The organism is Acetobacter sp. P1H12_c, from assembly GCF_018811975.1.
Taxonomy (GTDB): domain Bacteria; phylum Pseudomonadota; class Alphaproteobacteria; order Acetobacterales; family Acetobacteraceae; genus Acetobacter; species Acetobacter persici.
The window spans coordinates 1-57,255 of the sequence record NZ_JACRVR010000001.1 but is presented as its reverse complement, the minus strand read 5'-3'; the positions used below and the strand labels follow the sequence as shown (position 1 = coordinate 57,255).

Sequence of the window (57,255 nt, the reverse complement as noted above, 5' to 3'; positions counted from 1 at the left end):
GCGGGCGTCCTGCGCCATGGCGGCGGGGTATGCGCTTGGGGCGGGGTGTCCGCTGGTCGGGGTGACGCGGGGAGAAGCTTTGCGCCCGGAGCTTGATGCGCAGTGCGGCAGCTCTGGCAATGTGAACGGGTGGCTGCTGGTCACGGCAGCCCGGCGCGGGCGTGTGTTTGTAGAGCGCGCGGAGGGGGTGCAGGCCGTTGCTCTTGCAGACTGGTCTGCCCTGCCGGGGCGCTGGGTGCTGGCGGGAGATGCAGCAGCGTCACTCCCGGTTGAAGATGCCGTTTTTTCTGTGCTCACACAGCCGACGGCAACCCAGATTGCGGCAGCAGCCGTTGCAAGACTGTCAGGCCAGCTTGCGCCACGGGATGCGCTGCCTTTGTATGTTGACCCACCAGAGGCCAAGCTTCCGGCCGCCGGTTTACGGTCTGCGCCGGTTTGACCCAGACAATCGTGCTACCAGTGGAGATTGTTAAGGCGCAGGCCGCTCACGGTGCGGTGCTGGCAGCCCTCCATGCCCAAAGTTTTTCTGGCGATGATGTCTGGAATGAAGCCGCTTTAAAGCAGCTTCTCCCCCTGCACGGTGTGGTGACGGGCCTTGCTCTTGTGGGGGAGCAGCCTGCAGGTTTCCTCATGATCCGCTGCGTGGCGGATGAGGCTGAAATTCTCACTCTCTGTGTAGCTCCGGCCTTCCGCAAACAAGGGATTGCGCGGCAGCTTCTGACATGGGGGGTGATGGAAGCGCAGGTGCGTGAGGCTGAACGGATGTTTCTTGAAGTCTCGGTCAGAAACGCAGCCGCACAGGCGCTTTATGCCGGAGCCGGGTTTGTGCAGGCCGGGACGCGACGCGCCTATTATCCGGATGGGTCAGACGCGAGGGTGCTGGTGCGAAACTGGGGCGTATGAGCGGTCAGGCCACACGATCTGGAAGCTGAGTTGGTGCCAGTTTTAAGACGTAAGCTGGCTATAAAGACCGGCGCAGAGATTTAAGAAAAAACGTGTGATAAAAAGATCTATTCTGAATATCACACGTAAAAATAAAGCCCTTCTAAAGGGCGCGGGCTCCAATATCCGTGCGCCATGCCGCACCATCCCATGAGATAGCTTTAACACCTGCATAAGCACGCTCCTGCGCCTGCTGCACTGTGTCCCCCAGCGCACAGACGGACAGAACACGCCCACCGGCTACAACCAGTTCTCTGGCCGCGTTTTCTTTGGTGCCTGCCTGAAAGACGCGTACGCCGTCCAGCGCCTCGGCATCAGCAATGCCGGAAATAACAGCACCGGTTTCGGGTTTTGCCGGGTAACCGCGAGCCGCCATGACGATGCTGATGGCGGCCTGATCCGAGAACGTGACGGGAGTTGTGTCCAGCCTGTCTTCCGCAAGGGCGGCCAGTGCGGGCAGCAGATCAGAGGTCAGGCGGAGCAGAAGAGCCTGCGCCTCCGGGTCGCCAAAACGGACATTATATTCAATCAGTTGCGGGCCGGTTTCGGTCAGCATCAGGCCCGCAAAAATCACGCCCCGGAACGGCGTACCCCGGCGGACCATTTCTTTCAGCATGGGGCGAACCACCAGATCCAGTGCCGCTTCCTGCGCTGCGCGGTCAAACCCGCGAGGCGGAGAGACGGCGCCCATGCCGCCAGTGTTGGGGCCGGTATCACCATCGCCAATGCGTTTATGGTCCTGTGCCGCGCCAATCAGCATAGCTGTCTCGCCCGAGCAGAAGGCGAAGAGGGAGACTTCCTCCCCCACAAGGCAGTCTTCAATCACCACGCTCCGGCCAGCGTCCCCCATGCTGCCTTCGGTCATCATTTCCCGCACGGCGTCCTGCGCTTCGGCTACGGTCTGCGCTACAACCACGCCTTTGCCTGCCGCCAGACCGTCGGCTTTCACCACAATCGGCGCACCGCGTTCGGCAATATAGGTGATGGCCGCTTCCGCACTGGTAAAGCGTTCCCCCCGTGCGGTGGGCACACCTGCGGCGTAGCAGATTTCCTTGCTGAAGCTCTTGCTGCCTTCCAGACGCGCCGCAGCCTGCGTGGGGCCTGCGCAGGCCAGACCGGCGGCCTCACACGCATCGGCCAGACCAGCCACCAGCGGGGCTTCCGGGCCGGGTACAATCAGGTCAACCTGCTGTTCTTTGGCAAAAGTGATCAGAGCGGGCACATCGCTTGCGCCAATGGCAACATTGGTGCCCAGCTCTGCCGTGCCGGGGTTGCCCGGAGCAATGAACAAGGCCGTCAGCCTGGGGGATCGTGCAAGTGTTGCGGCCAGTGCGTGTTCACGTCCGCCGGATCCAACCAGAAGTACCCGCATATTTTTCTCTCTCACTCTGTCAGCTCTGCTCTTTCAGGGCGAGCGTCTGTAGCATAGGTTGGGCAAATGATCGAAGATCTTGCAACAGGGGCACCTTCTGGCGGGAATGTGCCGGAATATAGTGTCTCGGAAATTTCCGGGGCGATCAGGCGTACGCTTGAGGGCAACTTTGGCCGGGTGCGGGTGCGTGGGGAAATTACCGAATTCAAACGCTACCCCTCCGGGCACCTCTATTTTTCTCTGAAAGATGAGCGCGGCAAGATTTCCGGCGTGGTCTGGCGTGGCTCGGTCTCCCGCCTTGGTCTGGTGCCGGAAAACGGGCTGGAAATTATCGCTACCGGCAAGATTTCCGCCTACGGCGAACGCTCCAGCTACCAGCTTGTGGTGGAGCGGATGGAGTATGCGGGGGAAGGCGCTCTGCTGGCCCGCATTGAACGCCTGCGGCTGAAGCTGGCGGAAGAGGGTCTGTTTGACGCAGACCGCAAACGCCCCCTGCCCCTGTTGCCGCGTGTGATTGGTGTGGTGACGTCCGCGCAGGGCGCGGTGCTGCATGATATCTGCACAACCCTCAGCCGCCGCTTTCCGCGCCCGGTGCTGGTGTGGCCGGTGGCGGTGCAGGGGGAAGGGGCCGCCGCGCAGATTACAGCCGCCATTAACGGCTTTTCCGCTCTGGAGGGCAGCGGAGGTGTGCCGCGCCCGGATGTGCTGATTGTGGCGCGGGGGGGCGGGTCCCTGGAAGACCTGATGGCGTTTAATGAGGAAGCCGTGGTGCGGGCTGCTGCTGCGTGTAGCATTCCGCTGATTTCCGCTGTCGGGCATGAGACCGATACCACGCTGATTGATTTTGCATCCGACCGCCGAGCCCCTACCCCGACCGCTGCGGCGGAGCTTGCTGTGCCGGTTCGCACGGAAATGCTGGCGGAACTGGAACACCGGGGCGCACGGGCGCTCGGGGCGCTCTCACGCATGATGCAAACGGCCCGGCTGCGGCTGGACCGGGCTGCGGCCGCCCTGCCCGATCTGCCGGGCCTGCTGGGCACGGCGCGGATGATGCTGGATGATCGTGGCCGCAGGCTGGACGTTGCACTCCCCGGCTTTGTGCAGGGGCGGCGGGCCGCGCTGGTTGCGGTGGAACGGCATATGCCTGCGGTGGAAACCCTGCTGTCGGCGCGCAACACCCGGCTGGCTCTGCTGGGGAGCGGATTGCGGACAGGGTTGCAGCACGCGTTGCAGCGGCAGGAAGCCCGGCTGGGGCGGTTGCGGATTTCTCCGGCTCCGCTGGCTGCACTGGTGCGGGAACGCCGCGCGGCACTGGCGGGTGTGGGGGGGCAACTGGAAGCGGTTTCTCCGCAGGCTGTGCTGGCGCGGGGGTATGCGCTGGTCACGGCGCAGGGCCAGCCGGTCACGTCAGCCCGCAAGCTGAAGATGGGGGAAGATGTTGTGCTGACCTTTGGGGATGGCCAGCGTGATGCCGTTATCAGCCGGAAAAAACCTGCCAGAGCCGAGCAGACCACGCTGGAACTGTAAGGCGGGAGGGAAGCCTGGTTGAGCTTGAATTCTGATCCTGTCTATTGTGTCAGCCTGTGCACACGGCACAGAGAAAAACGGGGGCTGTGAGGCCCGGCCTGCCTTGAGGGGACTGTCCACATGTCTACGCGTTTTCTTCGCCCGCTTGGGTGTTGCCTTGTTCTGGGGCTGCTGGCCGGATGTGCGGCCCAGCCTGCGGCGCAACAGAAAGTCCCGCTCCAGACTTTTCCGGCCAATATGGCAATCCAGCAGGGCACCCCTGCGAATGAAAGCCAGTTGACGAATGATCCGTCTGCCCCGGCCAACACCCCCCTCTGTGGGACGGCCGCGCGGGAGAGTCAGGCCATGGCGGTGCAGAACTACCCTCAGCCGCTCGCCAGCGGGAACAGCTGTGTGCAGAATGCCTGCTTTAATACCCAGACCGGCACCTATATCGCTGCGGACGGTTCCGCGCGCGTCTGCCGGTAATCCCTGTTCTGCTTCGGCCCTGCCCGGAACGGGGCAAGGCGGACCGGAGGGGATGTGGCCTTTTCTGCCAGCCTTTTTGCTGGTAGGGAAAGCCCTGCCGCGAGAGTGACGGAATCGGTAGACGTAGTCGGCTCAAAATCGACCGCCGCAAGGCATAGGGGTTCGAGTCCCCTCTCTCGCACCATAACTTGTCTCACTTCCATGAAACCGGACCGGGTGATGACCTCCACACATTCCTCCAATTCCTCCCGTCCGGCTTGCCGCCCTGCCAATCCGTGCTTTTCCTCCGGCCCCTGCGCCAAGCGTCCGGGCTGGACTGTGGCGGCGCTGTCTAACGCGCTGACAGGCCGGTCTCACCGCTCTGCGGAAGGGCGGGCTAGACTGGCGGAGGTGATTGACCGTTCTGCGGCCATGCTCGGCGTTCCGGAAGGCTGGCGGGTGGGCATTGTCCCGGCGTCGGACACCGGCGCGGTGGAAATGGCATTGTGGTCCCTGCTGGGTGAGCGCCCGGTGGATGTGCTGGCGTTTGAAAGTTTTTCCTCCCTGTGGGCGCAGGATATTGTCTCCCAGCTCAGGCTGGAGAAGGCGCGCGTTCTGAAGGCAGAGTATGGCCAGTTGCCGGATCTGACACAGGTGGACTGGACGCATGATGTCGTTCTGGCGTGGAATGGCACAACGTCTGGCGTGCGCCTTCCTTCCGCTGAGGCCATTCCGGCGCAGCATGAAGGGCTGGTGATCTGTGACGCCACATCAGCCGCCTTTGCGATGGATCTGCCGTGGGACCGTCTGGATGTGGTCACATGGTCCTGGCAGAAAGCGCTGGGCGGAGAGGCCGCGCACGGGATGCTGGCTCTTTCTCCGCGTGCCGTAGCGCGTCTGGAAAGTTTTGAAGCACCGCGCCCGCTGCCCAAGATTTTCCGTCTGACGGGAAAAGGCAAGCTGATTGAAGGCATCTTTCGGGGCGATACTATCAACACCCCGTCCATGCTGTGTGTGGAAGATGCGCTGGACAGCCTGAAATGGGCGGAGTCCGTGGGCGGTCTGTCCGGGCTGAAGGCCCGTAGTCAGGCCAATCTGGCGGAAGTAAGCGCGTGGGAAGCCCGGACGGACTGGGTGGAGTTTCTGGCCCGGAATGACGCCGAGCGGTCATCTACCGCCATCTGCCTGCGGATTGTGGCACCGTGGTTTTTAGCACTGGAGCGGCCCGAGCAGATGAAGGCTGTCAAACAGATGGTCGCTCTGCTGGATGAAGAAGGCGTGGCATTTGATATTGCCAGCTACCGGGACGCCCCACCGGGCCTGCGTATCTGGGGTGGGGCCACGGTCGAGGCATCAGACGTGCGGGCGCTGCTGCCCTGGCTGGACTGGGCCTTTGCTCAGATTACCCCGGTTACCTGCCCGGTCTGAGGCGGGTTTCTGAGAAAACAGGGTGGACGAACCGCCAGATCCAACGCATCGTCTGGGCATCAGCTTGCAAAGCAATGACCAGACAGAAGTGCAGGATCATGGTGGGATATCAGACCAGCTTAAAACAGAACGTCACCGGACATAAAAAGAGCCTGTGGGCCGGTGTTGCCGTGTCCGGACTGTTGCTGATGGCAACGCTTCCGGCCGCGCAGGCCGCCGCACCCACGGCTGAGGCAGCTCCGGCGCATGACCCGCTGAGTGTGCAGACCGGGAGCGATATTCCGGCCAGCGTGCATCTGCCAACGGACCAGCAGCGGGATTATATCAAACGGGAAGTGATGGTCCCCATGCGGGACGGCGTGAAGCTGTATACCGTTATTGTTATTCCTAAAAATGCCCGCAATGCCCCCATCCTTTTAACACGGACGCCCTATAATGCGGGCCACCGTGCAGACCGCGTGCCCAATGCGCTGACCATGCGGGAAGTGCTGCCACAAGGGGATGATGTTTTTGTTGATGGTGGCTATATCCGCGTTTTTCAGGATATTCGCGGTAAATATGGCTCTCAGGGTGATTATGTGATGACACGCCCGCCACATGGCCCCCTCAACCCCACCAAAACGGATGAAACGACGGATGCGTGGGATACGGTGGACTGGCTGGTGCATAATGTGCCGGAGTCCAACGGGCGCGTCGGCATGACCGGCTCTTCTTATGAAGGCTTTACTGTGGTCATGGCGCTGCTGGACCCGCATCCGGCGCTGAAGGTGGCCGCACCGGAAAGCCCGATGGTCGATGGCTGGATGGGCGATGACTGGTTCCATTACGGCGCCTTCCGTCAGGGCTCGTTTGACTATTTTACCAGCCAGATGACGGTGCGGCGGTCAGGCGACAGCATCCCGCGCAGAGATGCTGATGATTACACGAATTTTCTGAAAGCCGGATCTGCCGGAAACTTTGCGACGCAGGCCGGGCTGGACCAGTATCCGTTCTGGCAGCGGATGCACGCTCACCCGGCCTATGATGCGTTCTGGCAGGGGCAGGCGCTGGATAAACTTCTGGCGCAGCGCAAACCCACCGTCCCGATGCTGTGGGAACAGGGCCTGTGGGATCAGGAAGATATGTGGGGCGCAATCCATTCCTGGCAGGCGTTGAAGGATGCGGATATCAAAGCGCCGAATACGCTGGTCATGGGGCCGTGGCGGCATAGTGGGGTGAACTATAATGGGTCTACCCTTGGCCCGCTGGAATTTGAGGGCGATACAGCGCACCAGTATCGGCGCGATGTGTTCCGGCCGTTTTTTGATGAATATCTGAAGCCCGGCAGCCCTGCCGTGCATCTGCCGGACGCCATTATTTACAATACGGGGGATCAGAAATGGGATTATTACCGTTCTTGGCCCTCAGTTTGTGAAACTGACTGCACGGGTGGCCTGACGCCTCTGTATCTGGCGGAGGGGCATGGTCTGAGCTTTACGCGCCCGGCAGCGGATGGGGCAGATAGCTATGTGTCTGACCCGGCACACCCGGTTCCGTTTATCGCGCGGCCCTTTGCGTTTGCACAGGGGGACCGTTGGAAGCCCTGGCTGGTGCAGGATCAGCGGGAAGCAGAATCCCGCCCGGATGTGCTGACCTATGAAACCGAGGTGCTGGACGAGCCTGTCCGCGTAAGCGGTGTGCCGGTGGCAGACCTGTTTGCCGCCACGACCGGCACGGATTCAGACTGGGTGGTGAAGGTGATTGACGTTCAGCCAGCCATGACACCGGATGACCCGAAAATGGGCGGGTATGAGCTGCCAGTCTCCATGGATATTTTCCGGGGTCGTTACCGGAAGGATTTTGCCAAGCCGGAAGCGCTCGAGCCAAACGCCACGCTGCATTATCACTTTACATTGCCTGCCGTGAACCATGTGTTTGCAAAAGGGCATCGGATTATGGTGCAGATTCAGTCCTCGTGGTTCCCACTATATGACCGTAACCCGCAGAAATTCGTGCCGAATATTTTTGATGCCAAACCTGCGGATTACACGGTTGCAACCCAGAGCATCCATCACGGAGGGAAGGACGCAACCTCTATCCTGCTCCCTGTTGTAAAGCAGTAAGGCCACAGGAATGTAAAAAGAGTTTTCAGGCAGGACCATTTTTAAAACGGTCCTGCCTGATTTTTTTTGAAAGAATGCCGGTATGGTTCAGACCAAATTCCATATGGCGCACCTGACCGCATCTGAAATGCGGGAAGCCGTTGCGCGAGCCCCAGTTATTCTGCTGCCTCTGGGGAGCTTTGAAGATCAGGGGCCGCATATGCCAATGGGGGATTACCTTCTGGCGGATGCGATGGCCGAAAAAATTGCCAGAAAATCTGCCCAGGCCGGGCATGAAGTCTATGTTGCCCCGGTTCTACCTTTTGGCGGCGCGGATTATTTTGGATATATGCCGGGTGGTATTGCTCTTTCTCAAACCACTCTTCAGGCTGTCCTGCGGGATATGCTGGAAAGCCTGCTTCGGCATGGGCTGACGCGCCTGATTATCCTGAACGGGCATGGTGGCAACTGCACCATGATCCATGATGTGACACGGAGCCTCTGGCTGCGCGATCAGGTTATCATCCCCAGCTTCTACCTGTGGCGTGTTGCCGCCGGGTTTTTACCGCAGATTGTGGGCGCCGAACGCGCGTCGCAGTCAGGCGGGCATGGCGCTAACCCTCTGACAAGCATCGGGATGCATCTTCTGCCCGATCTGGTCCGGGAAGATCCGATTCCAGAACACAAGGCAGATAAAACGGCGTGGGGTCTCAAGGTTTCAGATTTTGGAACGCTTGACCTGGGCGGTGCTCTTATTTTTGTGCCGCTTGAGGGGGACTGTACAGCGTCTGAGGGTGTCGGGCGGGGAAATCCGCAGCTTTGTTCTGCTGAAACAGGCGCGCGACTGACGGAAAAGCTGGTTGAAACGGGTGTGCGTCTGGTGGAGCATGTAGTCAGGCAGGATCAAAAAATTACAATTTAAAAAGAAGCGTAGAGTTCAGGACATTACGCTAAACTTTAGAATCCATTAAACACGTTCCGGAAAACATAAAAAAGGCGGCAGAACATAGTCTGCCGCCTTTTTTGGTCTCAGCCTGTTATAGGGTCAGGCCGGAGCATCAATCGGCACGACGTTGATCAGCTTTTTATTGATAAATTCTTCAATTCCCAGCATCGCCAGCTCCCGTCCGTAGCCGGAGCGTTTTACGCCGCCAAAGGGCAGGTCAGGTTTGGTCCATGTCGGATGATTGATATAGACCATGCCTGTGTAAATCTGTTTTGCGACCTCAACACCGCGTTTGGTGTTTTGCGTAAAGACAGATCCACCCAGACCATAAGGGGTATCATTTGCCAGAGCGATGGCTTCCTGTTCATCCTTAACAGTAAAGAACAGCGCAACAGGACCGAAAAATTCCTGATAAAAAGCAGGGTTCTCGCGGGTCAGGTCTGTCAGGATTGTGGTCTGAACAAACGCGCCCTGATTGGGGGGTGTCGGCCCTACGCGATGCGCCTTGGCCCCGTTTTTAACGGCCTCTTCAACCTGCTTGTTAATCTGGTCCGCAGCGGACTGCGAGGACATGGGCGGCACCCCCGTAGCATCATCTGACGGGTCTCCGGGAATAAGTTTCCCCAGTTCTTCACTAAACCGTTTGAAAAACTGGTCTGCAATGCTGTCCTGCACAATAATGCGTTTGGAGGCCACACAGCACTGGCCACCATTATTCATGCGGCCCCACACCGCCCATTTGACGGATTTTTCAAGATCAGCATCATCAAGAACAATAAAGGCGTCGCTGCCGCCCAGTTCCATGGTGGTCTTTTTCAGGTTCTTGCCTGCCTGTGCTGCAACGGCGGCCCCGGCCCCTTCACTTCCCGTCAGCGCAATACCCTGAATGCGCGGATCATCAATCAGCTTTTCCAGTTGCTCGCGTGTAGCAAACAGGTTTGTGTAAAGTCCTGCCGGAGCACCAGCCTCATGGAACAGTTTTTCAAACGCCGCAGCACACTGGGGAACAATGGAGGCGTGTTTTACCACCACCACATTCCCGGCCATCAGGTGCGGGCCTGCCACACGGGCGAGTTGGTAGTAAGGGAAATTCCACGGCTCAATAGCCAGCAACACTCCGAGCGGCTGGCTGACGATAACGGCATCATCTCCCCGCTCGCTGCCACCGGGGACTTTCTGCGGGGCCAGAAACTGCTCGGCATTTTCGGCGTAATAATCGAGAATATCGGCAGAGAGGGCGACTTCCCCCAGTGCTTCCCGCTTCAGCTTGCCCATTTCAAGTGTGAGCAGCTTTGCGTAGTCTTCACTTTTGTCACGCAGCAGTCTGGCGGCTTTGTGCAGGATGCCGGCGCGTTCGGCAAAAGACGTTCCGCGCCAGTTTTTGTAGGTTTTCTCTGCCTGTGACAGCAGAGACTCCAGTTCGGCATCTTTCAGGTCAGGAAAAGTGGCGATCGTCTCGTTGGTGTACGGATTAACGGTTTTGTAAGCCATATTCTTGAGCCTTTCCGAAAGCCCCGGAAAAGTCAGGCCCGGAAGTCGATAACAATCCGGCCTTCCACCTTCCCTTCCTCGAGGCGTTCAAAAATAGAGTTTATGTTCTCCAGCCGGTCTGTCTGCGTAACCGATTTCACTTTTCCGTCTGCAAAGAAGGACAGGGCCTCAATCATATCAAGGCGTGTCCCGACAATGGATCCGCGGATGGTGGTGCCGTTCATTACCATATCGAAGATCGAGATCGGAAAGTCACCGGGTGGCAGACCATTGAGAACGAGTGTTCCCCCGGCCCGGACATACCCCATGGCCTGAGAAAAAGCTTTGGTAGACACAGCAGTAATCAGACCGCCATGCACACCGCCCACTTCTTTCTGCATGAAAGCCGCCGGGTCTGTCTCTCTGGCGTTAACGGTCAGTGCTGCGCCAAGTTTCCGGGCGATGGCAAGTTTTTCATCGTCAATATCCACCGCGACAACATTCAGCCCCATCGCGACGCCATATTGCACGGCCATCTGGCCAAGGCCGCCTACACCGGAAATGGCAACCCAGTTTCCGGCCTTGGTATCGGTCATTTTCAGGCCTTTATAGACCGTAAGCCCCGCGCACAGCACCGGGGCGACCTGCACAGGGTCGACGCCTTTGGGGAGGAGAGCCACGTAATTCGGGTCCGCCACCACATATTCCGCAAAGCATCCGTTGACGGAATAGCCGGTATCTTCCTGCTTGCCGCAGAGTGTTTCCCATCCGCCAAGGCAGTGTTCACAATGTCCGCAGGCGGAATAGAGCCAGGGCACACCAACAACATCCCCCTCCCGCACATGGGAGACAGCACTGCCGGCCTTGACGATGGTGCCAACGCCTTCATGGCCGGGGATAAATGGAAGGCTCGGTTTTTTGGGCCAGTCTCCGGCGGCGGCGTGCAGGTCTGTATGGCAGACACCACAGGCAATCATCTTCACCAGAATCTGGTCCGGACGGATTTCGGGGATATCCAGTTCTTCAAGTGTCAGAGGTTTGCCAAATTCGCGGACGATCGCAGCTTTCATTTTTCCTGACATTGTCCCGGTCCTTTTTGGTTTTTCGTTGCTGGAAATGGTTTCCAGAGAGCCGTGTCTTTTCTTTTTGCGCGGCGTGTCCCTGTTATCAGGAAATCCCGCTCATCACCAGATTGTGAGCGGTGAAAACCAGCCTCCCGCTCCCGCCCGGTTTTCCGCGCGTGCCGCAATTCCATTTTTGCCCCGTTTGGTCTAGATTCCCCGCCCGGTCAGGCTTTGGCAGGAATGAGTAAGGGAAGAGTTATGGGGTATCGGGTTGCAGTTGTAGGCGCCACCGGAGCAGTAGGGCGTGAAATTTTAAAGACACTCGCCGAGCGGGATTTTCCGATTGACGATATTGTCGCGCTGGCGTCTCCGCGTTCTGCCGGGCGTGAACTCTCATTCGGGGACCGGGTGCTGAAGGTCCAAAATCTTGAAACATTCGATTTCAAGGGCTGGGATGTCGGCCTGTTCTCCCCCGGTGGGTCTGTTTCCGCCAAATACGCTCCGATTGCGGCCAAAGCGGGCTGCGTGGTGATTGATAACACCTCCCATTTCCGCATGGACCCGGATGTGCCGCTGGTGGTGCCGGAAGTTAACCCGGATGCCCTCAAGCGCATGAAGCGCAATATTATTGCCAACCCCAACTGCTCGACCATTCAGATGGTTGTGGCCCTCAAGCCGCTGCATGATCTGTTTACGCTCAAGCGCGTTGTTGTCTCGACCTATCAGGCCGTCTCCGGCGCCGGGAAAGACGGGATGGATGAGCTGTTTGCCCAGACACGCGGCAGCTTTGTGAATGATCCGCCCAAGATTGAGCAGTTCCAGAAGCAGATTGCCTTTAACTGCATTCCGCAGATTGACCGCTTCATGGATGATGGCGCGACCAAAGAAGAATGGAAAATGGCCGTCGAGACGAGAAAAATTCTCGACCCTGACGTGTCCGTGATCGCAACCTGTGTCCGTGTGCCGGTGTTTATCGGTCATTCAGAAGCCGTTGTGGCGGAATTTGCAGAGCCGGTGGATCTGGCCCGTGCGCGTGAGGCCCTGCGTGAGGCGGACGGCGTGATTCTGCGCGATGAGCGCGAGGATGGCGGCTATGTGACTCCAATTGAGTGCGTGGGCGAAGATGCAAGCTACGTCTCACGTCTTCGTGTCGACCCGACTGTTCCCAATGGTCTCGCCTTCTGGTGCGTGTCCGATAATCTGCGGAAAGGTGCCGCTTTGAACGCGGTGCAGATTGCCGAGACGATGATTGCCCTCGACCTCCTTCCCAGACACGGCTGAGTGAGGTCGCCCCGGCTCGCGGCCTCGTGTTGGCTGCCTGAATTGACCGGTCCGCAGGTTGGGGCGTAGGACAAATTTCGATGCAGAAACGCCGGTCTGGGCCGGCGTAAGGGATAGACGGACAGGATACGAGGCTGACAATGCAGGATATCCGCAAGGCCCTTTACGTAGGGACCCGAAGTGACGGCAGACTCATTCAGCGGCCCATGTCGCCGCATCTGCAAATTTATCGCTATCGCCTGTCTATGGTTCTTTCAATTACAAACCGCCTGACGGGCGTTGCTGCTACCGGCGGCGCTGCTCTGGGTGTGTTCTGGCTGGCCGCTGCGGCCAAAGGACCAAAAGCATTCGCCACAGCCCGCAAGGTGACGGGCAACCCGGTCGGGCAGCTTGTGCTGGTCGGCTGGCTGGCGTCAGTCGTGTATCACACGGTTGGCGGCATCCGGCACCTGATCTGGGATAGTGGCAAACGCTATGACAAGGAAGAGCTTAACAAGGATGGCCCGGTTGCTGTTGGGGTGACCGCCGGTGTCAGCACTGTGCTGGCCGCAGGCCTTCTGGGCGTTGCCGCCCGCCGGGCGCGGGCGCTGGCCAAAGCAGGAAAGGCATCCTGATATGACTGATTCCGCTCCTCATATCGAGGTGATGCGCTCGCAGCTTGGCCGTGCGCGCGGGCTTGGGGCCGGTGGCTCCGGCACGGCGCACTGGTGGGCCGAGCGTGTGACGGCGGCGTCTCTTCTGCCGCTTTCAACATGGTTTATCGTCCAGATGTTCCGCCTTGGCGGCGCAGACCATAAGGACGTTGTGAAATGGGGCGGCAAGCCGGTGAACGCCACCATGCTGACCGCGCTGATCATTACCACCTTCTATCACGCGCAGCTCGGCCTGCAGGTGATTGTGGATGACTATGTGCATGGCAAGGCGCATCTGCCGACCCGTATTCTGGTCAAACTCGTTACCTCTCTGCTCGGGCTTCTGGGCGTGTTTGCGGTGATAAAACTTGTGGCTGCCGGTAACCGGCGGTCCTGACCAGAGCTGAACCCGGTGCCGCCTGTTTGCGCCACATGTCGCGGCGGCACGCAATCTGAAGACATGACAGGCCGAACGCACATGGGAGCGCCGTCACGATGAATGCCAATACCTCTCCGTCCCGGGGAGCTTACCGGATTGTCGATCACGCTTATGATGTCGTGGTTGTTGGAGCAGGCGGTTCCGGCCTGCGCGCCACGCTGGGCATGGGGGCCGCAGGCCTCAAAACCGCCTGCGTGACCAAGGTTTTCCCCACACGGAGTCACACGGTGGCCGCTCAGGGCGGCATCGGGGCATCTTTGGGGAACATGGCCGAGGATAACTGGCGCTGGCACATGTATGACACCGTGAAGGGGTCTGACTGGCTGGGCGATCAGGACGCCATTGAATATATGTGCCGCGAGGCTGTGCCCGCCGTGCAGGAACTGGAACATTTTGGTGTGCCGTTCTCCCGCACGGAAGATGGCAAGATCTACCAGCGTCCGTTTGGTGGCCATATGAGCGACTACGGCAAGGCCCCTGTGCCGCGTGCCTGCGCCGCCGCTGACCGTACGGGCCATGCCATTCTGCACACGCTGTATCAGCAGTGCCTGAAACATAATGTTGAGTTCTTTGTCGAATATTTCGCCATTGATCTGATTATGGATGAAGATGGCGCCTGTCGTGGTGTGATGGCTTGGTGTCAGGATGACGGCACGATCCATCGCTTCAACGCCAAGATGGTGGTGCTGGCAACGGGCGGCTATGGCCGTGCCTATCAGTCCTGCACTTCCGCCCATACCTGCACGGGTGATGGCAATGCCATGGCCATGCGGGCCGGTCTGCCGACGCAGGATATGGAATTCGTGCAGTTCCACCCGACAGGGATTTATCCCGCAGGCTGCCTGCTGACGGAAGGCTGCCGTGGTGAAGGCGGGTATCTGACCAATTCCGAAGGCGAACGCTTTATGGAGCGTTATGCGCCGACTGCAAAAGATCTTGCCTCGCGCGATGTGGTCTCCCGCGCCATGACGATCGAGATTAAGGAAGGCCGTGGCTGCGGGCCGAAGAAAGACCATATCATGATGCATCTTGAGCATCTTGGGTCAGACCTTCTGCACCAGCGTCTGCCGGGTATTCTTGAAACAGCGCGTATTTTTGCCGGTGTGGATGTTACTAAGGAACCCGTGCCGGTTCTGCCGACGGTGCATTACAATATGGGCGGGATTCCGACCAATATTCACGGTGAAGTTGTTCGCCCGACAGAGAAAGACCCGGATGCGGTTGTGCCCGGCCTGATGGCTGTGGGTGAGGCCGCCTGTGTGTCCGTGCATGGTGCAAACCGTCTGGGCACCAACTCGCTGCTGGATCTGATTGTGTTTGGGCGTGCTGCGGCCAAACGTGCGGCGGAAATTGTCAAACCGACCGACTTTATCAAGCCGCTGCCGCCGGGTGCCGGGGATGCCGCGCTCGACCGTCTGGACAAGCTGCGTTACGCTAAGGGCGGCACCAAGGTTTCCGCCATGCGTGACCGTTTGCAGCGTGACATGCAGGCCCACGCAGCCGTTTTCCGCACTGAGGAAAGTCTGCAGGAAGGTGTTGATAAAATTCACCAGATCTGGGCTGACCTTGGGGATATTTCCGTCTCTGATTCCTCACTGATCTGGAACAGTGACCTGATGGAAGCGCTGGAATTTGAAAATCTTCTGGCCAATGCAACAGTCACGCTGGAAAGCGGGCTGGCCCGGCATGAAAGCCGTGGCGCGCATGCGCGGGATGATTTCCCCAAACGTGACGACAAGGAGTGGATGAAGCACTCCGTTTCCTGGCTGGATGAGAAAGGCGGCGTGAAGCTGACCTACCGTCCGGTGCATCTGAAGACCCTGACGGATGACGTGAAGGTCTTCCCACCCAAAGAGCGCGTTTACTGAGCCGACGGGTAGAACGGGCGAAAAAGGGAGGCGAACATGGTCGAACTCAGACTGCCGCGCAACAGCGAGATCGGGAAAGGCAAAACCTATCCCGCTCCGGCTGGCGCTAAAAATGTCAGAACGTTCAGGGTTTATCGCTGGACGCCGGATGATGATAAAAATCCGGTTGTGGATTCCTATGAAGTGGATCTGGATACCATCGGGCCGATGGTGCTCGATGCCATTATCCACATCAAGAACGATGTGGACCCCACGCTGACATTCCGCAGATCCTGCCGCGAAGGGATTTGCGGCTCCTGCGCGATGAATATTGATGGTGAAAACACGCTGGCGTGCCTGAAGCCGATCAAGGACATCAAGGGTGATGTGCGCATCTATCCGTTGCCGCATATGCCGATTGTCAAAGATCTGGTGTCCAACCTTGATGGGGCTTATGCGCAACTGCGTTCCATCAGCCCGTGGTTGCAGTCAGACAGCGCACCGCCGCCAGATGCCGAGCGCAAGCAGAGCATTGAAGAGCGCGCCAAGCTGGACGGTATGTGGGAATGCATTCTGTGCTTCTGCTGCACCACGTCCTGCCCCTCCTACTGGTGGAACGGGGACAAGTATCTTGGCCCGGCAGTGCTGCTGGCGGCGTATCGCTGGATTGCAGACAGCCGTGATGAACATACCGGAAACCGGCTGGATGATCTGGAAGATACGTTCAAGCTCTATGCCTGCCGGACTATTATGAACTGCACGCAGACCTGCCCCAAAGGGCTTAATCCTGCCAAGGCGATTGGCCGGATTAAAGAATTGCAGATTGAACGGAAAGCCTGAGAGACACGGTTTTCCGGGCAGGTCAGCCTCTCTGATCTGTAAGGTTTGAGTGAAAAATGCGGAAACCCGGTGCGTCATGCAGGCGCGCCGGGTTTTTGTTTTTTTGATAAGACAGGCATAGTCTTGCAGCCCGTCAGACAGTGCAGAGGATAGGGGTGTGCAAAGGCGAGAAGACAGGAAAAATCTGTTGTTCTCAAAGCGGATATTCTCCGGAGTCGGCTTGCGCGGGCTACAAGTCCTGCTGTTTTGTGGCGTTGTGCTCTATGTGCTGAGTTACGCCATCATTCCGTTCTCGGATGGAGATCCTGCCTATTACGCCATCGTCGGGCGCGGTCTGCTGCGGGACCACGCCCTGCCCTACCAGTATGCTTTTGATCACAAACCCTTGGGGGCTTACCTGTTCTATGGGGTGTGGGACCGGATTGTTCCTTTTTATCCGGGCAAATTTACACTTCTGGCAGGACTTCTGATCGGGGTTTTTGTCGCCCTTGGCCGTACGTTCGGGTCATTCAGCCGGATAACCGCCTTTGCTCTTTTTAGTGTCTGTGGCGCTCTTTTTGATGTGCTGTCAGGCAATACAGAACTTGTTGTGGTAACGGGGCAAGCAGTGTGTCTTGCGGCCCTGCTCAGGGGTATTGAGACAGACGCCTCAGCCCTGTTCTTTCTGGCTGGATGGGTCGCGGCTTTTACGGTTTCAATCAATTATCTGGCGGCTGTGTGCCTTGTTGGACCTGTGGCGCTGATACTGCTCTCTCCCGGATGGTTCCGGCTTTCCCGCTGCATGCTGGCAGGGCTGGGAGTGCTGGCAGGCTTTGGGGTGCTGTTTGCGCCGTATGCTTTTGCCGGACAGGGCGCGTTGCAGACGTATTTTTCCATGCAGTTTGGGTTTCTGCACCACTATGGTGTTGCGGTATCGGAACGCATACCGGGCGTTCTGCGCATGGTTTTTTACGGTGCTCTGATGGCTCCGGTGCTGGTGGCATGGGTCAGGCGCTTTCCACCCGGCCTGCGGCAGGAGGCGACCCGCCGTACCCTGATCCTGCCAGTCTGGTTCCTGTCCTCATTTCCGGCGACGTTGCTCTCCGGGCATGCTTTTGATCATTATTTTACGCTGTGTTTTGCGCCGGTTGTGCTCATGCTCGCTATTCTGTGGAAAGAGGGGGCACGCCCTTCCACTCTGTCTCTGATGCCTCTGCTGGGGCTCTCTTTGGTCTGTGTGGGGCTTGAGACGAAAAAGAATTTCAATATCGCGCGGGATATGGCGCATGTGGATTATGCCGAGGTGGCGCGGCTGGTCGGGGATGCGCCAGTTCTGAATATTCGCACTTACCACGCGGTTTTTTATCGTTCTGATCTAAAACCGTTCGATGTGTATCTGTTCAGCACACATATCGATATTCTGTTCGGTGATCACGCATGGATGCGTTATATGCAGGACCTTCGGCAGCATCCCCGCTTTGTTATAGCCCCTTATGCAGGGTGTGCGCGGCATGTGATGGAAGCGCCGGTCTGCCAGTGGCTTCAGGACTATTATGAGTATGTTTATGCCGTAAATGTTCCGCACAGACATACAAGCGGACCGAATAAATTCTCTTTTTCACTCTACAGATTTCGGGAACAGAAAGATGACGACGGTTCGTGACGCCTGTCCGGAGGATATCCCGCAGATTACCAGCATTTATAACCATGCAGTTCTGCATACCACGGCCATCTGGAATGATCAGGTAGTGGATGATGCAAACCGTCTGGCATGGCTACGGGAGCGCCAGCAGGCGGGGTATCCGGTTCTGGTGGCTGTCTCAGCGGAAGGGCGGGTGGCAGGCTATGCGACCTTTGGCCCCTGGCGGGCGTGGGACGGATACCGGCAGACAGTGGAACATTCCGTCTATGTGCATCCGGAGTGCCAGCGGCAGGGTGTCGGGCGGTTGCTGATGCAGGCCCTGATTGAGCAGGCGCGTGCGCAGGGGAAGCACGTCATGGTGGCGGGGATTGATGCCGCCAATACCGGTTCTGCCGCGCTGCACAGGCAGTTCGGGTTTGAAGCGACGGGGGTGATGAAAGAGGTTGGCTGCAAATTTGGCCGCTGGCTGGACCTGACATTTTTTTGCCTGAGGCTGGATGTGCGGCCTAACCCCTGAAGGACGAGCGGGGGTTGAAAATATTGACGCTGAAGGAGCAGGGTGAGACACCAGTCCTTTCCATGGAACGGAGCAGTGTAGTTCGTGTTTGACGGCCATCTTTCCTCCCTTGCCGGTCGTACGCGGGCATGGACCGACAGTTTGTTTGTGGACCACGCCATTTTCCGGCTGGTCTGGACAAACTTTCACGCCGTGGTGCCGGGTAAGGTGTACCGCTGTAATCACCCCACCCCGGCGCGCCTGAAATGGGCCATGCGGCGGTTTAAGCTGCGTACGCTGGTAAATCTGCGCGGCCACCGGAAGTGCGGGTCCGATGCGTTGTCCCGCACTGCGGCGGCCAGACTGGGGCTGGCCCATGTGGATATGGCGTTTGAAAGCCGGGGCGCACCGCACCGGGACCGCATTTTGCGTTTTGCAGGCCTGTATCAGCAGATTGCATTCCCGATGCTGATGCATTGCAAATCCGGCGCGGACCGGGCCGGGCTGGCATCCGGGCTGGTGATCCTGTTTGAAGGCGGCACGGCGGAGCGGGCGCTGAAGGAACTGTCCTGGCGGTTCGGGCATTTCCGCCAGTCCCGGACCGGTATTTTGGATGCGTTTTTCCTGCGGTATCAGGCCGAAGCCGAAGGGCGTATTCCGTTTCTGGACTGGGTGCGCGATGAGTATGATGAAACGGCTCTGAAGCGTGACTTTGTGGCCGGAAAAATTGCTTCTTTCATGACAGATCAGGTTTTACGCAGAGAGTAAAAAAGAGCATGGATGCACAGTCTGCGCGGGGCACACCGGCTGACACCCTGCCTGCATCCCACCCGCCGGTGCCTGTTTTTGCTGCGGCGCTGGCAATTTTATCGTGGGCCAGTTCGTATCCTGTAGTGCGGCTGGCGTTGCAGTTTTTGCCCCCCATTCCTCTGGCCGCAGCGCGGTACGCGCTGGCCGCACTGCTGGCGCTGCTATGGGTTGGCTGGACGCGCCCCCGGTTGCCGCGTGTGCAGGATCTGCCGCGTTTTGCTGTGTGCGGCGCGATAGGCATTTCCCTTTATAATATCCTCTTCAATGTGGGGGAGCAGACCGTCTCAGCCGGGGCGGCCAGTCTGCTCATCAGCTTTTCACCTCTCATTGCGGCACTTCTTGCGGTGGGCATAATGGGGGAGCGACTGTCTGTCTGGGGCTGGGTCGGCTCCCTGATCAGTTTTGGGGGGGTGATACTGGTTGCGCAGGGGCAGCCGGGCGGCCTGACATTTGGCTCCGGTGCGGCGGATGTGCTGGGGGCGGCGTTTTCCGCTGCGGTTTATAATGCCGTCCAGAAAAAACTTGTGGCAGTATATGGGGCTTTGGCGACAACGGCTTACGTGCTGATTATTGGTGCAGTGCTGCTTACTCCATGGCTTCCGCAGGCGTTGAGCAGTTTACAGGCGGCACCCGTGTCCGGCTGGCTTCTGGTTGTGCAGCTTGCTGTCTTTCCCGCCATTCTGGGCTACGGGGCCTGGGCGCATGTGGTGGGCAGGATTGGCGTTGCCCGCTCCTCCGGCTTTATCTATCTGCTGGCTCCCACAACATTATTGCTGGCGTTTCTGATCACGGCGGAAGTGCCCGACTGGCGGATGCTGCTAGGGGGAGCCATTATTCTGGCCGGTGTGGCGCTGATGAATACGCTGGGCCGTATCAGGCCCGGCCAGAAGCAGCCTGCTTCGCAGTCACAAAAAACGCCGGAGGTCTGACCCCCGGCGTTTCCTGTTTTTCTAAAACCATCCTGAAAAGGAAGGGGTTTTTTAGATCGGAATCGTCCGTTCCAGCGTTGTGCTGAGTGCGGTCAGGCCCGGCAGAACCTTGCCTTCCAGCCATTCCAGAAACGCACCGCCTGCGGTGGAAACATACGTCATGTCTTCCAGCACGCCAGCATGACGCAGAGCGGACACGGTATCCCCGCCCCCGGCAATGGTCTTCAGGCTGCCTGCCTTGGTCAGACGAGCGGCTTCCTGTGCGACGGCATTGGTGCCTTCATCAAACGGAGGCAGTTCAAACACGCCCAGAGGGCCGTTCCACACTAGTGTTTTCAGGCCAGCCAGTTTGGCTTTCAGCAGTTTGACCGTCTCCGGCCCCACATCCAGCGCCATCCAGCCATCCGGAATTTCCGCAACCGGAGCAACCAGCGTGGGCGCACCGGCCATGAAGTCTTCAGAAAGGACAACATCTACTGGCAGAACCAGATCGCAGTTCTTTTCCTGCGCCTTGGCGATAATTTGCCGGGCCGTGTCGAGCATATCCTCTTCTTTGAGAGATTTGCCGACCTTGAAGCCTTTAGCCGCGAGGAAGGTATTGGCCATAGCCCCGCCGACCACCAGAACATCCACGCGTTCCAGCATGTTTTCCAGCAGGGCGAGTTTGGTGGACACTTTCGCGCCGCCAACAATGGCGCCAACCGGATGCTCGGGGTTTTCCAGCGCCGCATCCAGAGCGGAGAGTTCCGCTTCCATCAGTCGCCCGGCAAAGGACGGCAGATGTTCGGCCACACCGGCGGTGGAGGCATGGGCACGGTGCGCTGCGGAGAACGCATCATTCACATACACGTCCCCGAGCTTTGCCAGCTCAGCCGCCAGATCCGGTGCGTTGGTTTCCTCACCGGGGTAGAAGCGGGTGTTTTCCAGCAGCAGCACTTCCCCGTCTTTCAGGGAGCGGGCTGCGGTTTCCGCCTGCGGGCCGATGCAGTCATGCATAAAGCTGACAGGCTTGCCCAGCGCCGTGGCCAGAGCGGTGGCCATGGGCTCCAGAGACAGGCCGGGCACAACCTTGCCCTTCGGGCGGTCAAAATGGCTGAGCACAATCACGCGCCCGCCTTTGTCCGCCAGTTCCCGGATGGTGGGCACAATGCGCTCAATGCGCGTCATGTCCGAAATCTTTCCGTCCTGCATCGGGACGTTCAGATCCGCTCTCAGCAGGATACGCTTGCCCTGCGGGTCAAGCTTATCCAGCGTGTTGAAGGGGAGAATGGCCATCAGAGTGAACCGAACAGGGCCGCAGTATCGGACATGCGGTTGGAGAAGCCCCATTCATTATCATACCAGGAGCAGATACGGACCAGCTTGCCACCATCAACCAGCGTCGTCTGGGTTGCATCAAAGCTGGAGGATGCCAGCGTGTGGTTGAAATCGGAGCTGACCAGCGGCGCATCGGAATAGGCCAGAATGCCTTTCAGCGGGCCTTCGGACGCGGCAGCCTTGATGGCGGCGTTTACTTCTTCCACAGAGCCCGGCACTTTTTTCGGCACGAAATCAAGTGAGACGAGGGAGACGTTGGCTGTCGGGACGCGAATGGCGGTGCCATCCAGCTTGCCTTTCAGCTGCGGCAGAACCAGACCAACTGCGCGGGCAGCCCCCGTGGAGGTCGGGATCATGTTCAGCGCGGCAGCGCGGGCGCGGCGCAGGTCTTTATGCAGGGTGTCTACCGTGCGCTGATCCCCCGTGTAGGAATGGATGGTGACCATGTAGCCCCGTTCAATCCCGAACGTATCTTCCAGCACCTTGGCCACAGGGGCCAGACAGTTGGTGGTGCAGGAGGCGTTGGAGATGACCGTCATGTCCGGTGTCAGCACGTTCTGGTTCACGCCGTAGACGATGGTGGCATCCGCGTCTGTGCCCGGAGCGGAAATAATCACCTTGCGGGCACCAGCGGCCAGAAGCTGACCTGCTTTTTCCTTGGAGGTGAACAGGCCCGTACATTCCATGGCCACATCCACGCCCTGAAACGGCACCTTGGAAGGGTCACGCTCAGCGGAGACGGTAATCGGGTCCCATGTGCGGCCATGCGCTGTGATGATCAGCTTGTTGCCATCAACCTTGACGTCAGCCGGCAGGCGACCGTGCACGCTGTCATAGCTCAGCAGGTGAGCGTTATCAGACACGCTGCCCAGATCGTTAATGGCGACCGGCACAACATCCGTCCGCCCGCTTTCAATAATACCACGCAGAACAAGCCGGCCAATACGCCCGAATCCGTTGATCGCAATTTTGACTGCCATGTTTTTTAAGCTCCGTTTTTTTATTCTATGGTCTTGTCGTTAACGGTCCCCGAACGCGGGTCCGGGGCTGGTCCGGCGTGCGCAGGGAAGACCCCCGCTCAGCGCCTGAGGTAAGAAGATGCGCCCGCACCTTCTCACAGATCGCCTCAACAGTAATGCCGAAACGTTCATACAATGCGTTGACCGGGGCGGACGTGCCGAAATCATCCATGCCAACAAAAACTCCTTCTTCACCAAGCCAGCGTTCCCAGCCAAAGCCGGAAGCGGCCTCAATCCCCACGCGCAGGCCAGAGGCGCCCAGCACGGTTTTGCGGTAGCTGGCGGGCTGTTCAGCAAACAGCTCCCAGCACGGGATGGAAACCACGGTGGCCCGGATATCCTGCCGGGCAAGATGGTGCGACGCTTTCAGCGCAATGGCAACCTCCGGGCCGGAGGCAATCAGCGTGACCTGCCGCGTCTCTTCCTGCTTCACCACATACCCCCCGCGGGAGGGGGTGCCGAAGGCGGGAGCGGGGAGCGGCCCGTGCTGGTTTTCATACGGGCAGAGCAGCAGCATGGCCGGGCCGCCCTGCCATGTGAGAGCGGCCTCCCAGCAGTCGGTGGTCTCCCGCACGTCACACGGGCGGAAAACGGCCAGATGCGGCATGGCGCGCAGGCTGGCGAGCTGCTCCACGGGCTGCCAGCCGCCGCCGCCATCCCCCAGCGCCAGCCCGTCTCCTGTCAGCAGATACAGCACTTTGCGGCGCATGAGGGCGGCCATGCGCAGGGCGGAGCGCATGCGGTCCACTGTCATCATGCTGGCGGCACAGCAGGGCAGCAAGCCGCCATGCAAGGCAATACCATTTAGCATGCCAGCCATGCCGTGATCCTGAATGCCGCAGGACTGCTCGGCCGGGAGCAGCCGCGCACGGGCCTGCTGTGTGGCGGGCAGGGCGACCGGTGCCGCCAGATCAAGACGATAAGCCGATGCCGCAGTCAGGCAGACCAGTTCCGGTAGCAGTTCAGAAAGAGCGCGCAGCCCGGCAAGGCCTGCATCCTGTGTTGCGTGTCCTTCTGCGCTCTGCATCTGCCAGTGGCAGGCGCGGTGCCAGTCTTCCTCAAACAGCGCCGGGCGCTGGCCCTGTATTTCCCGCTCAAAGGCTGTGCGCAGGCGGTGGCGCGCAAAGCGGCGCAACCAGGAGCGGCGTGTGGTGGCACCGCGCCGGGCGGTGGGGCTCCATGGGCCGGTCAGCTCTTCTTCCGGAGGGAGGTGTGGCTCGGCCAGAGCATGACCGGGGGCGGAGGGCAGGCAGGCGATCAGCGTTGGTTTGCGCGCCCGGAGAGTAGCGGCCAGCGCGGAACTGATGGCAGCGGCATTGCCAGCATCCACCTTACGTACGGTCCAGCCGGAGGCGCTGAAGCGGGTCAGCGAATCGGCAAAGTCTCCATTATCAGGGCCTGCGGGGGGTGTGACGAGAACGGCCAGCCTGTCCAGCCCGAAGCGCCCGGCAAGCTGGGCGGCTTCCATCGCCACACCCGTTGCAAGGTCCGTATCCTGCGCAAGGACCCATGTGCGGTGGTTGACCAGAGAGCGGCCAAAGCGGCGCGCCAGCGTCTGTTCCGCAAAGGCCATGCCCACGGCGGCGGCGACACCCTGCCCTGCCAGCCCCGGTGCAACTTCCACCGCAGGGTGGCGGCCATATTCCAGTGGGAGAGCGGCCTCTGTCGCCGGGCCGGTCAGGCGCAGCATGGCACGCAGAAGGGGCAGCATGGTGGTGGAGGGGACGACAAACCGGTCCCGGTCCGGCCAGTCGGGGGCGCTGGGGTCAAACCGCAGCACGCGGCACCATAGGGCGGTTACGGGCAGGCACATCCGGTTTAGCAAGGTGCGGGCATGGGGCGGTAGGTGTTCCGCATTCAGCAGCAGGCGCGCGGCGCGGCTCATTCTGGCCACGGCGCTTTGCTGGGCGGAAAGCTGGGTCTCTTCCCGCAGGTCGGTTGGGTCTGTCGAAAGGGCTGCTGCCATTCGCCTGCCTTGCCGTAACGGGCCTGTCCTCACGACAGGTCTTCCTGATCGTGCCCTGCTCAATAAAGCCGGGCGGGGAGGAGAGCAAGTTTTGCGGCCCGGATAAGAGGCTTTACCTTGCGTCCGCCGCAAAGGAGCGCGAATAGAGGACAAGAAGAGTCCCCCCTTGTCTGACACCGGAGTTCTGCCCGTTATGCTGTCTGTTTCCCGCTTTACAGAAAAGGGGCCGTTTTTCCGGGTGGCGCTTGTGGCAGGTGTTGCGCTGTGCCTGAGCGGGTGCAAGCTGGTGGACCAGAAAACCTTCAATGCGCGGGCAGGCAAACCGCCTGTGCCTTATATTCCGCCAGCCCCGCCCGGTCCGCCGCCTGTGCCGCCGCTGATCGAGCTTGTCGCGGGAACGTCTCCAAAAGAATGGAGCGGGCCGGTGGAGCAGATTGTGCATAAGGCGCTGGCGAGCAAGCCTGACATCCTGTTTGTGGTGCAGTGTCTGGTGCCGCCGGGCGCGGATTCCGCGACAGACCAGCAGGCTCTGGTCCAGCTTGTGCAGGGTGACGGGCAGGCCGTAACGCAGGCCATTATCAAGGATGGGGCCTCCCCCGCACAGGTGGAAATGGCCGCTATGCCGGATTCGACCGTGACGAAGTCCGTTATCAGGGTGTATGTGAAGTAACCCTGACAAGTTTATGTGAAGACCGGCCAGACGGCCGACGGGCCCTGCGCCGAGCCCCGACCGTTTCTGACGACGCGAGGAGAGTATAAGCGTGGGATCAATCAAAAACGCCCGGCATCCGTTTTATGAGCACTGCCATACGGCGTTGAATGCGATCAGGCAGCAGGGGCGTTACCGCACATTTACCCCGCTGGCACGCCTTGCAGACCGTTTCCCTCTGTATGAGGAAGAGCTGCCAGCCCTGCCAGAAGGCCGGGAAGTGATTGTCTGGTCCACCAATGATTATCTGGGCATGGGCGTGGTGCCGGAAGTGCAGGAGGCCGCGATTGCGGCCATCCGTGAGCACGGTGCCGGGGCCGGTGGCACCCGCAATATTGCCGGAACCAGCCCGCTGCATACTGCGCTGGAAGCCGAACTGGCCGGCCTGCATGGCAAGGAGGCCGGTCTGCTGTTTGGCTCCGGCTATGTGTCCAATCAGGCCAGCCTCCAGACTATTCTGACCTCCATGCCCGGCTGGATCTGTTTTTCAGACCGCCTGAACCATGCCTCCATGATTGCTGGCATCAAGGGCGCGCGCGGCTCTCAGACGGTTATTTTCGAGCATAATGACCTGAAAGACCTTGAGGCAAAGCTGGCTGAAGCGCCTGCGGACGCCCCCAAGCTGATCGCGTTTGAAAGCGTCTATTCCATGGACGGGGATGTGTCCGACATTGCCGGAATCTGCGCACTGGCCCGGAAATATAACGCCCTGACCTATCTGGATGAAGTGCACGCCGTCGGCCTGTATGGCGAGGAAGGCGGCGGGATCTCCCAGCGGGATGGTGTGGCGGATCAGGTGGATATTATTGAAGGGACGCTGGCCAAGGGCTTTGGTGTGCATGGGGGCTACATCACGGCCTCGGCCGAGATTGCGGATTTCCTGCGCTCCACCGCGTCAGGCTTCATTTTCACCACTGCCCTTCCTCCCTCAGTTGTGGGGGCAGCGCTGACCAGCGTGCGCAAGGTGCGGGCTGAAAACTGGCGGCGTGAGAAAATGTTTGAGCGGGTGAACACTTTCCGCGCCCGCCTGCGGGCTGCCGGGGTGCCCTTTACCATGACACCTAGCCATATCGTGCCGATTCCGGTGGGCGATGCGGAACGCTGCAAGCGGATCAGCCGCCGTTTGCTTGTGGAATACGGGCAGTATGCCACCCCCATCAATTACCCCACGGTGCCGCAGGGCACGGAGCGCCTGCGCCTGACGCCGGGGCCGTTCCATACGGATGAGATGATGGATGAGATGGTGCGCGCTCTGGCGAGTCTGCTGCGGGAAGAAGGCATTATGCCTGCCCGCCAGACGGAAGATGCCGCCTGAAACGCTGAGGGTCTAAAAGCCTCATTCTGCCTGCCCCCGGCTCACAGGGTCCGGGGGCAGGCCAGAGGGTTTAGTGTGTTGCTTTACGCAACCGGTCGAGGGCGGCTTTCAGGTCACTCTCAGACGCAGCGCCGGGAATAATTTCACGGTCGCCAATAATGAAGGTCGGCGTGCCTTCCAGATCAATCGCCTTTGCCAGTTCGACATTTTTGCTCAGCGCTGCCGTTACGGCCGGGCTTTTCATGTCTTTTTGCAGGCGGTCAGCATCCAGCCCGAGATTTTCAGCAATCCGATGGATCCGCTCGGCGGAGGGGGCTGAGGAATCCGTCATCAGAGCTTTCTGAAACGGGACATATTTGCCCTGAAGCCCTGCGGCCATAATGGCCTGTGCATCCATCACGCTGTTAGGCCCGAGCACGGGAATGACTTTTAAAACCAGCCGGAGGTCAGGCTCGGAGCCGAGCAGATGGTCCACATCGCCCAGCACCTTGCGGCAATACTGGCAGCGGGGGTCATAAAACTCGACCACTTCCAGCTTGCCGGATTTATTGCCCAGCACAACATCCGTCGTGCTCTGGCCATACTGCGCCTTGTTCCGGCGCACCGTCTCCAGCGCGGAAGAGGCTTTTCTGGCGGACGCCTGCGCCTGTAGGGAGCTGATGGCGTCTGACAGGATGGAAGGGTCCGTCCTGAGCGCATTCCGCAGGATTTCAACAATTTCAGCACGCTGTGCGGGGCTGAAACTGCTGTCCGCCGCCCGTGCGGAAACCGCACCACCGCAGAGCAGGAGGAGGCTTGCGGCTCCGGCCAGAGCGGCGCGCCTGAAAGAAAAGGTTATCAGCTTTTTCATCGTGTCTTTATGTGTAAAGCAGAACCGCTGGGATGGAAATGCCGCGTGTGTGTTGCTGCACGCCCGGAACAGCGGTAATCCAGAACAGAGTTTCAGACGCCCGGCATGCGGGCAGACCAGAGCAATGGAGACATCAAGGCGTGCCCGAGCATTTCATGAAGACCTGTTCAGCCCGGATGGCGTCGCTACTGATGGCCTGTTCCCTCACCATCCCCCTGACAGCCTGTAGCATCTTTGCGGATGATAGCCCGGCCAGGCAGTCTCACCCTGCCCTGACGGGGTTTGTGGGTGAGGTTGTGGCGGATGAACCGCAGGCGGCTCTGGTCGCGCGGGATGTGCTGGCGCAGGGCGGGAACGCGGCGGATGCCGCGGCGGCTCTGGGGTTGGCCTTGTCCGTCACCCTGCCCTCCCGCGCCTCGCTGGGGGCAGGTGGAGCCTGTCTGGCCTGGCGTCCGGGGGATGCACAGGGGCAGGCCTTTGTTTTCCTGCCGCGCGCGGGGCAGACCCCCGCGCAGTCTGACCGCCCGGCAGCCGTGCCCATGCTGGCCCGTGGCCTGTATCTGATGCAGTTGCGCTATGGCCATGTTGACTTTGCGGATCTGGTCGTGCCTGCCCGTAATCTGGCGACGGATGGCGTGCCGGTGGGTGGCCTTCTGGCGTCCGATCTGGCGGCGGTGCAGACGCCGCTGCTGGCGGATGAAAAAACGCGCGCCATTTTTGCCAACAGCAACGGTACCGTTCTGGGCGCGAATGACCTGATGGTGCAGCCGCGTCTGGCCGGGGCGCTTGAGCGCCTGCGGATTGCCGGGGTGGGGGACCTGTATAACGGCTCTCTGGCGCAGAGCTTTACGCTGGCATCTCAGGCAGCGGGTGCGGGTCTGACACCGGCGGATATGCGCAGCAGCCTGCCTGTGGCGGAGCAGCCTCTGACCCTGCGCTCCGGCGGACTGGATATCAGCTTCCTGCCGCCGCCAGCCGATGGCGGGCTGGGAACGGCCGCCGCTTATAGCGCGATGGATGATCACGGCCATTCCGGTGTCCGGGCGGAAGCCGTTGTATCCGGCTGGCGCGCCCGTCAGACCGGCAAAGGGGCCGCGATGACCGCAGCAGATGCGCAGGCCCTGTTGCAGGGTGGCAGCCTGCCTTCCGGGTCTGCTCTGCCGCCCCTGCCTGCTTCCACATCTTTTGTGGTGACGGACCGGACGGGTGAGACGGTCAGCTGTGGCCTGACCATGAACAATCTGTTCGGCACCGGCCGTGTTGCTGGCTCGACCGGGATCGTGCTGGCGGCCTCCCCCGTGCGGCGTCCGCTGCCATTGCTGACGGCGGCTATCGCGCATCAGGGCACCAGCCAGTTCCGCGCGGCGGCGACGGCTTCTGGCCAGAATGTTGCGGCGGATACGGCAGCCATTGCACTGCGGGCAGCGATTGCCGGGCAGCGCCCGACCGTGACGGACGGTGTGGGGCGCGCCAATTTTGTGTCCTGCCCTGCGGGGCTGCCGGGCGATTCCGGAAAATGCTTCGGGTGGACCGATCCGCGCGGCTCTGGCCTTGCGGTCTCTTCCAGCCATACCAAATAAGGTCTGTCGCGCTGGCGGCAGGAGGCAAGGCGGCTTTTGGCCGCCTGTTTCCGGCTTGAAGTGTTCTCGTTTTGTTTCTATAAGAACAGGTGGAAACACCATTTTTAAGGTGCCTGAGCGAGGATCGGGGTGTGATCCCGGTCATTGCCCGGTACGCGGCTTTTATGGCACGTCTTGAAACAGTGCAGCACTCCCGGCCGTAGTCGATGGCCACAGGAAAGGTGAATGATGGATAAGGCAAAAGCTCTTGAAGGCGCGCTCGGGCAGATTGAACGGGCTTTTGGGAAAGGGTCTGTCATGCGGCTGGGACAGCGCCCGAAGGAACAGGCGGACGTGGTTCCCACTGGCTCTCTGGGGCTGGATATCGCTCTGGGGATTGGCGGCCTGCCGCGTGGCCGTGTAATTGAAATTTACGGCCCGGAAAGCTCCGGTAAAACCACGCTGGCGCTGCATGCCATTGCAGAGGCCCAGAAGCGGGGCGGCACCTGCGCCTTTATTGATGCCGAGCACGCGCTGGACCCCGGCTACGCCAAGAAGCTGGGCGTGGATATTGATAATCTGCTGATCAGCCAGCCCGACGCGGGTGAGCAGGCGCTGGAAATTGCGGACACACTGGTGCGCTCTGGCGCGATTGATGTGCTGGTGGTGGATAGTGTGGCGGCCCTTGTGCCGCGTGCCGAGCTTGAAGGGGATATGGGTGACAGCCATGTCGGCCTGCATGCCCGTCTGATGAGTCAGGCGCTGCGTAAGCTGACAGGCTCCGTTGCGCGCTCCAACACCATGATGATCTTCCTGAACCAGATCCGTCTGAAAATTGGCGTGATGTTTGGCAACCCGGAAACCACGACGGGCGGGAACGCACTGAAGTTCTACGCCTCCGTGCGTCTGGATATCCGCCGCATCGGGTCCATCAAGGACAAGGATGAGGTGGTGGGCAACCAGACGCGGGTGAAGGTGGTCAAGAACAAGATGGCCCCGCCGTTCCGTCAGGTCGAGTTCGATATCATGTATGGTGAAGGCATCAGCAAGGTCGGGGAACTGATTGATCTGGGCGTGAAAGCCGGTGTGGTGGAAAAATCCGGCGCATGGTTCTCCTATGACAGCCAGCGGATTGGTCAGGGGCGTGAAAACTCCAAGCAGTTCCTGCGTGACCACCCTGAAATGGCTGCCGAGATTGAACGCAAGGTGCGTGAACATTCCGGTATTGTGGCGGAAGCCATGATGCTGGCCCCCGAGCACCATGTGGAAGACTAAGCGGTTCTTTTCAGTCGTTTAGACCCGGCCTGAAACAGGTCGGGACAAAAAGCTGGCTTCGGGATCATACGAGGCCAGCACGGCTTTTTCAGCCTCGGAAATATCTTCTGGCGTAAAGCCCTGCTTTAGCCAGAATGTGCGGGCTGGCCCGGTTGCTGTCAGGCTGAGCACCGGCAGATTTGCCTTCCGGGCAGCGTGTTCTGCCAGCAGGATGGCCTCTTTGGCACGCCCCTGCCCCCTTACGGTTTCAGCCAGAGCAAGGTCATGCAGATACCAGCTTTCCGGCTGGGCAGGCAGATGGTGCAGAAGGCAGTTCAGGCGCGGGGAGAGATGCCCCGCCCACGGGTGGCTGATCAGATAGCCATGCACCCCGCTTGCATCGGCCAGCACAAAGCAGCCTGACGGGGCAAGCCTCAGCCGTTCTCTGAAAATATCGTCATCTTCCGGATAATCCGGGTGGATGTGTGCCGCGAGTGTTATGATGGCGGCAAGATCATCTGGTCTCATGGGGCGCCAGATGATATCTGCGTTGAGATGTGTCATGAGAAGATGGCCGGGGCGCGGGTCCGGGTAAAAGAAAACATCATGTTCTTATGGTATCATGCAGAGAACGGGAACGCGAACGCGGGCAGGTGAATGACTGAGCGGTTAAGACTGACCTTGCGGGTGGATGCGGACAAAAAACCTGCTCTGGGGCATGGGAAAATTCGTCTGCTTGAGCAACTGGCGGAAACAGGGTCTATTTCTGCGGCGGGGCGCGCTATGGGCATGTCCTATCGCCGGACATGGCTGCTGGTGGATAGTCTGAACCAGATGTTCCGTGAACCGCTGGTTGTGACGCGGCCCGGCGGCGGCGGCGGCGCGTTTCTGACAGCCGAAGGCGAGGCTGTGGTGCGCTGTTACCGGGATATTGAAAAACAGGCAGCACAGGTTGCTGAGGCCCATCTTGCTGAACTTGAAAAACTCTTAACACCACAAATCGTGGAATGCCCTTAAAAAGCCGTATCACACGGTGATTTTGTCACAAAAGAAATTTTTAGCCCCTAAATCATAGGGAATTCGGGAGTCTGGAGTGTCTTCATCTGTACAGCGGCGGGACTTAATTCGGATTGGCGCGGGGGCGACACTCGCTACTCTGGCGGGCGGCGTTGCCCGGCAGGCGCGGGCAGAAGGGCTTGAAGGAGCGACGGGTATGTTTGATGACATGACGGTGCGGCAGATTGCCCGTCGTCTTGCCAGTGCGCCCTATCACGGGCCGGACCAGACCTTGCCCAAAGCGCTGGATAATCTGAATTTTGACCAGTTCCGCAGCATTGCCTACCGGGAAGACCGGACGTTGTGGCATGATGACAGCCTGGCGTTTGATGTTGCGTTTTTTCCGCGTGGCTTTCTCTACCGCCCCCGGATTGATATTTTTGAGATCAAGGACGGGAAATCCGAGCCTGTTCCCTATTCCGCCGATCTGTTCACTTATGGTGACCCATCCCTGAAAGTAGACGAAAATCTCGGCTTTGCCGGGCTGCGTCTGCGCACACCCATCAACACTCCCGGTGTGATGGAAGAATTCTGCGTGTTTCTGGGGGCATCCTACTTCCGCGCCGTTGCCAAAGGGCAGAGCTATGGCCTGTCTGCCCGGGGCTTTGCGGACGGCACAGGGGACCCGAAGGGTGAGGAATTTGCCCTTTTCCGGGCCTTCTGGCTGGAAAAACCACAGCCGGGCGTAAAAGCCGTGGTGGTGCACGCGCTGCTGGACAGTCCCTCCGTTGCCGGGGCGTTCCGCTTTACCATTCGTCCGGGCGATACGACGGTGTTTGACGTGCAGTCCACCCTCTATCCCCGCACCAAAATTGACCAGTCCGGCATCGCTCCGCTGACGGGCATGTTCTATTTTGACGCCAATGACCGCACACATGTGGATGACTGGCGTCCCGCCGCGCATGATAGTGAGGCCCTCCAGATGTGGACCGGCGCAGGGCAGGAACTGTTCCGCCCGCTGCGGAACCCGCTGGATCTGCAGTTCTCGGCGTTTTCGGATGATTCCCCGCGGGGCTTTGGTCTGATGCAGCGCCGCCGGAACTTCCATGATTTTGAAGATCTGGCCCTGAATTATGAAAAACGGCCGTCTCTGTGGATTGAACCCATCGGGGACTGGGGGCAGGGCTGGGTGGATCTGGTGGAAATCCCGACCCCGAATGAAGTGAATGACAATATCGTCTCCTTCTGGCGGCCCAAAACACCGCTGGAAGCCGGGAAGGAATACAGTTTTACCTACCGGATGTACTGGGGGTGGGATGCCCCCTTCCCCACGCCGCTGGCCCGTATTGGCGCAACCCGCGTCGGGGCTGTGGTGGACGATAAAACGGCCCGCTTCTTCTCCATTGATTTTATGGGTGTGCCGTTTGAGCGCCTGCCCAAGGACACGAAGTTCCATCTGGAACCACAGTCTTCCGCCGGCAAAATCCGTAATGTGGTGGTAGAACCCAACCCGAATATCAATGGCTGGCGCACAACCTTTGAATTTGTGCCGGGGGATGAAAAAGTTGTGGAGCTGCGCTGTGTTCTGGCAGCAGACAGCGGCCCGGTCTCAGAAGAATGGGTGTATCGTTGGACGCCGTAATGACACCGCCTGACCTGCACGCCGTACCCTTTCAGGCCCTGCCGCCAGAAGCACCTCTGGCCATGCCGGTGCAGGACCTGCATGCCGCGCCGGATATGGAAGGTCGGAGCAGGACGCCTTCTACCTCCCCGGCAAGTATTGGTGTGCGGCGCTTTCTGGTTCTGGGGTCAGCCCTTGCGCTGACTGTTTTTGGCGCATGGCGCACCCACAAAGTGCTGGATGCCAATGGCACCACCATCCTTGGTGTGGTGATGCTGGTGCTGTTTGTGGCGTTGTTCCTGTGGATTGCGCTGGCGTTTACCTCCTCCCTCGCCGGGTTTGTCTCGCTGATTACCCGCGGTGGCCTCGGTCTGGGCATTACCCGCTCTGGCCCGCTCCCTGTCCTGCGGTCCCGCACGGCTCTGCTGCTGCCCACGTATAATGAACCCCCGCATCGTGTGATGGCGGGGCTGAAGGCCATTTATACCAGCCTGTGTGAAACAGGTCAGGTCGAGGCGTTTGACGTTTTTATCCTCTCCGACACCACCAACCCGGATGTGTGGGTGGAAGAGGAAGCGGCTTTTCTTGCTCTGCGCGCCCAGACGGGTGGTGAAAACCGCATTTTCTATCGTCGCCGCCACAACAATGTGGAACGCAAGGCCGGGAACGTGGGGGAATGGGTACGCCGTTTTGGCGGCGCCTATGACACCATGGTCACACTGGATGCGGACTCCGTCATGTCTGGCGAGACCCTGGTGCGGATGGCCGGAGCCATGGAGCGCAACCCCGGTGTCGGGCTGATTCAGACATTGCCGGTGATTGTGGGGGGCACCACGCTGTTTGCCCGCCTCCAGCAGTTTGCCGGGCGTGTTTACGGGCCAGTGATTGCGCACGGTATTGCCTGGTGGCATGGCTCGGAAGGTAATTACTGGGGCCATAATGCCATTATCCGCACACAGGCTTTTGCCGGGCAGGCTGGTCTGCCGCATGTGCCGGGGCGTAAGCCGTTTGGCGGCCATATTCTGAGCCATGACTTTGTAGAAGCCGCACTGATGCGCCGGGGCGGCTGGGCCATTCATATGGTGCCGGGGCTGGATGGATCTTACGAGGAAAGCCCGCCCTCTCTGACGGATGTGGCTATTCGTGACCGGCGCTGGTGTCAGGGCAACCTGCAACATGTGAAAGTGCTGCCCACCAAAAAGCTGCACTGGATCAGCCGGATGCATATGGTGGTGGGGATTGGCGCGTACGTCACCTCCCCGCTCTGGCTGGTGTTCCTGCTGACCGGGATTCTGATCTCCCTTCAGGCGCATTTTGAGCGGCCCGAATATTTTGGGGATACCAAACTGCTTTACCCGCACTGGCCGCATGTGGACCCGGTGCAGGCAAAGTACGTGTTTATCGGCACCATGGCCATTCTGCTGGCCCCCAAGCTGCTGGCCTATATTGCGCTGCTGTTTGACCGCGCAACCTGCCGTGGGTGTGGCGGAGCCATCCGCGCCGCGGCGTCCGTGCTGGTGGAAACGCTGATTGGTGGTCTGATTGCCCCCATCGCGATGCTGATCCAGACGTCCGGAGTGCTGTCCATTCTTTCCGGGCATGATTCTGGCTGGAACACGCAGAAGCGGGACGATGGTGGCGTGCCGTTTACGGTTGTTGTCCGGCAATACGCCAAATTCACCATTTTTGGCCTGTTGCTGGGGATCGGCGCGTGGGTTGTCTCCCCATCCCTGTTCTTCTGGATGACGCCTGTTCTGCTCGGGCTGGTTTTTTCTATCCCTCTGGTTGTCATGACCAGTAGCCGTGATGTCGGGCAGAATTTTAAAAAAGCTGGCCTGCTTCTGGTGCCGGAAGAAACGCATCCGCCGGATGTGCTGGTGAAAACGGAACAGGCCGTGGCCGAAGATCACGGCCCTGCCCTGCCGGATGATGCTTTGCGTGCCCTGCGGGCGGATGCGGGACTGTTTCAGGCGCATGCCGCCATGCTGCCCCCATCCCGCAAAGCGGGGGACCCGATCAACCCTGATCAACTGGTCGGGTTGCTGAAGGTAGCGGAAGCGCCGAGCCTTGCGGTGCTGGAAACACAACTGACGGCGAAAGAAAAAGCCGCTGTTCTGGGCTGTGCGGAAGGTCTTGCAGCCATAAGCCGCCTGCCCGCCTGATCTTTCAGTTGGATTGACATAAAAAGGAAGAAGAGCGGTTTACCCTGCTCTTCTTCCTTTTTTATTGCGCCTGTTTTGGCTGGCGTCCTTGGCCGGTTGGCCGGAGCGGGCGCAGGTAAGTCTGGAGTCCGGGCGTGCGTTTAATGGATGCGCGCGCCGCCCACCCAGACTTCCTGAACTGTAAAAGCGGAATCCAGCACAACAAAATCAGCCCGCTTTCCGGCTTCCAGCGTACCCCGGTCCGTCAGGCCCAGATACCGGGCCGGATTGGTGCTGAGCAGCGCCGCAGCTTCCAGTAGCGGCGTGCCAGCCTGAAGGGCGTTGCGTAATGCCTGATCCAACGTCAGAACGCTTCCGGCCAGACTACCATCGGGTAGCCGGGCGGTGCCGTCTTTCACCATCACGTCCTGCCCGCCAAGCTGGCTTGGCCCTTCCGGCAGGCCGGTGGCGCGCATGGCGTCTGTTACAAAAACCAGCCGCCCGCCCATAACGCGATGCGCCAGCCGGAACGTGGCCGGGTGGACGTGGTGAGTATCAAAAATCATTTCCGCGTAAGCATCGCTGCACATCAGGGCGGTAACGGGGCCGGGCTTGCGGCTGGTAATGGGGGCCATGGCGTTGAACAGATGAGTGCCCCCCGCCACGCCCCCGGCGGCACAGATCTGGCAGATCGCGCTGCTGGTTTCTTCATACTCCGCGACGGTATGACCAATGCTGACGCGCACCCCGGCGTCTGCAAACTGTTTGATGGCGGTCTGGCTGTGCGGGAGTTCCGGCGCAAGGGTTACAACGCGCACACAGCCCGTCCCCAGTGCTTCGGCCACGCGTTCCGCAGTTGGCGGAATGGCATAGGGGGGCTGTGCGCCCAGCTTGTGCGGGCTGACAAACGGCCCTTCCAGATGTGCCCCATGCACCACCGGACCCTTGGGAATTTGCGAGCGCACCACTTCCGCGACAGCACGCAGAGCCTCCATCACGTCAGCCCAGGGGCGGGTAATGGTGGTGGGCAGAATAGTGGTGGTGCCATGCTGTGCGTGGAAGCGGGAGAGCGTGTGAATGGCCTCCACACCATCCATAGTGTCTGCGCCGTTGCCACCATGCACATGGCCATCAATAAAGCCCGGAAGAATATAGCGGTCCGGCACAGCGCTCCGGGCTTCCGTGGCCTCAATCTGTCCGGAGAAAGAGAGGCGTCCGGGCATGATCCGGTCAGGAAGAACGAGGTGTCCATCAAGCTCTGACATAGGGGGCTCCTGTTTTTGAAAAGTCTATGTGTTCAGAGCATGCGCAAGGCGTGCAATCCATTCTGCGTCAATCGGCCATCCGGCCAGTCTGGCGGCCTGCACAAGGCCACCGCCAACAGGCGGCAGGCGCGGAGGCTGCGGTGCGCCGCACAGGTCCGTCAGCGTGGTGCGGAGCAGGGCGCTCTTGAACACACTTCCCGCGTAGCTCCACGGCAGGTCATGGTCAGAAAAACGCGTGCGGGCCGTCTGAACAAGAACGGCGAGGTGCTGCGCGGCCCGCGTGATAAGCGCACGGGCTTCCGGGCAACCGGCTTCCGCCATATCATCAATCAGCCGGGCGCAGTGGGCAATGGCGGGGCGGGGGCGGTCCTGCTGGTTATACCATCCCAGCAGGGCGTCCAGTGCTGCCGGATTTGCATCGGGCCAGTTCATGGCAGCGCAGATCTGCCGGGCGAAGGACTGTGCTTCCGGAGCGCGCCCGTCCATGGTCTGACAGACCCGTTGCAGGGCTTTGCGGCCAATCCAGTAAGCGCTGCCTTCATCGCCAAACACGGGACCCCAGCCGCCCACGCGGGCTGTCTGGCCAGCGCCGTCTGAGGCCCAGGCCATGGAGCCTGTGCCGGAGAGCAGGAGGACGCCAGCGCCCCCGGCAAACGCGCCGATGCAGGCCATGTCTACATCATTAGTCAGGCTGGCAGGTGTTGCAGGGAAAAGCTGCTGCACATGCGCCTGAAGCTGGCGGCCGGTTTCCCGGTTCTCCCCGTACCCGGCAACGCCGAAGGCTGCTGCCTGCACACCAGAGGCCAGCGGGGAGACAAGATCCGTGAGAATGGCCTGCCAGTCCGGCTGATCAAACGGGTTGCAGCCTCGGGTGACCTGCTGGGCCTGAACGGACGCGTCTGGCCCAACCCGTACAGCCAGTGTTTTTGTGCCGCCGCCATCAACGGCCAGAATGGCCGGACCGTGCGGAAAGTGGGGGGGCACAACAGGCTCAGGCATAGGATCGTGCTCGGGTCAAATGGGCGCTCTTTGCAAGGGAGGCGGAAGACAGGCCCTCAGGATTATATCTTTTTCAAAATAGATGCCAGAGGCAGCCCGGCCCTCTTTTCAGGCGGGCTCAGGGGGCAGGGGCGGGGCCATCCGGAATGCTGCCCAGCCGCTCACAGGCCTGCGCCAGTGCTTTTTCCGGGTTGGGTGTTTCACAAAGCTGCCGCACGTCGGGCGAGCAGATTTCGATGGAATTTTCAAAATCGGATTCCAGCACGTCCTGCGCAATGGCCAGATCCTGATCATTCGTGCGGGTCTGTTCTTCCTGCAACTGGGCCTGAGTTTTGTGCAGTTCCTTCAGGGAGTCGATGCAGGCGGGGCTGGCGGCCTCGGGCTTGTATTGCAGCACGGCCAGTTCCTTCTGGAGCTGTGCGTTGGGCACGGTGCTGCGTACGGAGGAGTTGTTATCTTCATCCTCGGCATGCGCGTAAAAAGGGACTGCGGTCAGGGCGGAAGCCAGCAGGACCATGGCGGCATGGGGGAACAGGCTGAATTTGGACACGCGCAGACTCTCTGAAGGGGCAAGGAATGGCTCAGACCTTATACCTCCTAGCCTGCCGCTTCCCGCAAGGCAAAGAGGGAAAAGGGCAGGGTTGGCAGGCGGCGCGGTTTGGTGCTATCTGTGCTCCCGGAAAGTCGGCGGTGGACGGGCGCCTTGCTAACCTGGTCAGGTCCGGAAGGAAGCAGCCCTAGTGAGTTTCGTCCGGGTCATCGTTCGGCTTTCCACCTTTTTCCGCTCAGGGCCTCAGGCCGCAGCAGCGTGAGTTTTTTTCCTCGGAACTGTCATGACCGATAAGACCGAAGCGCACCACTCCCGGGATGACGGGCTTCCCGATCCTGTGATGGAAGGCCCCGGTCTGTTTGGCGATGCGCCGCCCGCGGCACCGGCCCCGGAACCTCAGACTTCCTCCCCCTATCGCGTTCTGGCGCGCAAATACCGGCCCACCACGTTTGATGACCTGATTGGTCAGGAAGCGATGGTCCGTACCCTGCGCAATGCCTTCGCGCTGGGGCGCGTGGCGCATGCCTTTATGCTGACTGGCGTGCGCGGGGTGGGGAAAACGACCACGGCGCGGATTATTGCCCGCGCACTCAACTGTATTGGTCCGGATGGCAAGGGCGGCCCCACGGCAGATCCGTGCGGTGTATGCGCCAACTGTGTTGCCATTCTGAATGACCGGCACCCTGACGTGCTGGAAATGGATGCTGCCTCCCGCACCGGCGTGGATGATGTGCGCGAGATTATTGAGGCCACGCGGTTCCGCCCCATGCAGGGCCGCATGAAGGTCTTTATTATTGACGAAGTGCACATGCTCTCACGCAACGCCTTCAACGCGTTGCTCAAGACGCTGGAAGAGCCGCCTGCGCAGGTCACGTTCATTTTTGCCACAACGGAATTACGGAAGGTGCCGGTAACGGTACTTTCCCGCTGCCAGCGGTTTGACCTCCGCCGCGTGCCGCAGGCTGATCTGGCGGCACTGTTTGCCCGGATTGCTGAAAAAGAACAGGTCCGGTTGTCTGAGGACGCTCTGGCGCTGATTGCCCGTGCGGCGGATGGCTCCGTGCGTGATGGTCTGTCCCTGCTGGATCAGGCGATTGCGCAGGGTGAGGATGCGGCCGAAATCGGCGCATCCGTTGTGAGTGACATGCTGGGGCTGGCCGACCGGCAGGTGGTGTTTGACCTGCTGGAAGCCGCCATGACCGGCAAGCCCGATCAGGCTCTGGCGCTGGCGGATGCCGCCCATGCCCGCGGGGCGGATCTGGGGCTGGTTCTGGGCGATATGCTGGACCTGATCCACACCATCTCGCGCCTGCGGGCCGTGCCCTCCCTGCGGGATTCGGCAGATATGCCGGAAGCCGAACGGGTGCGTGGCACCGAAATGGCGGAAGCCCTGCCCGTACCGGTGCTGATGCGCGCCTGGCAGATGCTGGTGAAGGGGCTGAAGGAAGTGGAAATGGCACCAGACCGCCGGGCTGCGGCGGATATGGTGCTGATCCGCCTGTGCTACGTGGCAGACCTGCCCTCACCTGAGGATCTGGTGCGGCGGCTGTCCGGGCAGGGGGGACAGATGCCCTCTGCCCTGAGTGAAGCCCGGTCTGACGGCGGCAGATCGGGCGGACAGGACGGCCCGCCACCCCTGCGTATGGTTGCGGGAACATCCGTGGCGGCACGAGCCCCTGCTGCGGTGGCGGCTGTTGCCGTGCAGGAGCCTGTGCCAGAGCCAGAGCATGATCTCACTCCGGTTCCGGTGCCTGACGCCGAGCCGGACCCCGTCCCCGCCCCGGAACTGCAGGGGCCAGTGGTGCCCCGGACCTGGCGTGAGGCAGTTGCTCTGGTGAAGGACCAGCGGGAGGCGCTGCTGCACGGTACCCTGCGCAATGGGGTGCACATTGTCTCTTTTACGCCCGGAGCCATTACCATGCGTATGCAGCCGGGGTTACCGGCTGATCTGCCGCGCCAGTTTCAGAAAGTGCTGGAAAACGCGTCTGGTATGTCCTGGCGTATTCGCCTGTCTCAGGAGGAAGGCGAGCCCACGCTGGATGAGCAGGGGGCGGAAATTATTCAGTTCCAGCGGCGCACCGCGCAGGCGCACCCGCTGGTGAAGGCCATTCTGGCCGTCTTCCCGGATGCTGAGCTGGGAGATGTGCAGGATCATGCTCTGGATGAGTATGGTCTGCCGCCGGAAGAACCGCCTGAACTTGTCTTCGCCCCGCTTGACGCTGAGCTGCTGGACGAGGATGAACGACCTTCCGACCCCGGCCTTTCAATAGACTAGGCCGGACAAATGGGCTGCACGGATGCAGCCAGACAAGGAGAGATGCTGTGAAAAATCTTGCCGGACTGATGAAGCAGGCCACCCAGATGCAGGCCAAAATGGAAGCCATGCAGAGCTCACTGGAAGCCATGAATATTGAAGGCTCCGCAGGGGCAGGGATGGTGACGGTGGTGCTGAGCGGCAAGGGTGATATGCGCTCCATCCGGATTGACCCGAAACTGGCCGACCCGGCGGAAATGGAAATGCTGCAGGACCTGATTATGGCCGCCTGTGCCGATGCCCGCACCAAGCTGGACGCAAAGGCTGCGGAAGAAATGCAGAAAGTTACCGGCGGCCTGAACCTGCCTGCTGGCATGAAACTGCCGTTCTGACCCGGCTGCGCGCGGTATGGGTGGGCATGAAATAGAGCAGCTGATCAGGCTGCTGGGGCGGTTGCCGGGCTTTGGCCCGCGCTCTGCGCGCCGGATTGCCCTGTTTTTACTGCGGGACCCGCAGGCCCGCCTTGTGCCGCTGGCCCGCGCGCTGGAGCGTGCGGGAGAGGCGATAAAAACCTGCTCCACCTGCGGGAATCTGGACACGGTTGACCCCTGCCATATCTGCACGGACCCCCTGCGGGACCCCGGTGTGGTGTGTGTCGTGGAAACGGTGGGAGACCTCTGGGCGCTGGAGCGGGCCGGAGTGCATCGGGGGGTCTATCAGGTGCTGGGGGGCACGCTCTCCCCTCTGGCCGGGATTGGCCCGGAAGACCTGAATGTTGGCCCTTTGCTGGAGCGGCTGGAGCAGGGCAGCGTGCGGGAAGTGATTCTGGCACTGGGCGCGACGGTAGAAGGGGCGACAACCATGCACTGGCTGATGGATAAACTGGCTTTTTATGAGGGTGTGACCGTCAGCCGTGTCGCGCAGGGGATGCCCGTGGGCGGTGCGCTGGATGTGCTGGATGATGGCACACTGGCCGCAGCCCTTGGCGCGCGGAGGCCCGCATGACGCAGGCTGAAACCAGTGCGGGTGTGACGACGGTGCCGCTGAGTGTCTTCCCGCTTTCTCCCGCGCTCCCGCGCCGCGCGCTGGTGACGGGCGGCAAGGCGCGGCTGGGGCAGGCCATTGTGCTGGCTCTGGCTGAGGCGGGGTTTGATGTTGCCATTCATTACCGGGGAGACCGGCAGGGTGCGGAAGAAACGCTGAAAGCCGTCGAGGCCCGTGGCCGTAAAGGGTGCCTGCTTCAGGCTGATCTGGCACGGGAAGAAGAGGTGACACCGCTTGTTCCTGCCGCCATGCAGGCGCTGGGTGGCCCGCTGGGGGTGCTGGTAAACAACGCCTCCACCTTTGAGCGGGACGAATGGGACAACACCACGCGCGAGAGCTGGATGGGGCACATGAAGCCTAATCTGCGTGCGCCGTTTGTGCTGATGCAGGATTTTGCCAAAGCGTTGCCAGCTCAGGCGGAGGGGATGATTCTGAACATGCTGGATGAGCGTGTCTGGTCTCTCACACCGCATTTTATCAGCTATACGGTTTCCAAAAGCGCATTATGGACGCTTACGCAGACCATGGCGCTGGCGCTGGCTCCTAAAAAAATTCGGGTGAACGCCATTGGCCCCGGCCCGGCGCTGCCCAGCCCGCGCCAGACGGAAGAGCAGTTTGCAAAACAATGCGCGTCAGTGCCGCTGGCTCATGGAACATGCCCGGCGGAAGTGGCCCGTGCGGCGCTGGCCCTGCTGGCCCTGCCCTCCGTAACCGGACAGATGCTGGCGCTGGATGGCGGGCAGCATCTGCAATGGTCACCCGCGCTCCCCCCGGGCAGCGTGCTGGAAGAATAGGACGAATGACAATTTTTGCTCCATGGGCGGAAGAACCGCCTTTGCGCCATCTGTTTTTAAAAAACATGGTGCTTGACGCCCATATTGGCGTGTTCCCGCACGAGCAGGGGGTGACGCAGCGCATCCGTGTCTCTGTCTCGTTTGGTGTGCTGGACCGGAATGATCTCGAAGTAGGGGCGGATGATCTGAGCCGCACCGTTTCTTACGAGGATGTTGTGCTGCTGGTGCGCCGTATTGTGCAGGAAGGGCATGTGCAGCTTGTGGAAACGCTGGCGGAGCGGATTGCCGCAGGCGTTCTGGCCGATACCCGCGTGCGGGTTGTGCGCGTGCGGATTGAAAAGCTGGATGTGTTTGAAGAAATTGAAGCTGTGGGTGTGGAAATAGAGCGCCGCGCCTGACTATCAGGCACAAAAAAAGCCCGGAGAAAACCGGGCTTTCAAAGACGCATCACAAAAGAGTGATGCAGGGCCACGCAGGGGCCGGGACGGACCCGGCTCCCTGAGCTGCCTCAGGAATCGTGTTCGTCCGAATCCGTGCTGACGTCGATGTCAGAGCTGATGTCATCATCATCATCGTCCAGATCGGACGTGTCTTCCATCACATCATCATCGTCACCGTCCGTATCATCATCGGTGTCGATATCGATATCGTCATCATCTTTCTTGGGCGGAAGCTGCTTGTCTGCATGCGGTGTCAGACTGTCAGAATTACGACGCAGACGGGAGACAAGCTCCGGCTGTTCCGTGCCGCATTTCGGGCAGACGGCGGGAGACCTGTTCAGGTCATAGAAGCGGGCACCGCAGGACACGCAGATGCGTTTGGTGCCGAGATCGGGCTGGGACATCTTGCTACCTGTCGATCCTGGTCAGACATTGGGACAAAGCGTGTCCCGGAAAAGGACGATTCCCTGAAGACCGCGGCGCGGGAGGGGAACAGTCCAGACGTATTAAGGCGAGGCCACATGCCATTGCACAGGGGTCCTGTCAAACCCTGAGTGCCGGTCGGGCCTCTTTTTCCGTAAAAAAGACGGTGTTTTCCCGTCCGCCGGATTGACTTACGGCAGGACAAGCCGGAATGAAATGACCATGACAAAGCCTTCTGCTTCCTCCAGCGCTCTGCGTGTTTCCCGCCCTGCGTCCTCCCTGACCGGCAGAATTGCCGTGCCGGGTGACAAATCCATCAGCCACCGCGCTCTGATGTTTGCGGCCCTCGCCCGGGGCGAGACACGGATTGTCGGCCTGCTGGAAGGGGAGGACGTGCTGCGTACGGCCGATGCCATGCGTGCTCTGGGCGCCAAAATCTCACGCGAGGATGACGGCCGCTGGCATGTGCATGGCTGTGGGCTGGGTGCCCTGCGGGAACCGGCGGATGTGCTCGATATGGGCAATTCCGGCACGGCGGCGCGCCTGCTGTCCGGCCTGCTGGCCAGCCACGGAATTATGTCTGTCATGACCGGGGATGCCAGCCTGCGCCGCCGCCCGATGAAGCGCGTGATGGACCCGCTGGCAGGCACAGGGGCCACCTTCCTCGCGCGGGATGGCGGGCGTCTGCCGCTGGCTATTCAGGGTACTGCGCAGCCTGCCCCGCTGTCCTACCGTCTGCCGGTCGCCTCCGCGCAGGTGAAATCCGCAGTGCTGCTGGCAGGCCTGAACGCCGCCGGGGTGACACAGGTGGAAGAACCGGTGCCGACCCGTGACCATACGGAAAACATGCTGCGGCATTTTGGCGCACATGTGACGGTGGAGGAAACGCCTGAGGGTGGCCGCCTGATCCGGCTGGAAGGGCAGCCGCGCCTTGTTGCGCGGGATGTGACGGTACCGGGTGATCCGTCTTCCGCTGCGTTTGTGCTGGTGGCGGCGCTGCTGGTGCCGGGGTCCGATGTGACGATCACCAATGTGGGCCTCAACCTGCTCCGCACGGGTCTGTTTACCACGCTGCGGGAAATGGGCGGGCGTCTGGATATTCTGGATGAACGCACGGAGGGCGGTGAGCCGGTGGGAGACCTGCATGTGCGGGCCTCCTCCCTTCAGGCGGTAGATGTGCCTGCCGACCGCGCCCCCTCCATGATTGATGAATATCCCGTGCTGGCCGTGGCGGCTGCCCATGCCACCGGCATTTCCCGCCTGCGCGGGCTTGCGGAACTGCGCGTGAAGGAAAGTGACCGTCTGGCCTCCACCGTGGCGCTGCTGGAAAATAACGGGGTCCGCACCCGTATTGACGGGGATGATCTGATTATCCACGGCACAGGCGGCCATATTCCGGGTGGCGGGCTGGTGGAAACCCATATGGACCACCGTCTGGCCATGAGTGCGTCCGTGCTGGGGCTGGTGGCGGAAAAGCCGGTCGATATTGACGATACCGCGTTTATTGACACCAGCTTCCCCGGCTATTTCGCGCTGATGAACAGCCTTGGCGCAGGGTTTTCAGCGTGATGCGCGGTGGTCCGGTTCTGGCGGTTGATGGTCCGGCAGCCGCGGGGAAAGGCACGCTGGCCAAGCGGCTGGCGGCGGAACTGAATCTGCCATATCTGGATACAGGGCTGCTTTACCGCGCTGTGGGGCGTCTGGTGCTGGATGCCGGGCAGGACCCGGCGGCTCCGGCGGAGGATTTTGCCCGCAGGCTGACGGCGGACGATACGCAGCGCAAAGACCTGCGGACGCAGGAGGTTGCCCGTGCGGCCAGCCTTGTGGCTGCCCAGCCGGGCGTGCGCAGTGCGCTGGTGGACACACAGCGGCGGTTTGCGCAGGCGCGCGGCGGGGTGCTGGATGGCCGGGATATCGGCACGGCTATTTTTCCGGATGCGGATGTCAAACTGTTCATCACGGCCTCTCCGGCCACGCGGGCGTTGCGCCGCTTTTTACAGCTTGGGGAAGACCCTGCGGCGGATGATGCAAAAGCCCGGCTTGCGGAGATGGAAGCTGCGCTGAAAGCGCGTGATGCGGCGGACGCCGGGCGTGAGGCCGCACCGATGCAGGTGGCGGACGACGCCGTTGTGATTGAGACCGACACACTTGGCGCGGACGATGTTCTGGCCGAAGCCCTACGGGTTGTGCGGGAGCGACTCGGCGCGCGCGTGGCCTGAGGGCCGCCGGGGGCTTTCAGGAAGTTCTCACGAAATCAATAATTTTACCCGCACCCCCCATTAAAATCCTGCGGATTGTGTTGACAAGCCGCGGCTGGAGGGTGTCTCTGCCCTCAGATACCTGTTGTGTGCAGCAGGTTTCCTTTTCAGTCAGGGTCGCGGGAGAAAAGACGGACCACCGTGTTCGCTCTTTTAAGTCCGTGGCAAGTCGTGCTGCCGCATGGCGGCGCGCAGGAAGTGTCGGCTTCATTCCGGGCCGATGCAGGATTTACAGTTACACATGGCTTCAGCCGCAACCCCGGCCACGGACCATTTCCGTGGCGAAGATTTTGCTACCCTTCTGGACGAGACCCTCGGCCGTGACACCGGCTTTGACGGGTCCGTGGTGCGTGGACGCATTGTCCGCCTGACCGACGAATTCGCGATTGTCGATGTTGGTCTGAAGAGCGAAGGCCGCGTTTCCCTGCGCGAATTTGCTCCTCAGGGCGTGACCCCCGACGTAAAGCCGGGTGACGTTGTTGAGCTGTATGTTGAGCGTTACGAAGACCGTGACGGCAGCATCGTGCTCTCTCGTGAAAAAGCCCGCCGTGAAGAAGCCTGGACGAACCTTGAAAAAGCGTTCGAAGCAAACCAGCGCGTCAACGGCACCATCTATGGCCGCGTTAAAGGTGGCTTCACGGTTGATCTGGGTGGCGCCATGGCGTTCCTGCCCGGCAGCCAAGTTGATATCCGCCCGGTGCGTGACGTCAGCCCGCTGATGGGTGTTCCGCAGCCCTTCCAGATCCTGAAAATGGATCGCGCACGTGGCAACATCGTTGTCTCCCGTCGTGCCGTTCTGGAAGAAACCCGTGCAGAACAGCGCAGCGAACTGATTCAGGGCCTGACCGAAGGCATGATCCTGGACGGCGTTGTGAAGAACATCACCGATTACGGTGCGTTCGTTGACCTCGGCGGCGTTGACGGCCTGCTGCATGTGACCGACATCGCATGGAAGCGCATCAACCACCCGTCCGAAGCGCTGCAGATCGGCCAGCCGGTCCGCGTGCAGGTGATCCGCTTCAACTCCGACACGCAGCGTATCTCCCTCGGCATGAAGCAGCTTGAAGCTGATCCGTGGGAAAATGTTGCCCTGAAGTACCCGCCGGGTGCGCGTTACACGGGCCGCGTGACCAACATCACCGATTACGGCGCATTTGTTGAGCTGGAACCGGGTGTTGAAGGTCTGGTGCACGTTTCCGAAATGTCCTGGACGAAGAAAAACGTCCATCCGGGCAAGATCGTCGCTACGTCTCAGGAAGTCGACGTGATGGTTCTGGATGTGGACAGCGCGAAGCGCCGCATCTCTCTGGGCCTCAAGCAGGTTCAGCGCAACCCGTGGGAGCAGTTCGCGGAAGAGCACAAAATCGGCTCTACCGTAGAAGGCGAAATCCGCAACATCACCGAGTTCGGTCTGTTTGTTGGTCTCTCCGCGGACATCGACGGCATGGTTCACATGTCCGACCTGTCCTGGGACGAAACCGGCGAAGAAGCCATGAAGCACTACGAAAAGGGCCAGGTTGTCAAAGCCAAGGTTCTGGACGTTGATGTTGAGAAAGAACGTATCTCTCTCGGTATCAAGCAGCTTCAGGAAGACCCGGCCGCTGACGTTCTGACGAGCGTTCAGAAAGGTGCCATCGTGACCTGCACCGTCACCGCCGTTCAGTCCAACGGGATTGAAGTGAAGGTTGACGATGTTCTGACCGGCTTTATCCGCCGTGCGGAACTGGCCCGTGACAAGGCTGAGCAGCGTCCGGAACGCTTTGCGGTTGGTGAACGCGTGGATGCGAAGGTGGTCTCTGTTGACCGCGCTGCCCGCAAGCTCGCGCTGACCATCAAAGGTCGCGAAGTTGAAGAAGACAAGCAGGCTATCAACGAATACGGCTCATCCGACAGCGGTGCGTCTCTCGGTGATATTCTGGGTGCGGCCATTCGTCGTCGCAACACGGATAGCTAAGACGTCCGGATTTTCTGGCGGAGCGGCCTTGTGGCCTGCTCCGTCGGAAGAGATAGCGTTCAAGCAAGCCTACCAAAAGGCGGTGTCGGAAACGGCACCGCTTTTTTTGTGTTTTATGGCCATGATGCTCTCCGTCTTCCAGTTTGTGATCACTCTCCGCCGGGCGCGGGGTTGTCTGACAGGAACGTGCGTGGGAGCGTGGAGCCCCCTTAAAACAGGAGTGATGAGTCCATGACGTCTCGCCCGCTTTCTGGCTGCCCGGCTGTAATTCCCTCTCATGCTGAGTCCTTCAGCCCATCCGGGTGTGATGCCCGGAACGCGGCTGTGGTGAGACAGAGGCAAGGCGCGGGCGGCCTGCACGGGCAGGCGGAGGGCCAGCAGCAGCTTGGGCGCAGGCGGCTTTTGTCCTCCCTGCTACTGGGCGGGAGCATTGTCCCTGTGGCCACAGGCCTGCTGCGGGTGCCAGAAGCACGGGCGGCGCAACAGCCCACGCAGGGCACCGTACAGGGTGGTGGCACCCCCACAACCGGGGTGAATGGTGATCAGGGGTATGAATCCGCCGGATCGTTTGAAATTGTTGCTGATTTTTACGGCCCCGGCCCATCCGGCGTGGTGGTGACGGAAGAGGGGCGTATTTTTGTGGGCTTCCCGCGCCATGCCGTGAACCATAAGGGAGCCACGCTGGGGGAACTGGTGCAGGGGCGTGTTGTGCCTTGGCCAACGGCGGCCCTTAGCCTGCCGTCTTCTGCCGCCCCGGCGGACCGGCTGATGTCGATCCACGGGATGACCATGGATACGCAGGGCCGGATCTGGGCGATTGATGATGGTAAACTGGCAGGCCAGCCCTTGCAGCCGGGTGCCGCCAAGCTGGTCTGTTTTGAGCCCTCTACCGGCAGGCTGGTGCATAAAATTGTGCTGAAGGCTCCGGCTCTGCTGCCAGACAGCCACATGAATGATCTGCGCGTGGACCTGACGCACGGGCAGGCGGGCACGGCTTATGTAACGGACAGTTCTTTCGGGCACAGCCCGGCACTGGTGGTGGTGGATATTGTATCAGGCCAGCAGCGGCGTGTTCTGGCGACCCATCCTTCCACACAGGCGGAGCCGGGCTTTATGGCGGTGGTGGAAGGGGTGCCACTGGTCTACACGCCCGGTAAGCCACCGCGCTTTGTGGTGGGGGGCGCTGATGGCATTACGCTCAGCCCGAAGAGTGACCGTCTGTTTTACGCTCCGCTGACCAGCCGCAGACTATACAGCCTGCCGACCGCGCTGCTGGCCGACCCGACGGTGACGGAGGCCGCGCTGGCCGCAGCCGTGAAAGATGAAGGGGAAAAAGGGACAGCCGACGGGCTGGCGACCGATGCGCAGGGACGGATTTATACAACAAACTTCGAGCAGGATTCCATTTTGCGGCGCAATACAGACGGGTCTTTTGAGCTGATGGTGCATGACCCGCGTATTCTCTCACCTGATGGAATTTTCTGCACAAAAACGCATGTTTATTGCACATTGGGGCAGTGGAACCGTCTGGCCAGCTTTAATGGCGGGCAGGATAAAAGAAAGCCGCCCTACCACCTGATCCGTTTTCCGATCGAACCTGTTGCTGCATATAATGCCGAAGAGAAAATCTGAGAGTATGTTTTTAATTAAAGGGTTTTCTATTCTGAGCTTATAAAAAATTTTCTGTGCTGTGTCTGCTTTGAGAGCCTTACAAAGCAGACATATGCAGGTAGAGCAGTTCCAGAAAATCAGCCAGAGATTTCAGGGGTTTTTTCTGTTCAAGGCAGTCTTTCGCAAACAGAAGGGCTGCTTTCTGGCGCGTGGTGCGCAGAGAAGGGTCGGTCAGCACTGAAAAATCGGTCACATGGGCATAGCCAATGGTGCGGCGAATGATTTCTGCGGCACAGAAGCCCACAGTATCCTGAAAAATATTTTGAATAAAAAGAGATTTTTCAAAATTCTGCGTGGATTTGTCTGTGGTGGCGTAATAGAGCGTTGAACGGTCCTCCGCCCATTCTCTGTCCTGCCAGAGGGCGAGAAAGCCTTTTTTGAAACTTGTCCAGAATGTCTGGATCATATCCAGATGCAGTGCCTGTCCGGCCCGGTCGGGCGTTGCGAACAGGCTCAGGATCAGGTTGCCAGTAAAAAGCCCGGCATCAAAGCCAATGGGGCCATAGGTGGCAAATTCTCCGTCAATAATTCTTGTGTCCGTGCCATCGGTCATGATGGAGCCGGTATGCAGGTCCCCGTGCAGCAGAGCCTGCGGCGCGCTTAAAAAACGCAGACGCAGACTATCACTCCGTGCCTGCACCGCCGGGCTGGCGCGCAGGGCGTCCACAATGGGGGTGATCTGCGGGTCCGCCCAGTGGTTGCGTGGGTGGTCATGATACGGGTCTGTCAGTACCAGATCGACCGTAATGCGCGTGAGCGTCTGGTTGCGCGCAAAGCAGATCCGGCGGTCCATAATCCGTTCAAACGGTTCTGCCAGCAGGGATGTTGCGAACGTGCTGCGCGCAACAAAATCGCCCACCTGTGCGGCCACAGACGGGTAAAAATGTCCGGCCATCATGGCGGTGCGCATCACGGTGTGCCCGGAAAGACCCGGCACAATCAGAATAAACTGCTCTGCGTCAAAATGCAGACATTCGGTCGTCAGGTCGGGCACATGCGGAAATACGGCGCGCAGATAGGCGGCTTCAAAAAACGTGCGGTCAAGCGGCATTTTCCATGAGGGGTCTACCCGCACATGCGGAAGAGACTGCTTCAGGCAGACGCTGCCCTGCGGGCCTTCCGCCAGAAACACCATGTTGAGGTTGCCGTCACTGACTTCCCACACCCGCCATGCATCCGGTGTGCCCCCAAGGCGCGCCGCAATGGCCGGGAGTGTTGCAAGAAAGGTCCGGACGCCTTCAAGGTCCAGAGGGGTGTAGGAAGAAGCCTGCTGCGCGTTTGGCGTCGTCATGGTGTTTCTGTTGTTCCGGACTTTGGTGTGCCTGTGGGGGGAAGGCTGCCCACACAGCACAGAAAATGCTCAGGCAGAGCGTTGCGGCTCTGCCCGAAAAACACCTTAATCGAGACAGGCCTGTTTGAAAGCCTGAAACGCCCGCGCCCGGTGGCTTATGGCGTTTTTCTCGGCCTCTTCCATTTCGGCAAAGGTTCGGCTTTCTCCCGTGGGGGTAAAAATCGGGTCATAGCCATGACCTTTTTCACCGCGCGGGGGCCATATGATGCTGCCATCCACGCGCCCTTCAAAGCTATGGGTGGTGCCGTCCGGGTAGGCAAGACACAGCACACAGATAAACCATGCGTCGCGCTCGTCAGAGCCGATGCCGTATTCAATCCGGGCCATGGCGGCGGGGAAGTCTTTGTCCGGGCCAGCCCAGCGGGCTGAGTAAATGCCCGGAGCGCCGCCCAGCGCGCTGACGCACAGGCCGGAATCATCCGCCAGAGCGGGCAGACCCGTTGCCCTGGCCGCCGCCAGCGCCTTGATGGCGGCGTTCCCGGCAAACGTGGTGGCGGTTTCTTCCGGTTCCGGCAGATTGAGATCCCCGGCGGACAGCACGGTCACCCCAAAATCCGCCAGCAGGGTCGAAAATTCGGCCAGCTTGCCTGCATTATGGCTGGCCAGAACCAGTTTACTGCCTGCTTCCAGCTTATCAGCCTCCGGTTTGCCGGGCGTCATGTCAGCGGTTCTCCGCGGTTTCAACAGCCAGCGTCTGGGCGTCAAACAGGACGGACACGCCGGTGCGGGCCAGTGCAAACAGCTCGTTGAAAGCATCTTCCGTAAACGGAGACTCTTCGGCTGTGCCCTGAATTTCTACAATGCGGCGGTCGGCTGTCAGCACAAAATTGGTGTCAGCGGCGGCGGCGCTGTCTTCTTCATAGTCCAGATCCAGCACCGGGCCTGCCTTGGTCAGACCGCAGGACACGGCGGCAACCTGCCCGCGCAGCGGCATATGGGTCAGCACGTTTTTGGCCACAAGTTGTCCAAGGGCCAGACGCAGGGCCACCCATGCCCCGGTAATGGAGGCGCAGCGTGTGCCGCCGTCGGCGTTCAGAACGTCACAGTCCAGCGTGATGCTCATTTCCCCCAGAGCGGCCAGATCCACTACGGAGCGCAGGGAGCGGCCAATCAGGCGCTGGATTTCCTGCGTGCGGCCAGACTGCTTGCCTTTGGCGGCTTCACGGTTGCCACGGGTATGGGTGGCGCGGGGCAGCATGCCGTATTCCGCCGTCACCCAGCCGGTGCCTTTGCCACGCAGGAAAGGCGGTACGCGGTTTTCAACACTGGCGACGCAGAGCACTTCCGTGCCGCCGACGCGGATAAGGGCCGAGCCTTCCGCGTGGCGGGCAAAGCCGGTTTCAATGGTGACGGGGCGCATCTGGTTGGGCTGGCGGCCGGACGGGCGCATGGGGAACTCCTTAAAACAATATGGTCTCTGCACATAAAGCGGTTTTGGCAGGAGTGAAACCTTGGAGCCGCACCATTGTTTTTCTTGTCATACCGGACGCAGATGCGCAGAAGCAGAAAGATCCTGTTATGAAGGAGGAGGTCTGATCCTCATGAAACGTGGTCTGCACCCAGCAAAGCCTGTTCTGCCGCCGGGGCTGGATACCCGCTCCGCCACCATTCTGCGGGAAATTGTGGAGGAATATGTGGCCAGCGGCGAACCCGTTGGCTCACGCACGCTCTCCCGCAGGCTCGGGCTGCCGCTCTCCCCGGCCACGATCAGGAATGTCATGGCCTCTCTGACGGAAGCAGGCCTGCTGTTTTCCCCGCATACCTCCGCCGGTCGCCTGCCGACGGAGGCCGGGCTGCGTCTGTTTGTGGATGGCCTGTTGCAGTTTGGCAGTCTCTCGGAAGAAGAGCGGCGCGGGATTGGTCAGTCTCTGGAGGCGCGCGGGCGGTCTTTGCAGGATACGCTGACGGAGGCGTCCTCCCTGCTGTCTGGGATGTCCGATGCGGCCGGGCTGGTGATTGCGCCAAAAGGTGAGGGTGGCGTCAAACATATTGAATTTGTGGCGCTGGGCGGCAACCGGGCGCTGGTTGTGCTGGTGGGCACGGATGGGCATGTAGAAAACCGGGTGATTGAAACGCCCGTCGGCATGCCGCCCTCGGCTCTGGTGGAAGCCGCCAATTACTTGAACGCGCATGCCCTTGGGGCAACGCTGCCGGACCTGCGGGAGCGGGTGGGGGCGGATATTACGGAAAACCGGAGCGCGCTGGATCAGTTAACCACAGAAGTGGTGGAAAGCGGTCTGGCAATCTGGGGTGGCGGAGATGAAGAGCGCGGCGGTACCCTGATTATTCGCGGGCAGGGCAAACTGCTGACGGATGTGGACGGGCAGGAGCGCCTGCTGGCCATTCAGGCGCTGTTTGAGCGGCTGGAGCGGCAGGAAACCATGCTGCGGCTGCTGGAACTGGCGGAAAATTCTGAGGGCGTGCGGATTTTTATCGGCGCGGAGAGCGGATTATTTGGCGGCACGGGCATGTCCATGGTGGTGGCCCCCGCCCGGAACGAGGCCAACCGGATTGTCGGCGCGATTGGCGTTATTGGCCCGACACGCATCAATTATGGCCGGATTATCCCGGTTGTGGACTATACGGCCCGCTTTCTGGGCGAAATGCTGGGATAAAAGACAAAATTCGCCATGATGTGGTCAGGAAGAGCGACGAGAGTAAAGACGGCAGCGCATGAGAATGGTAAAGGACCTGCATGACAAGAACTCCGTCTTCTGGTGAACCCGGGTCTTCTTCCAATAAAAACGAGGGGAGAGAAGCCTCTTCCCGTCACGGCCCTGCATGGCGCAGGCCGCGTTTCCGCCAGTGGCGGGGGCTGCTGGGCACGGTGGCCGCCCTGGCACTTGTCGGCACGACAGGGGCTGCGGTTGTTGTCTGGACCCAGTATGAAGGCATTGTGTCTGACCTGCCGACGGTTGAGGGCCTGCGGACCTATCAGCCGCCAGTGATGAGCCGCCTTTATGCGTCCGATGACCGGCTGATTGCCGAACTGGCGGATGAACGCCGGGTTTTTGTGCCGTACAGCGCTATTCCGGATCGGGTGAAAAACGCCTTTATTGCCGCGGAAGACCAGAAATTCTGGAGCCATAAGGGCGTTGACCCGCTGGCAATCGCACGCGCCGGGCTGACAGACCTTACTCGCGGCAAGGGGCGCAGGCCGATCGGGGCCTCGACCATCACGCAGCAGGTGGCGCGCGTCATGCTGCTGGGCAGTAATGCGGTTTCCATGAAGCGAAAGGCCAAGGAAGCCTTTCTTGCCATGCGGATTGAGCAGGTTCTGCCCAAGAGCAAGATCCTCGAAATCTATCTGAACGAAATTTATCTGGGCAGTGGTGCCTACGGCATCGGGGCTGCCGCGCAGACCTATTTCAACAAACCTCTGGACCAGCTTGATGATGCGGAGGCCGCCTTCCTTGGGGCGCTGCCCAAATCCCCCACCAACTATAATCCGGTGCGCTTCCCCGAGGCCGCGCGCGGCCGCCGTAACTGGGTGCTGGAACGCATGGCCGAAACGGGCGCGCTGACGCATGAGGCTGCGCGGGCTGCGGAAGCGGAACCGCTGATCCCGCATAATTTTGTGCGTCCCGGCCCGGCCCCCGGTTCTGAATGGTTTGCTGAGGAAGTCCGCCGCCAGCTTCTGGAAAAATATGGTCAGGACATGACCATGCAGGGCGGGCTGGATGTCCATACCAGTCTGGACCCGTCCCTTCAGCTCACAGCGCAGACAATGCTGCGGCAGGGGTTGATGGCGTATGACCGCGCGCACGGTGGCTGGCGTGGGCCGGTCAGGCATGTGGAGACTATCAGCGCATCATCCTCTCAGGAGGACTGGGTCGCGGCTCTGAAAGCCGAAGTGGCCCCGCTGGGGATGCTGGACCAGTGGCGTCTGGCGGTCGTGCTGGACCCGGCGCATGGCCGGGTTGGCTGGCTGGAGGGCGCTGTTGTGCGGCGCGGGGCCACCATGCAGGGCGGGACCGCGCAAACGGGAGAAATTCAGGACCGCGATCTGGCCTGGACGCGGCGTTTCCGTCTGCTGAAGGCAGGGGATCTGGTGATGGTCGAGCCGCAGGCCGGAAGCAGCCGCGTCGGCCTGATGCAGGTGCCGCATGTGGAAGGCGCTGTGGTGACGCTGAACGCCCGTACCGGGCGCGTGCTGGCGCTGGTGGGCGGCTGGTCTTTCCAGACGTCCCAGTTTGACCGTGCAACACAGGCGCTGCGTCAGCCCGGCTCCTCCTTCAAGCCGTTTGTCTATCTGCAGGCGATGGAGCAGGGCATTTCGCCCTCTCAGTCGTTTGATGACTCGCCTGTGTCCTACGGCACATGGCACCCGAACAACTATGAGAAAGATTTCTGGGGCCCGACGTCCCTGCATGATGCGTTGCGGGAATCCCGCAATCTGGTGACCATTCGTCTGGCGGCCCATATCGGCATCAAGAATGTGGCGGATATGGCGACCCGAATCGGGCTGGTGGATTCCATGCCGCATGTGCTGCCCGCAGCACTGGGGGCTGTGGAAACAACGGTGCTGAAAGAGGCCGGAGCGTATGCGTCACTGGCCGCAGGGGGCCGGAAAGTCACCCCGACCCTGATTGATGACGTGCAGGACCGTGAAGGCCACGTGATCTGGCGTCCCGAAGGGATTTCTCTGGTCGCGGCCTCGGCTCAGGCGGCTGATGCGGGTACAGGTGCAGGCACCCCCGGTGCGGCAGCAGGTCCGTCCTCTGCTGCAGGGGCTTCCGAGACGGATGCGGTTTTCCCGGATGCCCCTAAAGGGGCCGATGGCGCAAAAGGACCGGTCCCGGCGGCAGCCCCCGTGCAGAATGATGCGGTAAAGTTCGTCATGCCCGGACAGGATGAAATTCCTGAAGTGCAGGATAACCGCCCGCGCGTGGCGTCCGAACAAAGTGCTTTCCAGATTACTACCATGTTGCAGGATGTTATCCGGCGCGGGACGGGTGTTCAGGCCGGCAAAGGGATTGATTATCCGCTGGCCGGGAAGACCGGCACCAGCCAGAACTTTAACGATGCATGGTTTGCAGGCTATTCGCCCGATCTGGTGACAGTGGTGTGGATTGGCTTTGATACGCCGACTTCACTGGGCAAGAACGAGACGGGCGGCACCATTGCCGGGCCGATCTGGAACAAGGTGATGAAAACCGCGCTGGAAGGCCGCCCGAAGCTGGATTTTGCTGCGCCGGAGGGTATCACGCTGGTGCGGTATGATACAGGCCGTGGCGTGGCGATTGATGCCTTCAAGCCCGGCCAGATTCCGGGTGTGAGCGTCAGCCTTGCGGATAACGGCGCCTCGCACGAGCTGACGGCGGCGGATACCGGGGCTGAAAACATGGCGGATTCGGAAAGTGATATGGCCGCCGGGGCAGGCCAGTCCGGCGCTGCGGCCACCGGGTCCGGCCAGCCTGCGGCTCCCGGCGCGCCAAAAGCGCCTCCGGCTGCGTCCGGGGGTGACATTGGCATGGGCGGCCTTTATTGAGGCCGTTCGCAAACATACGATTTTATAAGACCTGATGGAGAGACGGCCCGATGTCGGCTGAGACAGAAGCCCTTAATGAACAGATCAAGCAGTCGGTGGCACTGCTGAGGAGGCATCTTTAACTGGGATGTCGCTCAGGCCCGACTTGCCGAACTGAACAACCGGGCAGAAGACCCGGATTTATGGAATGATTCCGACGCAGCCCAGAAGCTGATGCGTGAACGCACCCTGCTGGCCGGGCAGGTTGACGGTGTGCAGAAGCTGGAGAGCAGCGTTCTGGATACCTGTGAACTGGTGGAGCTGGCGGAAGCGGAAGGGGATACGGAAGTGGTGGCGGAAGCCACGGCGGCCCTGAAAGCTCTGGCGGAAGAGGCCAAGCGCCGCGAGACGGAAAGCCTGTTGTCTGGCGAGGCGGATAGCAATGACTGCTATCTGGAAGTCAACGCCGGTGCCGGCGGGACGGAAGCGCAGGACTGGGCCGAGATGATGCTGCGCATGTATACCCGCTGGGCGGAAGCGCATGGCTACAAAGTCACGCTGATGGAAAGTTCGGAAGGCGAGCAGGCAGGGCTGAAATCGGCCACCATGCTGGTTTCCGGCCCGAACGCTTATGGCTGGCTGAAGACGGAGGCCGGGGTGCATCGTCTGGTGCGGATCTCCCCGTTTGATGCCGCGGCCCGCCGGCAGACGTCCTTTGCGTCCGTCTGGGTGTATCCGGTGATTGACGATTCGATTGAGATCGAAATCAATGATTCCGATCTTAAGGTGGATACCTTCCGGGCTTCCGGCGCGGGTGGCCAGCACGTCAACAAGACCGATTCGGCCATTCGTATTACCCATATCCCGACCGGGATTGTGGTGGCGTGTCAGACGGACCGCTCCCAGCACCGTAACCGTGCAACCGCCATGCAGATGCTGCGGGCGCGGATGTATGAGGTGGAGCTGCAAAAGCGTGAGGCTGCTGCCGCCGCGACGGAAGCCGCCAAAACGGATATCGGCTGGGGACACCAGATCCGTTCTTACGTTCTGGCTCCGTACCAGATGGTCAAGGATCTGCGGACCAATGTTGAAACCGGAAACCCTGCCGCTGTGCTGGACGGGGATCTGGATGCCTTCATGGCTGCCGCTCTGGCGGCGCGGGTCGGGGCGACCCGGTCCGAAGCAAGTGCAAACGCGCAATAAACTGCACGTTTGCAACAGGTTAAAAAACGGGCTCCTCTGGGGCCCGTTTTTTTATATTGCGTGGAGAACGGGAACCACGACAGATTCAGGAACGTTACAAAGAATTTTTTTTAAATTCAAATGGGCTCAAAACAGGCATGAATGACCCTGATTCTGGCACATCTCAACAGAAAGTGGCTTTTTTCTGCGGATCTGGATGATATGCCTGTTTTGTGGGCCGTCTGCATTGAAAGAGGGCAGTGTTCATTTTCGATCAAGAACATTCTTGACATATTTGCTGTCAAATTGCCCAATCAGGGTCAGGAAGATGGCAGCCATGCAGCTCTGTCAGTCTATCCAGTGCTGAGGCACGAAATGTTGGTGCAGGGCCATCAGTTTTTGATGCCATAGATCAGGTGATGGCGCTGGCCAGTGTTTCTTTGGCTGGCGTGGAAGAAGGAGGATGTAGAAATATGAAGGACCACGCGCAACAGCAACAGAGTCCGGTGCGCTTTGTCGTCGGAACAGGAGCTGTTGTCGGTGTTGTTGCTCTGCTGGTTGTAATTCTGCTGCATCTCTTGGCGGTTATGGGACTGATGTTCGGTATGGGGACGTCTGCGAGCGTTCCGGTTTCGCATCCGCCGATCAAGACCAGAATTCTGCCACCGCCGCCACCACCAC

At 60.4% G+C, this 57,255-nt stretch carries 51 protein-coding genes, 1 tRNA gene, 1 other RNA gene and 1 pseudogene (1 of these 54 only partly in view); 39 read left to right on the top strand and 15 right to left on the bottom strand.

Going from position 1 to position 57,255, the window contains the following annotated elements; genetic code table 11:
- Positions 1-439 carry the 3' portion of a tRNA (adenosine(37)-N6)-threonylcarbamoyltransferase complex dimerization subunit type 1 TsaB gene (gene tsaB, locus KP699_RS00270; protein WP_215761494.1) on the top strand. Its footprint begins 197 nt before the window's first position, so the window shows 439 of its 636 coding nt (coding positions 198-636); its start codon lies off the left edge, out of view; it ends in the stop codon at positions 437-439.
- Positions 436-903 carry a ribosomal protein S18-alanine N-acetyltransferase gene (gene rimI / locus KP699_RS00265; RefSeq protein ID WP_252346707.1) on the top strand — a complete coding sequence of 156 codons (468 nt, stop codon included), beginning with the start codon at positions 436-438 and terminating at the stop codon, positions 901-903. Before tsaB ends, rimI begins: the two co-directional genes overlap by 4 nt.
- 142 nt (positions 904-1,045) lie before the next feature.
- On the opposite strand, the gene purD is transcribed toward rimI, so the two are convergent.
- Positions 1,046-2,314: a phosphoribosylamine--glycine ligase gene (purD, locus tag KP699_RS00260; protein ID WP_215761228.1), complete on the bottom strand. Its 1,269-nt coding sequence runs from the start codon at positions 2,312-2,314 to the stop codon at positions 1,046-1,048.
- 66 nt (positions 2,315-2,380) lie between these two features.
- Here purD and xseA point away from each other — a divergent pair, with 66 nt between their 5' ends.
- The 6 genes from xseA (at position 2,381) to KP699_RS00230 (ending at position 8,719) form a co-directional block, all read left to right on the top strand.
- Positions 2,381-3,841, top strand: coding sequence for an exodeoxyribonuclease VII large subunit (gene xseA / locus KP699_RS00255; protein WP_215761226.1), 1,461 nt, complete (start codon positions 2,381-2,383; stop codon positions 3,839-3,841).
- Positions 3,842-3,961: 120 nt separating this feature from the next.
- Positions 3,962-4,309, top strand: a complete 348-nt coding sequence (locus KP699_RS00250; RefSeq protein ID WP_025828312.1) for a hypothetical protein — start codon at positions 3,962-3,964, stop codon at positions 4,307-4,309.
- A gap of 99 nt (positions 4,310-4,408) precedes the next feature.
- Positions 4,409-4,493, top strand: a tRNA-Leu gene (locus tag KP699_RS00245).
- A 35-nt stretch (positions 4,494-4,528) separates the two neighbouring features.
- The gene (locus KP699_RS00240) at positions 4,529-5,716 is read left to right on the top strand and encodes a phosphoserine transaminase (protein ID WP_215761224.1); all 1,188 of its coding nucleotides are present in this window, start codon (positions 4,529-4,531) and stop codon (positions 5,714-5,716) included.
- Positions 5,717-5,904: 188 nt separating this feature from the next.
- A complete protein-coding gene (locus tag KP699_RS00235; RefSeq protein WP_215761492.1) occupies positions 5,905-7,818 on the top strand; it encodes a CocE/NonD family hydrolase in 1,914 nt (637 codons plus the stop codon).
- Positions 7,819-7,900: 82 nt separating this feature from the next.
- The gene (locus KP699_RS00230) at positions 7,901-8,719 is read left to right on the top strand and encodes a creatininase family protein (protein WP_252346706.1); all 819 of its coding nucleotides are present in this window, start codon (positions 7,901-7,903) and stop codon (positions 8,717-8,719) included.
- 123 nt (positions 8,720-8,842) lie between these two features.
- On the opposite strand, the gene KP699_RS00225 is transcribed toward KP699_RS00230, so the two are convergent.
- Positions 8,843-10,234: an NAD-dependent succinate-semialdehyde dehydrogenase gene (locus KP699_RS00225; RefSeq protein ID WP_215761223.1), complete on the bottom strand. Its 1,392-nt coding sequence runs from the start codon at positions 10,232-10,234 to the stop codon at positions 8,843-8,845.
- 32 nt (positions 10,235-10,266) lie between these two features.
- Positions 10,267-11,295, bottom strand: coding sequence for an alcohol dehydrogenase AdhP (adhP, locus tag KP699_RS00220; protein WP_215761221.1), 1,029 nt, complete (start codon positions 11,293-11,295; stop codon positions 10,267-10,269).
- A 240-nt stretch (positions 11,296-11,535) separates the two neighbouring features.
- On the opposite strand from adhP, the gene KP699_RS00215 reads away from it, so the two are divergent.
- The 9 genes from KP699_RS00215 to KP699_RS00175 all read left to right on the top strand — a co-directional run bounded on the left by KP699_RS00215 (position 11,536) and on the right by KP699_RS00175 (position 20,172).
- Entirely contained in the window at positions 11,536-12,558 is a 1,023-nt protein-coding gene (locus KP699_RS00215) for an aspartate-semialdehyde dehydrogenase (RefSeq protein ID WP_077930777.1), read from the top strand.
- 140 nt (positions 12,559-12,698) lie between these two features.
- Positions 12,699-13,172, top strand: a complete 474-nt coding sequence (gene sdhC / locus KP699_RS00210) for a succinate dehydrogenase, cytochrome b556 subunit (RefSeq protein ID WP_077930778.1) — start codon at positions 12,699-12,701, stop codon at positions 13,170-13,172.
- A 1-nt stretch (position 13,173) separates the two neighbouring features.
- Positions 13,174-13,587: a succinate dehydrogenase, hydrophobic membrane anchor protein gene (gene sdhD, locus KP699_RS00205; protein ID WP_025828319.1), complete on the top strand. Its 414-nt coding sequence runs from the start codon at positions 13,174-13,176 to the stop codon at positions 13,585-13,587.
- Positions 13,588-13,685: 98 nt separating this feature from the next.
- Entirely contained in the window at positions 13,686-15,497 is a 1,812-nt protein-coding gene (sdhA, locus tag KP699_RS00200; protein ID WP_077930779.1) for a succinate dehydrogenase flavoprotein subunit, read from the top strand.
- A 36-nt stretch (positions 15,498-15,533) separates the two neighbouring features.
- Positions 15,534-16,316, top strand: a complete 783-nt coding sequence (locus KP699_RS00195) for a succinate dehydrogenase iron-sulfur subunit (protein ID WP_025828324.1) — start codon at positions 15,534-15,536, stop codon at positions 16,314-16,316.
- A 220-nt stretch (positions 16,317-16,536) separates the two neighbouring features.
- Positions 16,537-17,958: a hypothetical protein gene (locus KP699_RS00190; RefSeq protein WP_215761219.1), complete on the top strand. Its 1,422-nt coding sequence runs from the start codon at positions 16,537-16,539 to the stop codon at positions 17,956-17,958.
- A complete protein-coding gene (locus KP699_RS00185) occupies positions 17,942-18,454 on the top strand; it encodes a GNAT family N-acetyltransferase (RefSeq protein ID WP_215761218.1) in 513 nt (170 codons plus the stop codon). The genes KP699_RS00190 and KP699_RS00185 overlap by 17 nt, the downstream gene beginning before the upstream one ends.
- A gap of 84 nt (positions 18,455-18,538) precedes the next feature.
- Positions 18,539-19,201 (top strand): fused DSP-PTPase phosphatase/NAD kinase-like protein, encoded by a 663-nt coding sequence (locus KP699_RS00180; protein ID WP_212375647.1) that lies wholly within the window; start codon positions 18,539-18,541, stop codon positions 19,199-19,201.
- Positions 19,202-19,209: 8 nt separating this feature from the next.
- Positions 19,210-20,172, top strand: coding sequence for a DMT family transporter (locus tag KP699_RS00175; RefSeq protein ID WP_215761216.1), 963 nt, complete (start codon positions 19,210-19,212; stop codon positions 20,170-20,172).
- A gap of 51 nt (positions 20,173-20,223) precedes the next feature.
- On the opposite strand, the gene KP699_RS00170 is transcribed toward KP699_RS00175, so the two are convergent.
- Genes KP699_RS00170 through KP699_RS00160 form a run of 3 tightly spaced genes read right to left on the bottom strand, consistent with a single transcriptional unit; the run spans position 20,224 to position 24,474 of the window.
- The gene (locus KP699_RS00170; RefSeq protein WP_215761213.1) at positions 20,224-21,447 is read right to left on the bottom strand and encodes a phosphoglycerate kinase; all 1,224 of its coding nucleotides are present in this window, start codon (positions 21,445-21,447) and stop codon (positions 20,224-20,226) included.
- Positions 21,447-22,469, bottom strand: coding sequence for a type I glyceraldehyde-3-phosphate dehydrogenase (gene gap / locus KP699_RS00165; RefSeq protein ID WP_025828332.1), 1,023 nt, complete (start codon positions 22,467-22,469; stop codon positions 21,447-21,449). The genes KP699_RS00170 and gap overlap by 1 nt, the downstream gene beginning before the upstream one ends.
- 25 nt (positions 22,470-22,494) lie before the next feature.
- Positions 22,495-24,474, bottom strand: a complete 1,980-nt coding sequence (locus KP699_RS00160; protein WP_215761212.1) for a transketolase-like TK C-terminal-containing protein — start codon at positions 24,472-24,474, stop codon at positions 22,495-22,497.
- A gap of 166 nt (positions 24,475-24,640) precedes the next feature.
- On the opposite strand from KP699_RS00160, the gene KP699_RS00155 reads away from it, so the two are divergent.
- Both KP699_RS00155 and hemA read left to right on the top strand, forming a co-directional pair.
- Positions 24,641-25,144, top strand: a complete 504-nt coding sequence (locus KP699_RS00155; protein WP_237388919.1) for a hypothetical protein — start codon at positions 24,641-24,643, stop codon at positions 25,142-25,144.
- A gap of 91 nt (positions 25,145-25,235) precedes the next feature.
- The gene (gene hemA / locus KP699_RS00150; protein ID WP_212375656.1) at positions 25,236-26,498 is read left to right on the top strand and encodes a 5-aminolevulinate synthase; all 1,263 of its coding nucleotides are present in this window, start codon (positions 25,236-25,238) and stop codon (positions 26,496-26,498) included.
- A gap of 70 nt (positions 26,499-26,568) precedes the next feature.
- Here hemA and KP699_RS00145 read toward each other — a convergent pair whose 3' ends face one another.
- Positions 26,569-27,348 (bottom strand): DsbA family protein, encoded by a 780-nt coding sequence (locus tag KP699_RS00145; protein WP_212362917.1) that lies wholly within the window; start codon positions 27,346-27,348, stop codon positions 26,569-26,571.
- A gap of 176 nt (positions 27,349-27,524) precedes the next feature.
- Here KP699_RS00145 and KP699_RS00140 point away from each other — a divergent pair, with 176 nt between their 5' ends.
- Positions 27,525-28,928, top strand: coding sequence for a gamma-glutamyltransferase (locus tag KP699_RS00140; protein ID WP_374196860.1), 1,404 nt, complete (start codon positions 27,525-27,527; stop codon positions 28,926-28,928).
- A 228-nt stretch (positions 28,929-29,156) separates the two neighbouring features.
- Positions 29,157-30,182: a recombinase RecA gene (gene recA, locus KP699_RS00135; protein ID WP_237388949.1), complete on the top strand. Its 1,026-nt coding sequence runs from the start codon at positions 29,157-29,159 to the stop codon at positions 30,180-30,182.
- Positions 30,183-30,200: 18 nt separating this feature from the next.
- Here recA and KP699_RS00130 read toward each other — a convergent pair whose 3' ends face one another.
- On the bottom strand, positions 30,201-30,725 hold the full coding sequence (locus KP699_RS00130; RefSeq protein WP_215761211.1) for a GNAT family N-acetyltransferase: 525 nt from the start codon (positions 30,723-30,725) through the stop codon (positions 30,201-30,203).
- A gap of 93 nt (positions 30,726-30,818) precedes the next feature.
- Here KP699_RS00130 and KP699_RS00125 point away from each other — a divergent pair, with 93 nt between their 5' ends.
- The 3 genes from KP699_RS00125 to mdoH all read left to right on the top strand — a co-directional run bounded on the left by KP699_RS00125 (position 30,819) and on the right by mdoH (position 34,940).
- Positions 30,819-31,178: a winged helix-turn-helix domain-containing protein gene (locus KP699_RS00125; protein WP_215761210.1), complete on the top strand. Its 360-nt coding sequence runs from the start codon at positions 30,819-30,821 to the stop codon at positions 31,176-31,178.
- Between the two features lie 76 nt (positions 31,179-31,254).
- Positions 31,255-32,799 carry a glucan biosynthesis protein gene (locus KP699_RS00120; RefSeq protein WP_086655628.1) on the top strand — a complete coding sequence of 515 codons (1,545 nt, stop codon included), beginning with the start codon at positions 31,255-31,257 and terminating at the stop codon, positions 32,797-32,799.
- Positions 32,799-34,940, top strand: a complete 2,142-nt coding sequence (gene mdoH / locus KP699_RS00115) for a glucans biosynthesis glucosyltransferase MdoH (protein ID WP_215761209.1) — start codon at positions 32,799-32,801, stop codon at positions 34,938-34,940. Before KP699_RS00120 ends, mdoH begins: the two co-directional genes overlap by 1 nt.
- Before the next feature lie 140 nt (positions 34,941-35,080).
- On the opposite strand, the gene nagA is transcribed toward mdoH, so the two are convergent.
- The 3 genes from nagA to KP699_RS00100 form a co-directional block, all read right to left on the bottom strand.
- A complete protein-coding gene (gene nagA, locus KP699_RS00110) occupies positions 35,081-36,142 on the bottom strand; it encodes an N-acetylglucosamine-6-phosphate deacetylase (RefSeq protein WP_374196859.1) in 1,062 nt (353 codons plus the stop codon).
- Between the two features lie 66 nt (positions 36,143-36,208).
- A complete protein-coding gene (locus tag KP699_RS00105) occupies positions 36,209-37,183 on the bottom strand; it encodes a BadF/BadG/BcrA/BcrD ATPase family protein (RefSeq protein ID WP_215761207.1) in 975 nt (324 codons plus the stop codon).
- A 118-nt stretch (positions 37,184-37,301) separates the two neighbouring features.
- Positions 37,302-37,733: a hypothetical protein gene (locus KP699_RS00100; RefSeq protein ID WP_237388921.1), complete on the bottom strand. Its 432-nt coding sequence runs from the start codon at positions 37,731-37,733 to the stop codon at positions 37,302-37,304.
- Between the two features lie 128 nt (positions 37,734-37,861).
- On the opposite strand from KP699_RS00100, the gene ffs reads away from it, so the two are divergent.
- The 6 genes from ffs (at position 37,862) to folB (ending at position 42,223) form a co-directional block, all read left to right on the top strand.
- Positions 37,862-37,959, top strand: an RNA gene (gene ffs / locus KP699_RS00095) — signal recognition particle sRNA small type.
- A 57-nt stretch (positions 37,960-38,016) separates the two neighbouring features.
- Positions 38,017-40,008: a DNA polymerase III subunit gamma/tau gene (locus tag KP699_RS00090; protein WP_215761206.1), complete on the top strand. Its 1,992-nt coding sequence runs from the start codon at positions 38,017-38,019 to the stop codon at positions 40,006-40,008.
- Between the two features lie 47 nt (positions 40,009-40,055).
- A complete protein-coding gene (locus tag KP699_RS00085) occupies positions 40,056-40,379 on the top strand; it encodes a YbaB/EbfC family nucleoid-associated protein (RefSeq protein ID WP_025828722.1) in 324 nt (107 codons plus the stop codon).
- 16 nt (positions 40,380-40,395) lie between these two features.
- A complete protein-coding gene (recR, locus tag KP699_RS00080) occupies positions 40,396-40,992 on the top strand; it encodes a recombination mediator RecR (protein ID WP_025828724.1) in 597 nt (198 codons plus the stop codon).
- Between the two features lie 32 nt (positions 40,993-41,024).
- Positions 41,025-41,825 carry an SDR family oxidoreductase gene (locus tag KP699_RS00075; RefSeq protein WP_215761489.1) on the top strand — a complete coding sequence of 267 codons (801 nt, stop codon included), beginning with the start codon at positions 41,025-41,027 and terminating at the stop codon, positions 41,823-41,825.
- Positions 41,826-41,830: 5 nt separating this feature from the next.
- On the top strand, positions 41,831-42,223 hold the full coding sequence (gene folB, locus KP699_RS00070) for a dihydroneopterin aldolase (RefSeq protein ID WP_086655633.1): 393 nt from the start codon (positions 41,831-41,833) through the stop codon (positions 42,221-42,223).
- Between the two features lie 110 nt (positions 42,224-42,333).
- Here the strand turns inward: folB and KP699_RS00065 are convergent, their stop codons facing one another.
- The gene (locus KP699_RS00065) at positions 42,334-42,669 is read right to left on the bottom strand and encodes an FYDLN acid domain-containing protein (RefSeq protein WP_215761205.1); all 336 of its coding nucleotides are present in this window, start codon (positions 42,667-42,669) and stop codon (positions 42,334-42,336) included.
- A 241-nt stretch (positions 42,670-42,910) separates the two neighbouring features.
- Between KP699_RS00065 and aroA the strand changes: the two genes are divergently transcribed.
- From aroA to KP699_RS00045, 4 genes are all read left to right on the top strand, one after another.
- A complete protein-coding gene (gene aroA / locus KP699_RS00060) occupies positions 42,911-44,257 on the top strand; it encodes a 3-phosphoshikimate 1-carboxyvinyltransferase (protein ID WP_086655637.1) in 1,347 nt (448 codons plus the stop codon).
- Positions 44,254-44,907, top strand: coding sequence for a (d)CMP kinase (gene cmk, locus KP699_RS00055; RefSeq protein ID WP_208864064.1), 654 nt, complete (start codon positions 44,254-44,256; stop codon positions 44,905-44,907). Before aroA ends, cmk begins: the two co-directional genes overlap by 4 nt.
- A 280-nt stretch (positions 44,908-45,187) precedes the next feature.
- A complete protein-coding gene (gene rpsA / locus KP699_RS00050; RefSeq protein ID WP_025829123.1) occupies positions 45,188-46,900 on the top strand; it encodes a 30S ribosomal protein S1 in 1,713 nt (570 codons plus the stop codon).
- Positions 46,901-47,131: 231 nt separating this feature from the next.
- A complete protein-coding gene (locus KP699_RS00045) occupies positions 47,132-48,532 on the top strand; it encodes a major royal jelly family protein (protein WP_252346704.1) in 1,401 nt (466 codons plus the stop codon).
- Between the two features lie 76 nt (positions 48,533-48,608).
- Here KP699_RS00045 and mtnK read toward each other — a convergent pair whose 3' ends face one another.
- The 3 genes from mtnK to rph all read right to left on the bottom strand — a co-directional run bounded on the left by mtnK (position 48,609) and on the right by rph (position 51,312).
- On the bottom strand, positions 48,609-49,862 hold the full coding sequence (gene mtnK / locus KP699_RS00040) for an S-methyl-5-thioribose kinase (RefSeq protein ID WP_215761204.1): 1,254 nt from the start codon (positions 49,860-49,862) through the stop codon (positions 48,609-48,611).
- A gap of 105 nt (positions 49,863-49,967) precedes the next feature.
- On the bottom strand, positions 49,968-50,582 hold the full coding sequence (rdgB, locus tag KP699_RS00035; protein ID WP_215761203.1) for an RdgB/HAM1 family non-canonical purine NTP pyrophosphatase: 615 nt from the start codon (positions 50,580-50,582) through the stop codon (positions 49,968-49,970).
- 1 nt (position 50,583) lies between these two features.
- Complete coding sequence (gene rph, locus KP699_RS00030; RefSeq protein WP_025829128.1) at positions 50,584-51,312, bottom strand: ribonuclease PH; 729 nt, start codon at positions 51,310-51,312, stop codon at positions 50,584-50,586.
- 151 nt (positions 51,313-51,463) lie between these two features.
- On the opposite strand from rph, the gene hrcA reads away from it, so the two are divergent.
- The 5 genes and pseudogenes from hrcA to KP699_RS00005 form a co-directional block, all read left to right on the top strand.
- A complete protein-coding gene (gene hrcA, locus KP699_RS00025) occupies positions 51,464-52,537 on the top strand; it encodes a heat-inducible transcriptional repressor HrcA (protein ID WP_212355139.1) in 1,074 nt (357 codons plus the stop codon).
- Between the two features lie 80 nt (positions 52,538-52,617).
- On the top strand, positions 52,618-55,413 hold the full coding sequence (locus tag KP699_RS00020; protein ID WP_215761202.1) for a penicillin-binding protein 1A: 2,796 nt from the start codon (positions 52,618-52,620) through the stop codon (positions 55,411-55,413).
- Positions 55,414-55,463: 50 nt separating this feature from the next.
- Positions 55,464-56,595 (top strand): peptide chain release factor 2 gene (gene prfB, locus KP699_RS00015; RefSeq protein WP_143217687.1). Its coding sequence is split into 2 segments (ribosomal slippage): positions 55,464-55,532 and positions 55,534-56,595, totalling 1,131 coding nucleotides; the frame shifts between segments, so codons are not numbered across the junction.
- A gap of 141 nt (positions 56,596-56,736) precedes the next feature.
- Entirely contained in the window at positions 56,737-56,985 is a 249-nt protein-coding gene (locus tag KP699_RS00010; protein WP_077930804.1) for a hypothetical protein, read from the top strand.
- A gap of 8 nt (positions 56,986-56,993) precedes the next feature.
- Positions 56,994-57,255: pseudogene (locus KP699_RS00005) on the top strand (hypothetical protein); the annotation flags it as partial.

Bases quoted from the DNA above. Each gene is read 5' to 3' on its own strand.
- KP699_RS00225 (WP_215761223.1), bottom strand. From the start codon at position 10,234: ATGGCTTACAAAACCGTTAATCCGTACACCAACGAGACGATCGCCACT.
- folB (WP_086655633.1), top strand. From the start codon at position 41,831: ATGACAATTTTTGCTCCATGGGCGGAAGAACCGCCTTTGCGCCATCTG.
- KP699_RS00230 (WP_252346706.1), top strand. From the start codon at position 7,901: ATGGTTCAGACCAAATTCCATATGGCGCACCTGACCGCATCTGAAATG.
- KP699_RS00235 (WP_215761492.1), top strand. From the start codon at position 5,905: ATGGCAACGCTTCCGGCCGCGCAGGCCGCCGCACCCACGGCTGAGGCA.
- KP699_RS00160 (WP_215761212.1), bottom strand. From the start codon at position 24,474: ATGGCAGCAGCCCTTTCGACAGACCCAACCGACCTGCGGGAAGAGACC.
- KP699_RS00130 (WP_215761211.1), bottom strand. From the start codon at position 30,725: ATGACACATCTCAACGCAGATATCATCTGGCGCCCCATGAGACCAGAT.
- KP699_RS00105 (WP_215761207.1), bottom strand. From the start codon at position 37,183: ATGCCTGAGCCTGTTGTGCCCCCCCACTTTCCGCACGGTCCGGCCATT.
- KP699_RS00125 (WP_215761210.1), top strand. From the start codon at position 30,819: ATGACTGAGCGGTTAAGACTGACCTTGCGGGTGGATGCGGACAAAAAA.
- sdhD (WP_025828319.1), top strand. From the start codon at position 13,174: ATGACTGATTCCGCTCCTCATATCGAGGTGATGCGCTCGCAGCTTGGC.
- mtnK (WP_215761204.1), bottom strand. From the start codon at position 49,862: ATGACGACGCCAAACGCGCAGCAGGCTTCTTCCTACACCCCTCTGGAC.
- mdoH (WP_215761209.1), top strand. From the start codon at position 32,799: ATGACACCGCCTGACCTGCACGCCGTACCCTTTCAGGCCCTGCCGCCA.
- KP699_RS00145 (WP_212362917.1), bottom strand. From the start codon at position 27,348: ATGAAAAAGCTGATAACCTTTTCTTTCAGGCGCGCCGCTCTGGCCGGA.
- sdhA (WP_077930779.1), top strand. From the start codon at position 13,686: ATGAATGCCAATACCTCTCCGTCCCGGGGAGCTTACCGGATTGTCGAT.
- KP699_RS00090 (WP_215761206.1), top strand. From the start codon at position 38,017: ATGACCGATAAGACCGAAGCGCACCACTCCCGGGATGACGGGCTTCCC.
- rdgB (WP_215761203.1), bottom strand. From the start codon at position 50,582: ATGACGCCCGGCAAACCGGAGGCTGATAAGCTGGAAGCAGGCAGTAAA.
- KP699_RS00195 (WP_025828324.1), top strand. From the start codon at position 15,534: ATGGTCGAACTCAGACTGCCGCGCAACAGCGAGATCGGGAAAGGCAAA.
- KP699_RS00185 (WP_215761218.1), top strand. From the start codon at position 17,942: ATGACGACGGTTCGTGACGCCTGTCCGGAGGATATCCCGCAGATTACC.
- KP699_RS00065 (WP_215761205.1), bottom strand. From the start codon at position 42,669: ATGTCCCAGCCCGATCTCGGCACCAAACGCATCTGCGTGTCCTGCGGT.
- KP699_RS00020 (WP_215761202.1), top strand. From the start codon at position 52,618: ATGACAAGAACTCCGTCTTCTGGTGAACCCGGGTCTTCTTCCAATAAA.
- KP699_RS00175 (WP_215761216.1), top strand. From the start codon at position 19,210: ATGGATGCACAGTCTGCGCGGGGCACACCGGCTGACACCCTGCCTGCA.
- recA (WP_237388949.1), top strand. From the start codon at position 29,157: ATGGATAAGGCAAAAGCTCTTGAAGGCGCGCTCGGGCAGATTGAACGG.
- KP699_RS00170 (WP_215761213.1), bottom strand. From the start codon at position 21,447: ATGGCCATTCTCCCCTTCAACACGCTGGATAAGCTTGACCCGCAGGGC.
- KP699_RS00250 (WP_025828312.1), top strand. From the start codon at position 3,962: ATGTCTACGCGTTTTCTTCGCCCGCTTGGGTGTTGCCTTGTTCTGGGG.
- hrcA (WP_212355139.1), top strand. From the start codon at position 51,464: ATGAAACGTGGTCTGCACCCAGCAAAGCCTGTTCTGCCGCCGGGGCTG.
- adhP (WP_215761221.1), bottom strand. From the start codon at position 11,295: ATGTCAGGAAAAATGAAAGCTGCGATCGTCCGCGAATTTGGCAAACCT.
- KP699_RS00240 (WP_215761224.1), top strand. From the start codon at position 4,529: ATGACCTCCACACATTCCTCCAATTCCTCCCGTCCGGCTTGCCGCCCT.
- KP699_RS00215 (WP_077930777.1), top strand. From the start codon at position 11,536: ATGGGGTATCGGGTTGCAGTTGTAGGCGCCACCGGAGCAGTAGGGCGT.
- rpsA (WP_025829123.1), top strand. From the start codon at position 45,188: ATGGCTTCAGCCGCAACCCCGGCCACGGACCATTTCCGTGGCGAAGAT.
- aroA (WP_086655637.1), top strand. From the start codon at position 42,911: ATGACAAAGCCTTCTGCTTCCTCCAGCGCTCTGCGTGTTTCCCGCCCT.
- KP699_RS00140 (WP_374196860.1), top strand. From the start codon at position 27,525: ATGGCGTCGCTACTGATGGCCTGTTCCCTCACCATCCCCCTGACAGCC.
- KP699_RS00045 (WP_252346704.1), top strand. From the start codon at position 47,132: ATGACGTCTCGCCCGCTTTCTGGCTGCCCGGCTGTAATTCCCTCTCAT.
- recR (WP_025828724.1), top strand. From the start codon at position 40,396: ATGGGTGGGCATGAAATAGAGCAGCTGATCAGGCTGCTGGGGCGGTTG.
- rph (WP_025829128.1), bottom strand. From the start codon at position 51,312: ATGCGCCCGTCCGGCCGCCAGCCCAACCAGATGCGCCCCGTCACCATT.
- gap (WP_025828332.1), bottom strand. From the start codon at position 22,469: ATGGCAGTCAAAATTGCGATCAACGGATTCGGGCGTATTGGCCGGCTT.
- xseA (WP_215761226.1), top strand. From the start codon at position 2,381: ATGATCGAAGATCTTGCAACAGGGGCACCTTCTGGCGGGAATGTGCCG.
- KP699_RS00010 (WP_077930804.1), top strand. From the start codon at position 56,737: ATGACCCTGATTCTGGCACATCTCAACAGAAAGTGGCTTTTTTCTGCG.
- sdhC (WP_077930778.1), top strand. From the start codon at position 12,699: ATGCAGGATATCCGCAAGGCCCTTTACGTAGGGACCCGAAGTGACGGC.
- nagA (WP_374196859.1), bottom strand. From the start codon at position 36,142: ATGCCCGGACGCCTCTCTTTCTCCGGACAGATTGAGGCCACGGAAGCC.
- purD (WP_215761228.1), bottom strand. From the start codon at position 2,314: ATGCGGGTACTTCTGGTTGGATCCGGCGGACGTGAACACGCACTGGCC.